General features: G+C 45.7%; 51 protein-coding genes (1 of these 51 running past the window's edge). 25 read left to right on the forward strand and 26 right to left on the reverse strand.

Annotation, left to right across the window (positions count from 1 at the left end; genetic code table 11):
* From AAEU32_RS11350 to AAEU32_RS11360, 3 genes are all read right to left on the reverse strand, one after another.
* Positions 1 to 657 (reverse strand): hypothetical protein (locus AAEU32_RS11350; RefSeq protein WP_421970638.1); only part of this gene is annotated, 657 nt, incomplete at its 3' end.
* A 361-nt stretch (positions 658 to 1,018) separates the two neighbouring features.
* Positions 1,019 to 1,729, reverse strand: coding sequence for a purine-nucleoside phosphorylase (deoD, locus tag AAEU32_RS11355; protein WP_421970639.1), 711 nt, complete (start codon positions 1,727 to 1,729; stop codon positions 1,019 to 1,021).
* Between the two features lie 11 nt (positions 1,730 to 1,740).
* A complete protein-coding gene (locus AAEU32_RS11360) occupies positions 1,741 to 2,964 on the reverse strand; it encodes a phosphopentomutase (RefSeq protein ID WP_421970640.1) in 1,224 nt (407 codons plus the stop codon).
* A 302-nt stretch (positions 2,965 to 3,266) separates the two neighbouring features.
* Between AAEU32_RS11360 and udk the strand changes: the two genes are divergently transcribed.
* The 3 genes from udk (at position 3,267) to AAEU32_RS11375 (ending at position 6,100) form a co-directional block, all read left to right on the forward strand.
* Complete coding sequence (gene udk, locus AAEU32_RS11365; RefSeq protein ID WP_421970641.1) at positions 3,267 to 3,896, forward strand: uridine kinase; 630 nt, start codon at positions 3,267 to 3,269, stop codon at positions 3,894 to 3,896.
* Between the two features lie 14 nt (positions 3,897 to 3,910).
* Positions 3,911 to 5,134: a NupC/NupG family nucleoside CNT transporter gene (locus tag AAEU32_RS11370; RefSeq protein ID WP_421970642.1), complete on the forward strand. Its 1,224-nt coding sequence runs from the start codon at positions 3,911 to 3,913 to the stop codon at positions 5,132 to 5,134.
* A 204-nt stretch (positions 5,135 to 5,338) separates the two neighbouring features.
* Positions 5,339 to 6,100, forward strand: coding sequence for a substrate-binding periplasmic protein (locus AAEU32_RS11375; RefSeq protein WP_421970643.1), 762 nt, complete (start codon positions 5,339 to 5,341; stop codon positions 6,098 to 6,100).
* Between the two features lie 39 nt (positions 6,101 to 6,139).
* On the opposite strand, the gene AAEU32_RS11380 is transcribed toward AAEU32_RS11375, so the two are convergent.
* From AAEU32_RS11380 to AAEU32_RS11425, 10 genes are read right to left on the reverse strand one after another with little or no spacing between them, the layout of a single operon-like run.
* A complete protein-coding gene (locus tag AAEU32_RS11380) occupies positions 6,140 to 6,832 on the reverse strand; it encodes a hypothetical protein (protein ID WP_421970644.1) in 693 nt (230 codons plus the stop codon).
* Complete coding sequence (locus AAEU32_RS11385; RefSeq protein WP_421970645.1) at positions 6,829 to 7,545, reverse strand: hypothetical protein; 717 nt, start codon at positions 7,543 to 7,545, stop codon at positions 6,829 to 6,831. Before AAEU32_RS11385 ends, AAEU32_RS11380 begins: the two co-directional genes overlap by 4 nt.
* Positions 7,535 to 7,882 carry a cupredoxin domain-containing protein gene (locus tag AAEU32_RS11390; protein ID WP_421970646.1) on the reverse strand — a complete coding sequence of 116 codons (348 nt, stop codon included), beginning with the start codon at positions 7,880 to 7,882 and terminating at the stop codon, positions 7,535 to 7,537. Before AAEU32_RS11390 ends, AAEU32_RS11385 begins: the two co-directional genes overlap by 11 nt.
* The gene (locus tag AAEU32_RS11395; protein ID WP_421970647.1) at positions 7,870 to 9,156 is read right to left on the reverse strand and encodes a sensor histidine kinase; all 1,287 of its coding nucleotides are present in this window, start codon (positions 9,154 to 9,156) and stop codon (positions 7,870 to 7,872) included. The genes AAEU32_RS11390 and AAEU32_RS11395 overlap by 13 nt, the downstream gene beginning before the upstream one ends.
* 2 nt (positions 9,157 to 9,158) lie before the next feature.
* Positions 9,159 to 9,827 carry a response regulator gene (locus AAEU32_RS11400; RefSeq protein ID WP_421970648.1) on the reverse strand — a complete coding sequence of 223 codons (669 nt, stop codon included), beginning with the start codon at positions 9,825 to 9,827 and terminating at the stop codon, positions 9,159 to 9,161.
* 12 nt (positions 9,828 to 9,839) lie between these two features.
* Entirely contained in the window at positions 9,840 to 10,484 is a 645-nt protein-coding gene (locus tag AAEU32_RS11405; RefSeq protein WP_421970649.1) for a tetratricopeptide repeat protein, read from the reverse strand.
* 3 nt (positions 10,485 to 10,487) lie between these two features.
* The gene (locus tag AAEU32_RS11410; RefSeq protein WP_421970650.1) at positions 10,488 to 11,273 is read right to left on the reverse strand and encodes an SDR family oxidoreductase; all 786 of its coding nucleotides are present in this window, start codon (positions 11,271 to 11,273) and stop codon (positions 10,488 to 10,490) included.
* On the reverse strand, positions 11,270 to 11,962 hold the full coding sequence (locus tag AAEU32_RS11415; protein WP_421970707.1) for an iron-containing redox enzyme family protein: 693 nt from the start codon (positions 11,960 to 11,962) through the stop codon (positions 11,270 to 11,272). The genes AAEU32_RS11410 and AAEU32_RS11415 overlap by 4 nt, the downstream gene beginning before the upstream one ends.
* Complete coding sequence (locus AAEU32_RS11420) at positions 11,962 to 13,413, reverse strand: AMP-binding protein (RefSeq protein ID WP_421970651.1); 1,452 nt, start codon at positions 13,411 to 13,413, stop codon at positions 11,962 to 11,964. Before AAEU32_RS11420 ends, AAEU32_RS11415 begins: the two co-directional genes overlap by 1 nt.
* On the reverse strand, positions 13,410 to 14,096 hold the full coding sequence (locus AAEU32_RS11425) for a thermostable hemolysin (protein ID WP_421970652.1): 687 nt from the start codon (positions 14,094 to 14,096) through the stop codon (positions 13,410 to 13,412). The genes AAEU32_RS11420 and AAEU32_RS11425 overlap by 4 nt, the downstream gene beginning before the upstream one ends.
* Positions 14,097 to 14,461: 365 nt before the next feature.
* On the opposite strand from AAEU32_RS11425, the gene AAEU32_RS11430 reads away from it, so the two are divergent.
* A complete protein-coding gene (locus AAEU32_RS11430; RefSeq protein ID WP_421970653.1) occupies positions 14,462 to 15,283 on the forward strand; it encodes a HEAT repeat domain-containing protein in 822 nt (273 codons plus the stop codon).
* 68 nt (positions 15,284 to 15,351) lie between these two features.
* On the opposite strand, the gene AAEU32_RS11435 is transcribed toward AAEU32_RS11430, so the two are convergent.
* Positions 15,352 to 19,341, reverse strand: a complete 3,990-nt coding sequence (locus AAEU32_RS11435; protein ID WP_421970654.1) for a rhombosortase-dependent M36 family metallopeptidase — start codon at positions 19,339 to 19,341, stop codon at positions 15,352 to 15,354.
* A 202-nt stretch (positions 19,342 to 19,543) separates the two neighbouring features.
* On the opposite strand from AAEU32_RS11435, the gene AAEU32_RS11440 reads away from it, so the two are divergent.
* From AAEU32_RS11440 to AAEU32_RS11450, 3 genes are all read left to right on the forward strand, one after another.
* On the forward strand, positions 19,544 to 20,713 hold the full coding sequence (locus AAEU32_RS11440) for a BamA/TamA family outer membrane protein (protein WP_421970655.1): 1,170 nt from the start codon (positions 19,544 to 19,546) through the stop codon (positions 20,711 to 20,713).
* Positions 20,714 to 20,912: 199 nt separating this feature from the next.
* Complete coding sequence (locus AAEU32_RS11445) at positions 20,913 to 23,174, forward strand: tetratricopeptide repeat protein (RefSeq protein ID WP_421970656.1); 2,262 nt, start codon at positions 20,913 to 20,915, stop codon at positions 23,172 to 23,174.
* Between the two features lie 17 nt (positions 23,175 to 23,191).
* Positions 23,192 to 23,647, forward strand: a complete 456-nt coding sequence (locus tag AAEU32_RS11450; protein WP_421970708.1) for a methyltransferase family protein — start codon at positions 23,192 to 23,194, stop codon at positions 23,645 to 23,647.
* A gap of 37 nt (positions 23,648 to 23,684) precedes the next feature.
* Here the strand turns inward: AAEU32_RS11450 and AAEU32_RS11455 are convergent, their stop codons facing one another.
* The 3 genes from AAEU32_RS11455 to AAEU32_RS11465 all read right to left on the reverse strand — a co-directional run bounded on the left by AAEU32_RS11455 (position 23,685) and on the right by AAEU32_RS11465 (position 27,775).
* Positions 23,685 to 25,181 carry an arylsulfatase gene (locus AAEU32_RS11455; RefSeq protein WP_421970657.1) on the reverse strand — a complete coding sequence of 499 codons (1,497 nt, stop codon included), beginning with the start codon at positions 25,179 to 25,181 and terminating at the stop codon, positions 23,685 to 23,687.
* Positions 25,182 to 25,297: 116 nt separating this feature from the next.
* Positions 25,298 to 26,824, reverse strand: a complete 1,527-nt coding sequence (locus AAEU32_RS11460) for an arylsulfatase (RefSeq protein WP_421970658.1) — start codon at positions 26,822 to 26,824, stop codon at positions 25,298 to 25,300.
* A gap of 312 nt (positions 26,825 to 27,136) precedes the next feature.
* Complete coding sequence (locus AAEU32_RS11465) at positions 27,137 to 27,775, reverse strand: class I SAM-dependent methyltransferase (protein WP_421970659.1); 639 nt, start codon at positions 27,773 to 27,775, stop codon at positions 27,137 to 27,139.
* Positions 27,776 to 27,927: 152 nt separating this feature from the next.
* Between AAEU32_RS11465 and AAEU32_RS11470 the strand changes: the two genes are divergently transcribed.
* On the forward strand, positions 27,928 to 28,515 hold the full coding sequence (locus AAEU32_RS11470) for an acyl carrier protein phosphodiesterase (RefSeq protein WP_421970660.1): 588 nt from the start codon (positions 27,928 to 27,930) through the stop codon (positions 28,513 to 28,515).
* Between the two features lie 122 nt (positions 28,516 to 28,637).
* Here AAEU32_RS11470 and cspE read toward each other — a convergent pair whose 3' ends face one another.
* The 4 genes from cspE to AAEU32_RS11490 form a co-directional block, all read right to left on the reverse strand.
* On the reverse strand, positions 28,638 to 28,850 hold the full coding sequence (gene cspE / locus AAEU32_RS11475; RefSeq protein ID WP_421970661.1) for a transcription antiterminator/RNA stability regulator CspE: 213 nt from the start codon (positions 28,848 to 28,850) through the stop codon (positions 28,638 to 28,640).
* A 278-nt stretch (positions 28,851 to 29,128) separates the two neighbouring features.
* Positions 29,129 to 30,673, reverse strand: a complete 1,545-nt coding sequence (locus tag AAEU32_RS11480; protein WP_421970662.1) for a glutamate synthase-related protein — start codon at positions 30,671 to 30,673, stop codon at positions 29,129 to 29,131.
* 297 nt (positions 30,674 to 30,970) lie between these two features.
* Positions 30,971 to 31,636, reverse strand: a complete 666-nt coding sequence (locus AAEU32_RS11485) for a M15 family metallopeptidase (protein ID WP_421970663.1) — start codon at positions 31,634 to 31,636, stop codon at positions 30,971 to 30,973.
* A gap of 228 nt (positions 31,637 to 31,864) precedes the next feature.
* The gene (locus tag AAEU32_RS11490) at positions 31,865 to 36,925 is read right to left on the reverse strand and encodes a S8 family serine peptidase (protein ID WP_421970664.1); all 5,061 of its coding nucleotides are present in this window, start codon (positions 36,923 to 36,925) and stop codon (positions 31,865 to 31,867) included.
* Positions 36,926 to 37,306: 381 nt separating this feature from the next.
* Between AAEU32_RS11490 and AAEU32_RS11495 the strand changes: the two genes are divergently transcribed.
* The 5 genes from AAEU32_RS11495 to AAEU32_RS11515 all read left to right on the forward strand — a co-directional run bounded on the left by AAEU32_RS11495 (position 37,307) and on the right by AAEU32_RS11515 (position 41,668).
* Positions 37,307 to 38,149 carry a MipA/OmpV family protein gene (locus AAEU32_RS11495; protein WP_421970665.1) on the forward strand — a complete coding sequence of 281 codons (843 nt, stop codon included), beginning with the start codon at positions 37,307 to 37,309 and terminating at the stop codon, positions 38,147 to 38,149.
* An 11-nt stretch (positions 38,150 to 38,160) separates the two neighbouring features.
* Positions 38,161 to 38,535, forward strand: a complete 375-nt coding sequence (locus AAEU32_RS11500) for a DUF3019 domain-containing protein (RefSeq protein WP_421970666.1) — start codon at positions 38,161 to 38,163, stop codon at positions 38,533 to 38,535.
* A gap of 2 nt (positions 38,536 to 38,537) precedes the next feature.
* Positions 38,538 to 39,227, forward strand: coding sequence for a response regulator transcription factor (locus AAEU32_RS11505; RefSeq protein WP_421970667.1), 690 nt, complete (start codon positions 38,538 to 38,540; stop codon positions 39,225 to 39,227).
* Complete coding sequence (locus AAEU32_RS11510; protein ID WP_421970668.1) at positions 39,220 to 40,422, forward strand: sensor histidine kinase; 1,203 nt, start codon at positions 39,220 to 39,222, stop codon at positions 40,420 to 40,422. Before AAEU32_RS11505 ends, AAEU32_RS11510 begins: the two co-directional genes overlap by 8 nt.
* Positions 40,423 to 40,735: 313 nt before the next feature.
* Positions 40,736 to 41,668, forward strand: coding sequence for an endo alpha-1,4 polygalactosaminidase (locus AAEU32_RS11515; protein WP_421970669.1), 933 nt, complete (start codon positions 40,736 to 40,738; stop codon positions 41,666 to 41,668).
* Between the two features lie 65 nt (positions 41,669 to 41,733).
* Here the strand turns inward: AAEU32_RS11515 and AAEU32_RS11520 are convergent, their stop codons facing one another.
* A complete protein-coding gene (locus AAEU32_RS11520) occupies positions 41,734 to 44,556 on the reverse strand; it encodes an FAD-binding and (Fe-S)-binding domain-containing protein (RefSeq protein WP_421970670.1) in 2,823 nt (940 codons plus the stop codon).
* Positions 44,557 to 44,818: 262 nt separating this feature from the next.
* On the opposite strand from AAEU32_RS11520, the gene AAEU32_RS11525 reads away from it, so the two are divergent.
* From AAEU32_RS11525 to AAEU32_RS11545, 5 genes are read left to right on the forward strand one after another with little or no spacing between them, the layout of a single operon-like run.
* Positions 44,819 to 46,651: a glycoside hydrolase family 3 protein gene (locus AAEU32_RS11525; RefSeq protein ID WP_421970671.1), complete on the forward strand. Its 1,833-nt coding sequence runs from the start codon at positions 44,819 to 44,821 to the stop codon at positions 46,649 to 46,651.
* Complete coding sequence (locus tag AAEU32_RS11530) at positions 46,648 to 47,436, forward strand: putative hydro-lyase (protein ID WP_421970672.1); 789 nt, start codon at positions 46,648 to 46,650, stop codon at positions 47,434 to 47,436. The genes AAEU32_RS11525 and AAEU32_RS11530 overlap by 4 nt, the downstream gene beginning before the upstream one ends.
* An 11-nt stretch (positions 47,437 to 47,447) precedes the next feature.
* Positions 47,448 to 48,176, forward strand: a complete 729-nt coding sequence (locus AAEU32_RS11535) for a 5-oxoprolinase subunit PxpA (RefSeq protein WP_421970673.1) — start codon at positions 47,448 to 47,450, stop codon at positions 48,174 to 48,176.
* Positions 48,164 to 49,033: a glutamate cyclase domain-containing protein gene (locus AAEU32_RS11540; RefSeq protein WP_421970674.1), complete on the forward strand. Its 870-nt coding sequence runs from the start codon at positions 48,164 to 48,166 to the stop codon at positions 49,031 to 49,033. Before AAEU32_RS11535 ends, AAEU32_RS11540 begins: the two co-directional genes overlap by 13 nt.
* A complete protein-coding gene (locus AAEU32_RS11545) occupies positions 49,030 to 49,887 on the forward strand; it encodes an aminotransferase class IV (protein ID WP_421970675.1) in 858 nt (285 codons plus the stop codon). Before AAEU32_RS11540 ends, AAEU32_RS11545 begins: the two co-directional genes overlap by 4 nt.
* Before the next feature lie 62 nt (positions 49,888 to 49,949).
* Here AAEU32_RS11545 and AAEU32_RS11550 read toward each other — a convergent pair whose 3' ends face one another.
* From AAEU32_RS11550 to AAEU32_RS11560, 3 genes are all read right to left on the reverse strand, one after another.
* The gene (locus tag AAEU32_RS11550) at positions 49,950 to 50,330 is read right to left on the reverse strand and encodes a hypothetical protein (RefSeq protein WP_421970709.1); all 381 of its coding nucleotides are present in this window, start codon (positions 50,328 to 50,330) and stop codon (positions 49,950 to 49,952) included.
* Positions 50,330 to 50,638 carry a hypothetical protein gene (locus AAEU32_RS11555; protein WP_421970676.1) on the reverse strand — a complete coding sequence of 103 codons (309 nt, stop codon included), beginning with the start codon at positions 50,636 to 50,638 and terminating at the stop codon, positions 50,330 to 50,332. Before AAEU32_RS11555 ends, AAEU32_RS11550 begins: the two co-directional genes overlap by 1 nt.
* An 84-nt stretch (positions 50,639 to 50,722) precedes the next feature.
* Positions 50,723 to 51,898: a tetratricopeptide repeat protein gene (locus tag AAEU32_RS11560; protein ID WP_421970677.1), complete on the reverse strand. Its 1,176-nt coding sequence runs from the start codon at positions 51,896 to 51,898 to the stop codon at positions 50,723 to 50,725.
* 181 nt (positions 51,899 to 52,079) lie between these two features.
* Here AAEU32_RS11560 and AAEU32_RS11565 point away from each other — a divergent pair, with 181 nt between their 5' ends.
* The 7 genes from AAEU32_RS11565 (at position 52,080) to AAEU32_RS11595 (ending at position 57,268) form a co-directional block, all read left to right on the forward strand.
* The gene (locus AAEU32_RS11565; protein WP_421970678.1) at positions 52,080 to 53,576 is read left to right on the forward strand and encodes a dipeptidase; all 1,497 of its coding nucleotides are present in this window, start codon (positions 52,080 to 52,082) and stop codon (positions 53,574 to 53,576) included.
* Between the two features lie 133 nt (positions 53,577 to 53,709).
* Entirely contained in the window at positions 53,710 to 53,979 is a 270-nt protein-coding gene (locus AAEU32_RS11570) for a hypothetical protein (RefSeq protein ID WP_421970679.1), read from the forward strand.
* A gap of 503 nt (positions 53,980 to 54,482) precedes the next feature.
* Positions 54,483 to 55,355, forward strand: a complete 873-nt coding sequence (locus AAEU32_RS11575) for a LysR family transcriptional regulator (protein WP_421970680.1) — start codon at positions 54,483 to 54,485, stop codon at positions 55,353 to 55,355.
* 150 nt (positions 55,356 to 55,505) lie between these two features.
* On the forward strand, positions 55,506 to 55,991 hold the full coding sequence (locus tag AAEU32_RS11580; protein ID WP_421970681.1) for a tetratricopeptide repeat protein: 486 nt from the start codon (positions 55,506 to 55,508) through the stop codon (positions 55,989 to 55,991).
* A 182-nt stretch (positions 55,992 to 56,173) separates the two neighbouring features.
* The gene (locus AAEU32_RS11585) at positions 56,174 to 56,554 is read left to right on the forward strand and encodes a DUF5329 family protein (protein ID WP_421970682.1); all 381 of its coding nucleotides are present in this window, start codon (positions 56,174 to 56,176) and stop codon (positions 56,552 to 56,554) included.
* 9 nt (positions 56,555 to 56,563) lie between these two features.
* Entirely contained in the window at positions 56,564 to 56,944 is a 381-nt protein-coding gene (locus tag AAEU32_RS11590; RefSeq protein WP_421970683.1) for a DUF3592 domain-containing protein, read from the forward strand.
* A gap of 81 nt (positions 56,945 to 57,025) precedes the next feature.
* Positions 57,026 to 57,268, forward strand: coding sequence for a hypothetical protein (locus AAEU32_RS11595; RefSeq protein ID WP_421970684.1), 243 nt, complete (start codon positions 57,026 to 57,028; stop codon positions 57,266 to 57,268).
* Positions 57,269 to 57,335: 67 nt separating this feature from the next.
* On the opposite strand, the gene hutU is transcribed toward AAEU32_RS11595, so the two are convergent.
* On the reverse strand, positions 57,336 to 57,671 hold the 3' portion of the coding sequence (gene hutU / locus AAEU32_RS11600) for a urocanate hydratase (protein ID WP_421970685.1). 1,665 nt of this gene lie beyond the right edge of the window; only the last 336 of its 2,001 coding nucleotides appear in the window; the start codon falls outside the window, past its right edge — the gene reads right to left on this strand; the stop codon is at positions 57,336 to 57,338.

A 57,671-nucleotide genomic window follows, 5' to 3' on the forward strand; every position in this document is an offset into this window, starting at 1 on the left:
TGTTCGTGATGCACCACTGCCACCCAAGGTAATACGACTTGTTGGCAACAAGGCTGTATTCGAACTGCTTACCACTGAGACTGTTAGGCTCGTCGCTGCTGTTTCCACATCACCGATGGTAAAACCAACGACCTTGTTGACATCTTCATTGGTCGTTAAATCTTCAATGCCATTTTTGAAAGTTGACCTATCAGGCAGTCCCCAAATATAGGGAAGGTCATTAACACAATTAACATTGAACGTAATTATTTTGTCTTCAGGCTCCAGAATGAAGTAACCATCATTGGTGAAGCTTGGCGATTCAAAGTTTGAAGTTGAATATACTTCGTCGTAAGGAGGATTTACAGGACCTATCGTGTCAGAATCGTCCACTACAGTAAATGAAGCTGTTATACTATCAGTGCCACAAAAGTCGTCATGTGGCCTGTATATGAGTAATTGATTGTAATGATACGCTGATAATGTAACTGTACCATTGCTTGGGTAAGAAACTATCTGCTTGTACGCCACCTCATATCCACTCAGCGGAAATAATTCTGAAGTTGCTACCTCAACAGCTGAATCTTCGCCAACGTCAACAGTATAATCACTGGCTAGCACTGAAAGTGAAACTATATAAAACAAAGAAGCCAATAGAATATGTACGAGTGCACCCACGAAAATATCATCCTTGATTAGTCAAAACAGGGACAATGTAACCTTAATGTTAACATAAATCAACAAATTCAAAATTTTCAAAAAAAGCTCTGCTAAAAAGCGAGGACTTTGAAGTTAATGTTTTTCACTTATTACCAAGGGACATGGGTGTTGCAAACTAAGGACCTTAATATCCCACACTTTTCCCGCTTTTGACTACAGCTTTATCGTTCAACTCATGGAGCAAAGGGCGCAATGTGCAAAAAAAAGCCCCGCATGATGCGGGGGCTTTGAGGTTAACGTAATTTTACGTATTACCAAGGAACTCTTTGCTTAATTTTCAGTTACTTAAAATAAAGTCACGTAAACGCGCTACTGAACATTAAGCTAATAAAATTGACTCAAGGGCGATTTTTACCATTTCGTTGAAGGTGCTTTGACGCTCTTCTGCGGGGGTTGCTTCACCGGTAATTACGTGATCGCTCACCGTAAACAAAGCCATTGCCTTTGCACCGTATTCAGCTGCAACACCGTACAAACCCGCGGTTTCCATATCCACAGCCATCACACCTAGCTTATCTAACTCTTGATAGAAGGTAGGATCGGCCTGATAGAAAGTATCGGTTGTGAACACGTTACCTACTTTAGCGTCAATGCCCAGTTCACGCGCTGCACGCACGCCATTTTCAAGCAAGCCAAAGTTTGCAAGCGCAGCGAAATCGCAACCGCGAACACGGGCACGGTTCACGTTTGAATCGGTGCTCGCACCTTGTGCAAAAATCACATCACGAATTTTGGTGTCTTGGGCAATGCCACCACAGGTACCAATGCGAATGATGTTTTTCACACCAAAACTACAGATCAATTCACGCGCATAGATAGACATAGACGGAATGCCCATGCCTGAGCCCATGATGCTGACTGGCTTACCTTTATATGTACCGGTAAAGCCAAACATATTGCGTACGCCAGTCACTTGCTTGGCATCTTCTAAAAAGTGTTCAGCGATATACTGAGCGCGAAGTGGATCGCCCGGCATCAAAACTGTTTCGGCGAAATCACCCATTTGTGCGCTAATGTGTGGCGTACTCATATGCTGTCCTCTTACTGTGCTTGTGTTGGCTTGAGCGCCGACGCAAAGCTTTTACCGTATTCTAATGTTGTTAAATCAAACCATTGCGCCAATGTTTGGCCAATGTCTGCAAAACTCTCACGTTCACCTAACGCGACGTTACCTAAACCCGGCGTGTATGCGATTACTGGAACATACTCACGGGTGTGATCTGAACCTGCAGCAGTTGGATCACAGCCATGGTCTGCAGTAATGATAAGTACATCGCCATCTTTTAACTGCGCGATAATACGCGGTAAAAAGTCATCAAATTCTTTGAGCGCGTTCGCATAACCTACCGCATTACGACGGTGGCCATATAGCTCATCAAAGTCAACCAAATTGGTGAACACTAAACTGTTGTCTGGCGCATCAGCAATGACCTGCTCAGTTTTAAGCAATAAGTTTTCTAAGCCTGGCGCTTTGTACTTTTGCGTGATCCCCTGGTGCGCATAAATGTCCGCTATCTTCCCTATGCTGATCACCTCACCGCCAGCGTCTGCAAGTTTGTCTAATACCGTTGGCGCTGGCGGTAACACTGAGTAATCGCGACGATTACCAGTACGTTTAAAATCACTCGCATCATTGCCTAAAAATGGGCGCGCAATGACTCGCCCAATGTTGTATTCATCCAGTAGTGAGCGTGCAATTTCACAAACTTCATACAACCTTTCGAGACCAAAACTCTCTTCGTGCGCAGCGATTTGGAACACACTATCAGCAGAGGTATAACAAATCGGCTTACCCGTTTTAACATGTTCTTCACCAAGCTCGGCGATAATGGTCGTGCCTGATGCATGACAATCACCCAAAATGCCTTCAATACCCGTGCGTTTAATAAACTCGTCAATAAACGCCTGCGGGAAACAGGGGGTGGTGTGCGGAAAATATCCCCAGTCAAACAACACTGGTACGCCCGCCATTTCCCAGTGGCCAGATGGTGTATCTTTGCCACTCGATAATTCTTTCGCATAGCCCCATGCCGCCTCAGGCAATTGGCGCTTCGCTACTTGCAAGGTTCGTCTCGACGCCGCCTCACAGGCATCAATCAAACCTAGCTTAGATAAATTAGGTAAGGCTAAAGCAGCACCGTGCTCTTGTGCATACGCATCAAGAAGGTGGCCTAGCGTATTTGCGCCAACATCGCCGAATTTTTCAGCATCTGGTGCAGCGCCAACGCCTAAGCTATCAGCCATTAGAATCACAGCTCTTGCCATAGTTGCCTCACTTAATTCATGTAATGCGACCACTTTAACTACTTGCCGTAGTCGTAAACAGGACAAAAGTCCTAAACACAGTATAGGTAAAGGCAGTTTATTGCGTGGTCAGAATGATGTTTTTTCGAGCGGACATAAGTCCTTAATAAAAACACCCTAAAACCGATACATTTGTCGGAATAACGCGAGGACTTGCGTCACTTCTGCGCTCTGTGGTGCTAAAAGGATGACATCAACTGAGATTATTCGCAGCGAATTTGCTAAAGTAATTCCTTGTCTAATATCAGTCTGGGTGCTTGTCTGTGACACAAACTATTATCGCCATTGCCGGTGCTTCGGCATCAGGCAAATCTTTGTTTAGCCAAACCATATACAAAGAGTTGGTAAACGAGCTCGAACCGGGCGCCATCGCGATTGTTGAAGAAGACGCCTATTATAGGGATCAGTCTCATTTACCAATGGCGCACCGCGTAACTACAAATTATGACCATCCTGATGCCTTCGAGCATGAGTTAATGGTTGAACATTTGCGCCAATTACGCGCAGGTTCACCAGTGGATGTGCCTGTTTACGACTACAGTGAACATACACGTAGTCAAGAAACGCGTCGGGTGATGCCAGCAAAAATTCTCATTGTTGAGGGTATTTTGCTACTGAGCGACCCTGCGCTAAGAGAAGAATTTAATATTAAGGTGTTTATTGATACGCCACTTGATATCTGCTTAATGCGCCGTATGCAAAGGGATATCGAAGAGCGCGGTCGTAGTCTACAATCGGTTATCGAACAATATAAGCAAACTGTGCGCCCGATGTTCTATCAATTTATTGAGCCATCAAAACACAGTGCCGATTTGGTCGTGACTCGTGGTGGTAAAAACCGCGTAGCAATTGACATAATAAAAAGTAAAATCAAACACCTATTACAAGAATAACGGGAACAACGGGCATGACAACTTTTATGAGCCTAGTCGGCATGGTGGTACTTCTGGCCATTGCCTTCGCAGCGTCTACTAATCGCAAGGCTATTAATCTAAGAACAGTGGGCGTGGCATTTTTGCTGCAAGTCATCATTGGTGGCTTTGTGCTGTTTTTTGAATTTGGTAAGAATATTCTCGCCGCCATGTCGAGTGCGGTATCGCAGGTGATCAATTATGCCTCTGATGGTATTGGTTTCCTCTTTGGGCCTTTAGCTTCAGAGAAGACTCTTGGATTCCTTTTTGCATTCCAAGTGCTCCCTGTGATTGTGTTTTTCTCGTCATTGGTTGCCGTATTGTATTACCTCGGTGTGATGAACTGGATCATTAAAATCCTAGGTGGTGGTTTACAAAAACTACTCAAAACATCACGCCCTGAGTCGCTATCAGCGACGGCGAATATTTTTGTTGGGCAAACTGAAGCGCCGTTAATTGTAAAGCCGTTTATCGCAACCATGACCAAGTCAGAACTGTTCGCGGTGATGGTGGGTGGTTTGGCAACGGTAGCTGGCTCTGTAATGGCTGGTTACGTAAAAATCGGTGTTGATTTGCAGTACCTTATCGCTGCAAGCTTCATGGCAGCACCTGGTGGTTTCCTCATGGCCAAAATGATCGTGCCAGAGACAGAGACACCAAAAGAAGATTTAGCCGAGCTTGATGGCGACCACGAAGAGCCTGTTAACGTGATTGATGCCGCGGCGTCGGGCGCATCAAGCGGTATGCAGTTAGCGCTGAATGTCGGTGCGATGTTACTTGCGTTTGTTGCCCTAATAGCCCTGTTGAATGGCGTGTTAGGCTGGTTTGGCGGATTTTTTGATCATCCAGAGCTAACGTTACAACAGATTCTAGGTTATGTGTTTGCTCCAGTAGCGTGGGTACTCGGTGTACCTTGGAGCGAAGCGATGACAGCCGGTAGTTTTATCGGCCAGAAATTAGTCGTAAATGAGTTTGTCGCTTATTTAGACTTTGTGAATTATCGTGATGAGTTAAGCCCGCACACACAAGCGATTGTTACTTTCGCACTGTGTGGTTTCGCTAACTTATCATCGATAGCCATTTTACTAGGCGGGATTGGTGGTATGGCACCAAGCCGGCGAAAGGATATCGCGCGTCTAGGGCTCAGAGCAGTGTTGGCAGGATCGATGGCCAACCTCATGAGCGCAGCAATTGCTGGGTTTTTCCTCTCTATTGCTTAGAAACAAAGAGAAACCACGGTTGCAAAACAGGGTCCACCGGACCTCGGTTATTGCCTTAAGGGGTTATGGCAATAGCTAACTTGAACGATACTTCACCAAAGGGCCGCAAGGCCCTTTTATCGTTTTAGAGCAAAACAAAACGATGCATTTTTGCTCAAGCTTATCTATGATTAGAAAGTAGTACCCAAAAAATTAAAAATAAACGTGAACAAAATTCTCATTTCATTCTTGTTAAGCACCATTGTCTGTTTTTGGACAAGCATTAGTTACGCAAACGAAAAAGTATACATCGTTACTGAAGTAAGCCCTCCTAATCAAATTCTCATCAACGATAGCGTCGGCGGTAGCAGCACTGACATTGTCAGACAAATAATTAACGAAGCGCGTATTGACGCGGAGTTTTCTATATTTCCTTGGGCACGCGCTTATCACCTAGCGCATAAAACGCCCAACACGCTCATTTACAGCATGGCTAAAACACCAGAGCGTGAGCAACAGTTTCATTGGATTGGTAAGGTAGGGCTATTTCGCCTCGGGTTTGTTACGTTAGCATCGCGTGATGATGTCAGTATTAGCACACTTGATGATGCGCGCAGATACCGCATCGCAGTGCAACGAGATGACGTCAGCGCGCTGTACTTAGAAGAACACGGTTTTGCCACGATTCACACAACCGACATTAAACAGTCATATCAGTTACTGCTATCAGGTAAGGTCGATGTGGTAATTGATGACCCTAATTATATGCATTCAATGGCAAAGCAATTTAATGTCGCTAACAATGATCTGCGCTTTATTATGGCTGTGGAAGAACTCAGCGTGTATGGTTACCTCGCGGCCAATATAGATACGGATCCTGCAATCCTGACGCGCTTGCAAGAGGCGTTTAACAAGGTCTCTGCAAGTCAGTGGTACACTGATAAGCTCACAGACCCTTATGCTCAAATACAAGCCTACGACCAGTGACAGGTGAGCTACGGTAAAGGGCCTCTGGGGTTTTCACTTCTAAAATTCAAATTCTAACGCTAAGCGGAAGCTATGATCTTTACCGCCATGCCCTACTTCACTAATGAATCCAGCTTCCCACTTGAGTTGGTGCTGACCATCGTAGCGGTGCAAGCCAATAAACCCAGGGCCAACACCCAAAAAATCCTCCCCTGCATACACCTCAATAGCGGGCTGAAACGCACTACGCAATCGGTAGCGGTATTGCGCTCGAAACTCAGTTTCCCATTCGCTCTCGATGTCACTGCCCCATTCATACACTGCGAACGCATTGAGAGTAAGGCTCGTTTTAGTAAATTCTTTCTCGAACAGTAGACCTGAGGTAATTTCGTAGCTATCTAACTGGTGTTGCTTTTCAACTTCGAACAACGCCCCCCAATCAGCCCAATAGCGCCCTTGCTCAGAGATCTGCCAACGCAACTCTGCCTCATACGCAGACAAGCCAAAATCGCCGTTGTCGTCACGCTCACCAACACCGTAAAGCTCAAGGCTCAGTGTTTCAGTAATAGCCCCTCCCACACCAAAGCGTTGTGCGAGGATATTGCCGTTATCGGTTTGCCTCGAAACCAAACGCCATTCCACCTCTTTTTCGTAGGGCATGACATAAGGATGGTATACTTTATCGACAACCATACCATCAGCCCATGCTATGGTGCTTATTAGCATCGTCGTCAAACACATTACCCGTCTCATACACATCTCCTTCGCCATGCGAACACGCCGACCAAGCTACACAGTGTCGTTGCGTACACTGCACCTGATAACAGGCTCGGCGTTGCTTCATAACCCAACACGACTTTGGCCAAGCGCCCAACAACACTTTGCTCTTGCAACAAAAAGCGCAGATCAGTAAACGCAGCAGGCATTGTAAATAACCCTGCACCCGCAGCAATATCTAGCATGGCAACCATGCTCCCAGCGATGTGCATACCGAACAAAATCACGACTCCCAAAGGGCCATAACGTGTATTAAGCCACTGTAAAAAGAACCACAGCAACACAGCAAAACTGACAACAATGCCAATGCCAAGAAACAACCCAAGTCCACGTGATGCATCAAAATCTCCTTGCAGCAACCATGGAATATAATGGCTGCTATACAAACTCAATGCGCTGCTCAGCAACACCACAAAGGGTAACCAATGCTGTATCGCCAATCCCACTAACGCGCTTAGCGCAATCACCAGTAGCAATACAATTTGCGAGTATTCAAAGCCTAAAAAGCCAAACCATTGGCTTATCTGTTCCATTGTAAAAATATAAATAAAACAAGGGAGTAATAGTGCTGCAATCACCCAAGGCAAGGCTTTTTTAGTGAATGAGCAGGTGCACAACGTACTTGCAAATACCACCAGCACCGCCAAAGGCAATAATTGATTAATAGTCACTAGCAAACTATTGATCATCAGTGCTCTCCTTGTTCATAGGTAGAGCGATAATCACACCTCGGGCAGTATCTGGCGCAAACTCGCCAAAAAAAGAATACTCACCAGGTGCTAACGGGCCGATGTAAATAACGTTGATGCGATGCGGAAATAGCACTTTTTCTCTATTGAGATCAAAGCTGTCAAACTCTTCAGGCTCTGAGTCAAGGTTGCGAATAAGCAATCGCACTTTCTCATCACTTGGTACCTGCAAGCGCGCTGGATAAAACAGATGATCCTTGAGGGTAAGCTCAAATTCCTGTAGTTGCGCCTGCGCAGACACACTAATAAACAGCAATAAACCAATCAATCGCTGCATAGCGTCTCCCGCGTTGCATTCAAGCGCACCACGACCTCAAGGCCTTGCCACTGACTCTCTTGCAGTTGCACGTCACCACGGTATAAACCAACTACGTGCTGCACAATCGCCATACCTAATCCGGCTCCCGGGATATGCGTAGGGTGGGAGTCGCCGCCGACACGGAAAAAGCGATCAAAAATACGCTCTCTCAGCTCCTGTGCAATACCCGGACCTGAGTCAGCAATCTTGAAGATCACTTGAGTGCCCTCATCAGCCAAATAAATCGCAATCTTGCCGTCTTTTGGCGTGTATTTAACGGCGTTACTTATGAGGTTTTTTATCATGACATGTAAGGTAAACGGTTCACCGTCTATGTCTTGGCATTGCCCATGCAGGCTTATGTCCAAGTTTTTTTCTTCAATCTGCTCATACAACTGGGCAATAATTTCTTGGCAAATCACACTGAGCGACAACTTTGTGAGTTTATCTTGCCACTGTTTTGATGATGTTCTACCCAGTGCCAACATTTGCTCTACCATGTGATTGAGTCTATCGACGCTGATATTGATTGCTTTGGCGTCTTCATCGTCGTAGCGCTGTAACAGGTTATGCAGGCTTATTTTCATCGCACTCAATGGCGTTCGTAACTCATGAGCTGCATCACTAGCAAAGTAACGCTCGCGTAAATAGGCTTGCTCTGTTCGACGCAACAGCGCATTGAGGGTTGCGACCACAGGTTTGATTTCGTGTTCAGAAGGCGTGGTGTGTAACATGGAAAAGTCATTTGCTGCTTTGCCCTTGAGCTCACGCGACAGTATGGTCAAAGGCGCTAAAGCACGCTTAACCACAAGGCTAATAAATACGGCTAAAATAGCAATTCCCACCAACATGGGCGCCATCAGCGCGACAATTAATTGCTCAGACAACGCGAAGCGCTGTGCAATAGGCTCACCAAGCACAGTACATAACCGCTGCTGGCAAAACATAGCAATACGCAATCGCTGGCCTTGGCTATTAATTGTTTGCAATTGCTGTTCAGGCACGTGATTTATGAGGGAAACGTCACCTGCGACAAGCACTCCATCTTGCCACTTTTGCCACGGAGCATTGACAACTGTAGACATCTGCTGTGGATCAGTGGCACTGAGTAACTGAGTACGTTCGAGTAAGTGCTGATCAAACAGTGCGTCAGCGCTTTCAAGGCTGCGCTGATAACCTTGTATCAGCGCCAAAAACAGGATCAAGACCAGCATAGATATCAATAACAAAACCAACTTGATCCTGATGCTCACGTTCAACTCTCCTGCACTCTATTGAGTACATAGCCAATCCCGCGCAGGGTTTTGATGGTGCCATCAGGTAGCTTTTTACGCAGATGATGAATGTGAACTTCTATGGCGTTTGAGCCGAGTTCTTCCCCCCACTGATACAACTTTTGTTCAAGTTGCTCTTTTGATTGAACCCGGCCTTGGTTTTCCATCAGCGCTTTGAGCAACATATACTCCTTACGCGGCAAGGTTAGGGCTTGAGCGTTAATCTGAACGTCGTGAGCGGCTAAATCCATCACAATAGGTCCGCATTCAAGGGTGCTTGATACCACACCGGTGACACGCCGACCCAATACCCGCAACCGCGCCAATAACTCATCGACTTCAAAGGGTTTCACAAGGTAATCATCCGCCCCCAAATCAAGCCCTTTGATTTTATCGTCCAACGAGTCGCGTGCTGTCAGAATAAGCACTGGCAGTGGCTTTCTACGCTTTTTAATGTCACTGAGCAGGCTCAAACCATCGCCATCAGGCAAGCCTAAATCAAGGATCAGTAAATCTACCTCATCATTGGCCACAAAAGATCTGGCGTCAGTCAGGCACATGACCGACTCAACCGCATATCCCTCGTGAGACAGTGTGCGAGTGAGCCCTTGATTGACCTGAAGGTCGTCTTCAACTAACAACAGCCGCAATGGCGAACTCCTTTATTTGCGGCGCAACTTGCGCTCCACTTTTGCTAATAAGACATCCACTTCTTCATGGCGATATTTATCTGCCAAAGGTCTATCAACTCGCGGTTGTGCAGCTTGCGCTTTGAGTAAATGCATTTTCGCTTTTTTGTAGTCTCTTTCATCATAGAGGAACTGGGCATAAAAGTAATTAATATCAATGCCATCGGGGTTAATTTCCAATGATTTATCAAACAGCTTCTGCGCCTCTTTATCACTGCCAAAACCAATTGGCCAACCGGGGACTTGTGCATAGAGTGTACCCAAGCTGGTATATGCTGAGCCTTGTAGCGCATTACCGTCAATAGCGATGGCTTTTTCAAAGTCTTTCTTTGCTTCTTTAGCTAAACCCAGTGCACCTAGCCCTCCTTTTGCTCCAGCATAGCTTGAATGAATAATCCCCGCCCAAATGTAACCCTCGGCCAATTCTGGGTGCGATTGCGCATAGGTGTTCGCGTCTTGAGCCAGTTGCTCAAATGCTTTTTCCTGATCTTTACCCTCAATCTCATAATTTACGTGGGCCCACTGGCGCATAATATTGGCTAAGTCGGCATCCACTTCAGCGCTCACGCTGTGTGACATCAGCGCAGCAAAAAATAGACTCGCGATTACAGGTTTCATATCTCACCTCATGTACTGTTTGATGGTTGATAATTGTTTTGCTAATGCGTTGTCGACCACCTTTGGCCACAGCGCGTTGATCTTGGCAAAAAATGATTCTTTCGCACCGACGCTGCGACGCCGTTCTGTTGAATCAAGCAGATGCATAAATTCTTTAGCAACATATTCAGGTGTGTCCATGGCATTTCCGAGCGCTTTATTAAGCGCTGTTACCTTGTCTGAATTAATGGCTGTTTGTGTAGCGCGTGGCGCAAAGTATTTCACTTGCACGGATGTGTCGCTAAGCTCGCGCGCCAATGCCTCACTAAATCCGCGCAGTGCGAACTTGCTGGCACAATAGTGCGCTTGCATGGGGTAGCCAATGGCACCAAATGATGAGCCTACATTGACAATAACGCCGTTATTTTGCGCCAATATTGGCAACAACCCTTGGCTTAACAACATGGGTGCGCGAATATTGACTGCGAGCGTGGCATCAAGCTCCTCCCGACTCAGACTCGTAAACGGTACCATGGCATTCACACCCGCATTGTTGACCAGTAAATCGCACCGCCCAATGTCATGAATCAGCTCAATAACACGCGACATATCAGCGTCATTAGCTAAATCTACCTGCAGAGCAATGTGGAATGACTGCTCAGCACTGGGGAGTTCGCGTTGCAATGCGTGCAATGCATCAACGTCTCTTCCGAGTAGCACTAGGCGATAACTTCGACTCGCTAACTGCCTGGCGATGTGCGCGCCGATACCGCCACTGGCTCCACTGAGCACAGCAATCGGGGCGCTCATGATGCCTCCTGAGCCAGAGGCATGGTGTTAATGCCATGCTCGGCGCTCAAGGTATGAAAGATGTCGCCGTACAATCGATAGAAACGTTTTGCAGCATGCACGATTACCGCTTGGTCGTGTGCACTGGTAATTTGATTCATCAAGCCTTCGAAAAACTTCACATGCTCTTGGTCAAGAGCGCCGTGGGACGTAAGGTAGGTAAATGCTTTTTTGGGTAATCCAAGCTGCTCACGAATGTGCCCCGCGGCGTTATCAGCCAAGGCGATAGATGTCCCCTCTAGCACATGCACCATACCGAAAAAGGCCAAAGGTGATACCCGGGCAATACTGTCGTAGGCATAGCTGACCATCAACTCTGTTGCAAAACTTGGCGCGCTATTGCGCACCTGCTCTTTGTCGTAACCACAGGCGGCTATATCATTTAAAATCCACTCTTGGTGGCCTAACTCTTCTTCAATATATTCAGCAATGGCGTTGCGTAGCCATTCTTGCTCAGAATCAATACGCGCACCGCACGCCATCAACAGTGGTACAGTGTGTTTAACGTGATGGTACGCCTGCTGCAAAAACGCCACATACAAGTCCGTGCTCACCTCACCTGCAAGCGCTTTTTTTATAACATCTGCGCTCAGCAAATACTGGCGTTCTTGTTGGGTTTGTTCGCATAGTTGTGCAAAGAAAGACATAATTACAACTCCTGAAATAACTGAGAAATTTGATCCGCAAAGCCATGGTTAATGGCATCACGTTTAGGGCGCTGATTCGCACTTAAATAATCCTGTGCAATTGACAATGGCGCGCTTAAACGCATGAAGTTTGCAATCTGGGCATAACAAGGCAACTGAGTGTTAGTGGCATTCACCACTGCCTGTAATTGCTCATCACTTAGGTTTGGATGACAATAAATTAGCGCACACAAATTGGCCTCTCCCTCCCCAACGACAACTGCCTGAGAAAGAGCACTATTGCTCAATAACAGAGACTCTGGCCATTCCGGTGAAACATTGCGTCCATTGCTTAGAATAATTTGGTTTTTTATGCGCCCACGAATGTGCAATTCGCCGTTTTCAAGGCTGACGCGATCGCCTGTCTGATAACCACCATTGTCAACGTGCTGTGATTGTGCCGCATCCCCTAAGTAGCCAAGAAATTTAGGGGATTTAATGACTAATTCGTCATCAACAATTTCATACTCAACATGATCCAGAGGAGTGCCAACGCTTGCGATATCATTGCTTGAGCTATCAGCTAAACTGACCACTGAGCCTGCTTCAGAAAGCCCATACCCTTGATAGACTGGCAGGCCTAATGCACGAGCGCGCACAATCAGCTCAGGCGCAACTTTGGCACCGCCCACGGCAATAAATTGCAATGAACTTGGTGGCTGCCAGCCAGACTCACAGGCAAGTACCAACCCCTTTAGCAGCTCGGGGACTAAAATAAGTGTATTGGATTGCACTGTGGTGACTGTTGCCAATAGCTTGTGTGGTTCTGTTAGCGCGGTGCCATCAAAGCCCAAACTTGCAAGACTCGGGACATGAACAGTGCCACCTGCGAGCATCGGTGCGTAGACACCCGCAACGTTTTCCAACAACACAGCCAAAGGCAGTAGGCATAAATGCACAGGGTTAGTTTGTCCACAACGTGTCACTAAACTCGCTGCCACTTGCAATAGCTGCTGTGCACTCAAACACACCCCTTTTGGATGCCCTGTGGAGCCCGAGGTAAAGGTAATTTTTTGAGTACCCTGTGCAAATGAAGCTCTTGGGTTCTCTGGGTCATACTCAAGCACCTCAATAGCCAAGCGCTGCTGCCCAATCTGCCATAGGTGATCTGCGGGATTATGATCATCGAGGGTACGGATCAGTAACCCGGGTTGCGCCTTTTGCAACGCATGTTGACGTTGCTGCGTGGAAAAAAAGTGTGGCAAGGGGATACTCACAATACCTGCTTGCATCAAAGCAAAATCCGCAACGAGCCACGCGATACTATTGTCTAGCTCCAGCGCCACACAGCGCGGATTGATGTGGCGTAAATGCGTTGCTAAACGCTCAACCTCTTGCCAGAAAATTGCGGCATTCATGTGCTCGGTGTCATCAATAACATTGCCATGCCAAGCATTAATCAATTGCGACATCATAAGCGTGCAACTTCTTTGCTTAGGTTGATGATGTCTTGAGCATAAGCATTGGCAAAGAAAGACAAGGTATCGACCTTATCGACATGACGCGATACCTGCTCAACATCCACGACACACACCACGGGGGTGTGCGCGTAGTAACTGCCCCAACTTGAGCTTGCACCTTGCAAACGCTCTGGTTTTGCTGCTTCTAGCTCGGTGAAATGAGCACCAACACGGCTCAGTAAAGTGCGAATATGGCCAGTGGCACAAAATACCAATTTCTTTTTATTTGCCTCATGTAATGCCTTAGCAAGCACAACGAAATGGGCCAAAGTCGCTTGGGAGTGAGTCGAGACTAAATTACCCAGCTCAACACATTGCGCAGCATTACAACCCCACTGTTCGAGATAAGCTGATAGAGGTTGGCTGAGGTATTGGCTTAAAAATAATGGGCCAGCTGCACTGCGCAAGCCAAAGCAACAGTAGCGTTGTTCAGAGTAACCAAGGCAGGCCAATAACGGCATAAACTCGTTTACTTCGGCATCATAGTGTTTTGCAAAGCCCGCTTTGATGCGAATGGCCAGTTGATTGTGAACATGGCTATTTGTTGCAGCCACAAAATAGCCAGCCCCTACATGTTCCTCAACAGCTCCATGCTCGATGTGCGCTATCGCAGTGCTATTCACCAATACTGATCCCATAACAAAGACTCTTAAAACTGGTCGATGGGATCACATTAGATTTCGAAACTTAAGAAAGTCTTAAGAAAGTCTTAAGAAACGCAAAAAGTGAAAAATAATTTTCCACTTGTTAAAGCACACCGGACCCCAAAAACGGTATAAAAGTTAAATAACCCAATTGTTTTTAGTAATTGAGTTTGGTATTTTCAAACGGCTAATAACTATACAAAAATAAAGGGATCTTTATGTTTACGATAAAAAAAATAACAATAGCAGTATCAATGTCATGTGCGCTTTTACTTCAAGGATGTGCTCCAAGCTCATACAGCATCACTAAACCACAACCTTCAGTTCACGCCTATAATACAGAGGCACAGACTAATGTTATGACTCTACAAGTAGTAGACAAGCGTAATGATAAAACATCGCCTTTTTCTTCAGGCGTATTACCAAGCGCGCTCATGTATGAAGGTAAGTTACTCAATCAAGTTGAATTTCTAGAGTCACATCTAAATGAGGAATTTAAAGCTCGCAACCTTCCCATTACTGTTGGAGATGGTGAGACAAAACTCAATGTATTACGTTTTAACATGCGTAATCACAGGACCAATGGCTTCACACCTTTTATTACATTTACCATGCTAAAAGGCCAAATCGAGACAGCTGAAGGGAGCCAACCTGTCGCAGTATACGTAAAGCGAGGCAAAGTACCTGTTTGGAGTTTTGACGAAATCATCCAACCTACTTTAAATGAACCAATGAGTTTGGTGGTTAAAGAGCTGAGCGCAAAAATAAACCAACACATTACAAATGGTATGTTGTCTGATGAAAAAACACAGGCTTTGATTGGCTCAATAAAACAAGCTGGAGTTAAAGCAAACTATCAAGATGTATATGAACTCGGGTTTAGCAACAATCCAACTGCGTTGCCTTATCTTCGTGAATTGGTGAACTCTAAAGATGAATACATCCGTTTAGCTGCGATTTCATCTTTGGGCAACATGAAAGACGCTCAGAGTACTCAATTATTAATAGACTTGTTTGAAAGCGATAGCTCATGGTCAGACAGAGCCATGGCGTTGAAAGCGTTAGGTGATATTGGTACGACGGTGACGTACAGCTATCTGCAAAAGCAAAATGAAGCCTTGCAAAGTGATGGCTCAAAGGAAGGTTTGTGGAATCGTGAGATTATCCAGCTCTACTTGTAAATATCTGACTGTTTAATATTACATGCCAATATAAAAAACCGCACAGAGTGCGGTTTTTTTATTTTCCATTATTTTCTTCTGAACAGACGCAGCGCTCCAAGTGATAATAGGGCTAACCATCCTAATGAGCCGCCACCGGAGCCACCTGAATCAGGCTCAGGCTGTGGTGGCGGAGGAGGTGGTGGCGCAGCTACGTTATTCACGGTAACTTGTGCACTTTGTTCAGCGCTTAAGCTGCCATCGCTAACAGTAACGCTAAAGCGCAATACTTCACTCGCAGACACATCTGGGGCTGTAAAAGTAAGCGTATTGGTTTGCTCTCCACTTAAGGTCACCAAGGTGCCTTGGGTTTGTTGCCATTGGTAGCTCAGCGCGTCACCATCTACATCTTGCCCTTGAGCGGTGATCGTCACTTGTGTGCCTTCATCAACGGTTTGTGATGCGATCGCTTGGATACTTGGTGCACGATTAACACAGGCTTGGCTGTCCCCTGCAACCTGCGTATAAAACGCCGACGAGGCGATGCCGCTGAGTGTGAGGTTATCTATCCACCAGCCTTGATCGTATGTATTGGCGTCACTGCTAATACGAAAACGCAGTTGTACTTGTTTACCTGCCAAGGTTTGTGCAAAGCTAATTTGCTCTTGGTTGCCAAGCACTCCTTGGTTGTCATTACGCCCTGTAAATGCTTGTCGCAAACTCAATGACTGCGCTGGATTATTAATAATTTGACCGCTGTAACCAAGGCTAAACTGCCCACCCGCATCGGTTACGTCCTGCCAACCTGCATCGTCAATGTTAATTTCTACCACTGCACCGTCCCAGTCCTGTTCCAGTGCATAGTAGTGCCAAAATGACACATTGAAGTCACTACCACTTGCCACCGTGAACGGACGAGTCACAAGAGCAACATCTGACTCAAATGCATTGTTGTTTAGGAACAATGCTTGTGCGCCAAGGTCTACGCCGCCTTGCTCAAACACATCGATTTGTGTTGAGTTATCAAACCGTAAGGTCTCTTTTGCTAGCGGATTATCTTTTAGCAATAACAGGCTGAGGTTCTCTTTCGAGAGCACCGCATTTTCCATATCATCGCTTTGAGCACCATTGCTAAGTGGTGCATCTTCAAAACCAACATTCACAACAAAACTAGTCGTAAAACTCGCTGGCTCAACAATAGCATCCCCCACTGACTTTTCAGGGAAGCTCACTTGAACTTGCAACTCACTGGCCTCAGTGGCTTCGCTCAGAGTGATGCTAATAGGCTCACTTGCCGCCGTTTCAAACGGCTCTAATTGGGTAACGCTCGATACTCCACCGTCTCCTAAACTTACACCCTGGCTTGAGAGTACTTCAAAGCGAACGGGCACATCACTCAGAGTTTCACTGCCAGTGTTAGTCACTTGCACAGCCAAAGTGCCGGTCTCACCGACGTCAAGGTAGCCATCATCAGTGCAATAGCTTACGCCCCGTGCGTCGAGCACAACTTCTTTTGCATCATAGCTTGCGAGTTGCGTCTCAAATGACTCCACCACACCCGTCAAATTTTCACTAAAACGATCTGGTGATTGCGCTCCAAGACCCATGCCGCGTTTTGCAAATGCTTCAAGCACCAAACGATAATCGCTGATACTCTCTGCGGCGATGGTAGCCAACAATGCATCCCGCGCTTCGGTGTATAACGGGGCATTGGGCGTCATTTTGTAACCGCCAACTAAGTAGCGCATCATTTTGTCTTGGGCAGTGTTAAAGCCATGCTCGTTGATTAACGCCACGTAGGAATCCCACAATACCGACGCCCACAACTCACCAGGCGCATGAGGGGAGCCTACAAACGTAGGTGGCAAGCCAACATCATCACCTGCGCCTTCTGTTATATGTCTAAAGTTCAAAGGGTTAATATTTTGATTCGGTGTGTAAGGTACACGGCGAATACCGAAGTAAAAGTCCTCTACATACGTACCTGTGGCGTAAGGTTTAGTAAAGTCACTGTTGCCTGCAATCTGCGCATCTTGTGCTTTGGCGATAAATAGCAATGAGTGGAAATCGCCCCACCCTTCGCCCATGGCTAGCCCTTGAAAGTTAGACAAGCCAGAACTATTGCCAACTAATCGATTGGAGATATAGTGGCCCCACTCATGAGCAATAATACCGTTATCAAACGTGCCATCTTTGAGTGGATTGGTGTTAAAAATACGCACGGTGACGCTGCCGGCATTAAGTGCATTATACAGTGATTGCCCGTCGGCAAAGTTCAACCCCATGTTACCTATGGTTATCGTTGAATCTGCACCGCCCATCGGCGCAGGTGTACCATCGTTGACGTTATTGGTAATTATGGCACCGACAGCACCTGCATCTTGCGCGTTTTTAACTTTAACGGTGAAGTTACAGCTGCCACGTTCAATAATGGCAATTTTGCCACTTATAGTATTGGCATCTAACGGCACTTCACAGCCATCATAAATACTGCCTGAGTCGGTGTTGTTACCGTCTTCATAGCGAGCTAATTGGGCACTGATATCAAATGCCCTTGGACCGAATTGGGACGCCTGAGAAGACGCCAATGCGCCATTTGGCCCAACAACCCCCAAGTCTATGCCTACACGATTGTCTTTAGAGTTGTAGAGGTACATTTGCATACGTGGACTCGCACCATCAGAGGGCGTTGCCATGTTAGCATTGTTCAAACCACTGTAATCCTGAGCTTGCACTTCAAGGGGGTCACCCGCAACACCGCCCCGGCCAAAGTTACTCTGTTGCGCTACCCCTGCGGCTTCATCAAAGCCATAGTCATAAAACACATCATGAAGGAAATTGTTCATATAGAACAAATTCACAATAGCAGCGCGAATATTGCCCTCGGTAGTGGGTGGGGCAAGTGGGTCTAACGGGTAATCAAACGTAAATGCAGATGTGGTTGGTGCACTAATGTCACCGGCACTAAACCCTTGAGGAGAGACAATATCTGCATACGCATACACATTATTGCCTTGCGTTTGCGTAGCTGTTTCACTAAGCCACGGGTCTTGAGTTGATAAGCTTGAGTAGTATTGAAGGCTTACCAAAGGCGCTTGCAGCACATCTGTTTCATCAACTTGGTTGGGACCGTCGGCGGGGATCACATCGCCATGGGGGCCCTCCAGAGGGTATCCACTTTGTGCATCAGCATAAACACGATAGTTATACGCCGTAGCATGGCTGTGCAAGTTGTTCTTAAATAGAATTTTCCCTGAGTTGCTATCGACTACGTATGAGTAGTAGTCGCTCTCAAGCGAGGTGGTGCTTTTTCTTTCAACTTCCACATAATGCGCGGCAATAAGCTCGTTGTTAAGCGGATAAAACACCGGCTTAACACGCACGTTGTCAAACAACTCATCATCATTGGCACTTGTTACTTGCAGCCAGGTGTAACCACCCTGTGTTCTCAGGGTGTCAAACTGCACTTCACTACGGCTGATATTTTGAATCGCTTTTAGGGCTGCGGTTTGTGGTGTGGAAAACGCACTCAGCGCTGAAAAATTCAGTGCTGCGTGTGGTACATCAGCGAAGTAGCCAGAGCCTGCAACTAGCTGCCCTTGGCGATTAAGTAGCACATTGTAACTGCGGTTAAACACTTCTATGCCCTGAACAAGCTGCTTGTATCGGGCAATTACAGCACCTTTGCCAGTATCGTGAAAATCAACCAGTGGCGTGTCTATGTTGGCTACTTTACTGGCATTGAGTCCTGAAAGTCTTTGCATATGCGCAGTGGCAATATCATGTTTTGATACGCTTCGACTTTGCACCTGTGCTTGTTGCGGCGCTGCCCAGACGAAGGTTGCACGGTTTAATTGCCTATCAAAGTGCGAAGGTGCACCGAGCTCACTCACTTGCGCACCAAGCTGGTATTGATGCTGGGAGGTAACGGTAGGAGCACTCGACATAACTTGAAAGCGCTCGACGTTATCGCCGCCATCAAATGCAGCATGGGCCGGGTTCAGAGTCAATAAAACAGCCGTCGCAATGGCTGTGTGCGTAAAGTGTAAGCGAGCGGGTTTGTGAGAGAAGTTATCCATAAGTCACCTTGATTTGTGATGCGATGTGCACTTGCTTAGCCTTTGCACACTCTAACTCTTATACCCTTACAGAGCTACTTTACGATCATAATAATGTGCAACAAAGGCCCTTACTTTGGTTATAAACACATTGAAATTAAGTGTGCATATAAGGTACAGGCGTTGTTATAATGCCTTGCCACTCACAGTTACAAGGACGGTTATGCTCTGCACTAGCAAGGTTAGGCTCCCGCACAACTCTATTTTCATGGTATTGCTGTACATCGCATTAAATACACACAATATTTATGCTCAACAGTCCAAAGAACGTCCTGTTACTGACAGTGCTCCTGCTTTTATACCCGTTCCCAGCATTATCACTGAACCTGCTGTTGGTACGGGACTGGGTGTAGCTGGATTGTTTTTCCACGACAGTGAAAAGAACAAGAATATTGCCACATCTGATACGCCAATACTGCCCAAAAGTGTCACTATGATTGGCGCAGCCTACACCAGTAACAAAAGTAAAGTATTGGGCTTGGGGCATATCGCCTACTGGCATCAAGACACCCTGAGATACCGCGGCTATTTAGGTTATGGCGATATCAATATAGACTTTTATAATATCGCAGGGTTTCCTCTGAATAAGCCAATCAAGCTCAACTTACAAGGTCCTGGAATGACGCAAACGCTGATGTGGCGTTTACAAGACAGTAACTGGTTCGTTGGTGCTAAACAAATATATCGTCATGTTGATTTGAGCCTTGCACAATCACCATTTGCTTCCGTTGAAGGCCGACCGTTTGATGAGATCAATCAGATCCTTGAACAAGTTGAAATTAAGAACAACAACTCAGGGGTGGGTGTCACCGCGGAGTTTGATACAACTGACAACCAGTTTGATCCAGAACTAGGTTATAACTACCACATGCAATACCTTGTATTCGATGAAGCATTAGGAAGCAACGCAAATTACCACAGCTATTACCTAAGTGGCCTTAACTATTGGCATCTCACTGACAAGGCTCGGATAGGTCTGCGCGTTGACTATGAAGGTGTCAGCAATCGCGGTGCTGGATCCTTGCCTATCTATGTGCTGCCTTTTGTTGATTTGCGCGGTATCCCCAAATCGCGCTATCAAGGGCAAAAAGTATTACTCGCTGAAACGGAATTAAGTTATTTGTGGGATGAAAAATGGAAAGTCTTAGGTTTCAGTGGAATTGGTCGTGCAGCTAACAGCTGGAGTGAGCTCAACGACGCCAAATCCCGCGTCACGTTTGGCGCAGGCTTTCGCTACCTCGTATCTCCACGTTATGGCTTTCGTATGGGCATAGATGTTGCGCGCGGCCCAGAAGAGACAGCAATTTACATTAAAGCTGGAAACAGCTGGTAACTCAGTTACCCACATATAAAACTTACTTGTTGTGTTAATGCTGAATGTATTGACCCGAAATTGTCGAGGTCGATTTAGATTGACACAACAATGATGTGCACATCTAGAGCATGTTGCTAAGGCTCACATCCAATGTTAGCGTGGAATTGGGCATGATGAATTTTAGCGCTACTACATAAATTTAAAGGAATTATATTTCATGAATAACAACAGACTTACTCTGTTATTGGCTTTTGTAGCTGCTATTACTGTCGGCCCCTGTAACAGTGTGAGTGCAAAACAAGTGTGCGAATCATGCCATAGCGAACAGGTTCAGCAGTGGCAAAACTCTCATCATCACAAAGCGATGAATGATGCGACAGAGGAGTTCGTGCAGGGTGTATTTGAAGGTCAACAAATCACATATCAAGATCAGACCCTCACACTGAGTAAGAAAGACAACACCTACATATTGACCACATCTTCCCAAGACGTTGAAAAGCAGCAAGTCATCAAATATACATTTGGCTTTATGCCACTACAGCAATACCTGGTAGAAGACGAGCGCGGTGGTTATCAGTTTATTCCATTAGCATGGGATTCTCGCCCCGCACAAGAGGGTGGACAACGCTGGTTTGTATTGCATCCGGACCAAGCTCCCCATGATGAATTTCATCACTCTCAAATGGGACAAAACTGGAATCATATGTGTGCCGATTGTCACAGCACAGATTTTAAAAAGAACTATGACTTAGAAAGCAACCAGTTTAGCTCCCTGTCCGAGCACATTAATGTCAGTTGCAGCGCGTGCCACGGTAACACAAAGCAACACTTAGCATGGGCTGCGGGTAATACAGCAATAAAAAACAAAGGCTTTGTTAAAAATATAAGTACACAGGTAACGCTTTTCACCCAGCAACGTGATGGCTCCATGGTCGCAGTTGGAGAGAAAACGAGCTCAGAGCAATTACAGGTGTGCGCCACGTGCCATTCTCGTCGCGCCCAGATAGCACCTCGCAATGATACTCAAGCCTTTTTGGATATGTTTCGTCCTTCATTACTCACTCCAGAGCTTTATCATGTAGATGGGCAAATTTATGATGAAGACTATGTATGGGGTTCGTTTTTGCAAAGCAAAATGTTCAGTGCAGGCGTGACGTGCAGTAACTGCCATAACCCGCACTCGGGTAAACTAAAACAGACGGGCAACCAGACCTGCACCCAGTGCCACGGCGCAACGCAATTTGACAACACACAGCATCATGGCCATAGACAAGGTTCACTAGGCAGCCAATGCGTCGATTGCCACATGCCTGAGACGACGTTTATGCAAGTTGATCCGCGTCGGGATCACAGCCTCCGTGTACCTCGCCCCGACCTCACTATTCAAACCCAAGCGCCCAACGCCTGTAATACCTGCCATGACGACAAAACACCGCAATGGGCCGTGAATGCAATTAAATCATGGCACCCACAGAGTACCCGCATGGGGAGTGAGCACTTTTCACAGGCATTTCATGCCGCGGATCAAGGTTTACCCACTGCGTCACAGTTATTGACACGTATCGCTCAAAGTAGTCAGTACACAGATATTATCCGCGCTTCGGCGTTGGTGCGAATGGGCAGCTATCCTGATCAAAATACATTAGTGGCTATCAGCCGAGCGGTTCGTGATGACGAACCCCTCAAACGACTTGGGGCAATTAGTGCCGCGCAAGGGTTTTCCCCAGCACAGCGTTATCGATTATTACACCTGTTGCTGTCTGACCCCAGACTTGCCGTTCGCACTGAAGCAGCACGCAGTTTAGCGAGTATGCTGACGGTTCCTTTCCCTGACAATCTAAAAGGCGAAGAACGTCAGACGTTAGAAAAAGCCCTAGAAGAATACAAGCAAACAGAGCGTTTCAATGCCGAGCGTGGAAGTAGCCACACGAATTTAGGCAATCTCGCGCTGGAATTGGGACAGTCCAACGACGCAAAAGCGCACTATAAGCAAAGTATTAAAGTTGAGCCTATTTATATACCTGCTTATGTTAATTTAGCCGATCTTTACCGTCGCTTAGGAGATGAGCAACAGGCACAGAAAGTGTTGCTCCAAGCCCTAGAAGTTGATGCCAATAATGCCGATGTACACTACGTCTTAGCCATGAGCTGGGTGCGCCAAAAGGACAGAGAAAAAGCAAAGGCACATTTAAATATTGCCGCTAAATATGGTTCTGTAAATCACATTTATACTTACGGTCTGCTACTCAATGAGATGGGCGAAAATCACGCTGCGCTAACACAATTAGAAAAGGCATTTTCATTAAATCCTAACAACCCAGACTTATGCTATACCCTAGTGCAACTGAGTATTGGCCAGCAAGATTATGGACAGGCGCTGCGTTTTGCTAGCAAATTACAACAACTGGTTCCCAACGATCCACAAATACTCGCACTGGTGCAAAAGTTAACTATGATGCAAAGTGTCTCGGGCAACTAAATACCGAAAAAATAATGATGTTAAGGTTACGAATACCACCTCTAATATTAGTATTGCTTGTAGCATGGGCGATGTTCCTCACCGCTTTCAAAGTGCCAATAGCACTGGTTGATGTGCCGCTTAGAGAGTTAATAAGTGCAGTGAGTGCACTAAGTGGGTGTGGATGTGCGGTTTTGGGGGTTATGCAGTGTCACCGTGCACAAACAACGGTTGACCCACGCATCCCCGAGCAAACCTCACAATTAGTGACAACGGGAATTTATCAATATAGCCGCAACCCTATGTATGTTGGTTTTTTGCTGATACTTGTAGGCTGGGGCATATTCCTAAGCAACTATGCTGCACTGGTATGGCTACCTGTTTTTGTGCTTTACCTCAACACCCAGCAAATCAAGCCTGAGGAAGAGGCTTTACTCAGTAAGTTTCAGGATGAATACAGCAAATATTGCAAAAAAGTGAGGCGCTGGATATGAAAAACCCACTAGAGCGAAACTCTAGTGGGTAGGTTTGTTAGCGAGTTCTTGATGCTGACTCTGCTTTCTTAATTGCTTCATTAATATTCAAAGAAGCGGCCTCTTGACGAGGAGGGTACTTCTGGAATGTCTTAACGTGCTCAGTTAATAGTGCAATCGCCGGTTGCATTACCCAACTCTTTCTCATGATCTGATGAAAACCCGTTACACCGTCATAATGCTCCATTGGATCTTTTCGTAAATTGAATAATTGAGGCATGGTATGTGTAATCATATCCTCATAGTATCGTCCTCCAGGTTTTGAAGCAAAGTGCATTTTCCATGGGCCTACTCGCACAGCGGTAAGCTGTGACTCATAGTAATAAAAGAAATGATCACGCGCTGACTTGTCAGTCTTACCACGCCAATAATCGAGATTATTTTCGCCATCGATATACACGTTGTGAGATTTCTCCATTGCTTTACGGAGGTTTTTCTCACCTAATGCTGCAGCAAGAGTTGGAAACACGTCTTCATGTGAAGAAATACCATTTAGTTTCAAGCCCGTAGGGATTTTACCCGGCCAACGAACCAAAAATGGCACACGTACCCCCCCTTCCCAAGTGGTCATTTTCTCACCTCGGAACTTAGTTACCCCCGCATCCGGCCACGAACTTTGCTCTGGACCGTTGTCTGTAGTGTAAATAACAATAGTGTTATCTGCGATTTTTAGCTCATCAAGCTTATCTAACAACTGGCCGACATGGCCATCATGCTCAAGTAAACCGCTACCAAACACATCTTCTTCAGAACTGATATGTGTTGCTAAATGACGACTTTCTGGCTTAAGGCGCGTATATACATGCATACGACTTGGCGCGTGCCAAATAAAGAATGGCTTATTCGCTGCTACTGCACGTTCCATAAAATCCAAGCTGCGAGCTAGCACTTCTTCATCAAACGTTTCCATACGCTTACGTGTAAGCGGTCCTGTATCAGTCACGCGACCGTCTGCATAGGATTCTATCACTCCACGAGGACCAAACTTTTTCTTAAACGCTTTACTCTTAGGGTAATCTTCTTGCTCAGGCTCTTCTGACACATTGAGGTGATATAGATTGCCATAAAATTCATCAAAACCATGACGGGTTGGTAGATGCTCATCTAGGTCGCCCAAGTGATTTTTACCAAACTGCCCGGTCATATAACCGCGTTCCTTCAAGAATTCAGCAATCGTTGGATCAGCGTCTTTAATTCCCAACGGGTTTCCGGGTTGACCTACGGTCGTCAGACCCGTTCGAACTGGTAGTTGCCCCATCAAGAAAGCGGCTCGACCAGCTGTACAGCTCGGCTGCGCATAGTGATCGGTGAATAGTGCACCTTCATTGGCGATGCGATCGATATTTGGTGTGTTATACGTCATTCCATGTGAATAAGCACTCAACGATACTTGTGCCACATCATCCACCATGATAGCGAGTATATTGGGGTCATTTTTGGCTTGGACACTTAGGGATAACAAACCTGTGACAATACCTATTAATGTTAATTTCATAACTTCTCCTTGGCCTAGTTATTACAGAGCGAATATTTTTCCATTACATAAAGCTGCCAGATTCACTATACAGAGAAGGCAACCAAATACACTTGGCGCCTTACCTAAATGGTTCATTAGCGACTTATCGCTTGGCTATTAATGAATTTACTTACGTCATCAACTTGCAAACTCATGCTTTTTTGAGTTGGTGGAAATGCTTTAAAAGTTTCAACAAATTTGCCTATTTGAATACCGGCTGGCCCCAAAATCCAACTGCGATTCTCAGCCCACTCGTCATAACCACGCGCTTCAGTGAAACGCTCGAACGGGTCAAGTTTAAGATTGATTATGTAAGGAGAAGTGAGTGACTGTTGTGTCGCACGAAACCAATGCTCTTGCTCTTTAAAGAGTAACTTCCAATCACCATATCGCAGGCCATGAAATGTTGCTTCGGTAAAGTAGTAGAAATCTTTACGCTTGGTTTTACCATTATTGAGTAGCAGATCACTTTGGTCGTAGCCGTCAAGATGCACTTTGTATTTACGACCATTAATTTCTTTACCCTCGCGCAGTTCTTTCTTGATGTCTTTTTCACCCACCCAAGACATGAGTGTAGGCACCCAATCTTCCATGGTCATAAATTCTCCCGTACTTACGTCAGCGGGAATTTTACCTGGCCACTTAACAACGAGAGGAACACGGAAGCCACCTTCCCATCCGCCTACACCTTTTTCTCCATGGAAGGGTTGATTACCGCCATCTGGCCAAGAGTTTGAAGCTGCACCGTTGTCCGTTGAAAACATAACGATGGTATTGCCAGCTACCTTTAACTCGTCAAGTAAATTGAGTAGTTCGCCAACATCATCGTCCAATTCCATCATGCCGTCCGCATATATACCATAGCCACTACGACCTTCATAATACTCGTTTAGGTTAGTGCGATAGTGCATGCGCGTCATGTTGTGCCACACGAAAAAAGGCTTGTCAGCTTTAACCGCATCACGAATAAAACGCTTTGATTCTTTAAGTACTTCTTCATCAATATTGCGTTGGCGCTCTTGACCCCACGCGCCTAGATCTTTGATGCTTTGTTTACCATTGCCTAGTGCCTTGGAATGTATCACCCCACGCAAGGCGGTTAACCCTACTTTATCTCGGCGAGTGGTATCTTTTGGATAGTCATATTGCTCAGTATATTCACCGGCATTTAGGTGATAGAGAATACCGTAAAACTCGTCGAAGCCATGATTAGTAGGAAGGTGTTCATCGCGGTCACCTAAGTGATTTTTACCAAATTGCCCTGTTGTATAACCTTGGGCTTTGAGCATGGTTGCTAGGGTGGGATCAGACTCTTTAATCCCTTCTTTCGCTCCCGGTAGACCAACAGTACTAAGCCCTGTACGAATCGGGTATTGACCAGTGATAAATGCAGCCCGTCCTGCTGTGCAAGAAGCTTGTGCATAATGATCCATAAACATCATGCCATCATTGGCGATACGATCAATGTTGGGGGTGGTCCCTCCCATCATACCTCGGTGATAGGCGCTAATATTCCACATGCCCACATCATCTCCCCAAATAACCAATACATTGGGCTTTTCTGCGGCTAAGGTTGGGACACAGAGCACGACGCTTAATACAAAGACGAGTGTTTTAAACATAGTTCTTTCCTTGAGTTTTAATATTTCCATGGGTAGGTATAGTAGAAATATGTTCAAAAAGCACACACTTTGTATCTATTTTAGGTTCTTGTAGGGTTTACTTATTCTTCTTTTGTGCTTGTCAGTTGCACGTTCCACTCGGGAGGCCAAGATACACTGTGTTGCACGTGTGGTGATATTACAAGCAAACCCGAGCACATCTAAATAGATGTACTCATTGGGCTCGGTCACTCATTAAGTGACTTGTAAACAAAATTGTAAGCATCAAATATACATTCACCTTGAATTATTCCAAGGAGATAATAACCTGACTTACTGCCTGAGTAGCTGCCACGCGGCGTTGTAAGCAGGATGGCAATTTTTAATACCCTCTGTGACTAATTTATTGCTGAGTAACTGAAGATGATAATAATCACCATACAGCTCGTGCATGTGTTCATGGGATATTGATTGCGGGGTGCTATCAGGCTCTGGCTGCGGATATTCAACCGTAACCACAAATTGCTCTGCCTTGGGGCACAAATTAACGAGTTTTTGAGCATATTCCAAACGCATTGCATAGGGCAGTGCCACAAGGGCTGCGCGATCGTATACACAATGAATTTCACCTATCTGGTGTTGTTCAAGCATAAAAATGTCACCCACGAAAACAGTCAAATTGCCGTAACTATAGCAAGTGTGAGAGTGTGACTCTCTCACCGTAGGTTCCACACCCAACATGCTAAACAATGCGTTGATCGCTTGCTCACTGAGTTCTACACCGACTACTTTATAGCCTTGATCAAGGAGCCATATCATGTCGATGCTTTTTCCACACAAAGGCACAAACACTGTGTGCTGCTTGGCCACGCCCAAACGTGCAAAGTGGGCTACGAGGTTCGCATTGGGCTGAGCTTGGTCAAAGCCAATATCGCCACTTTGCCAACGCGTAAGCCAATATTTTGCTTCCATGGAAATTCCCTAAAAATGAAGTTGCTTGTATCACCCAGATTTTGACCAACATTATACGCTGAATTTGAGGCAAACGGCACAGGTTACAATTCACAACCGAGGAGTTGAGAGCGGGTAGCCGCGTGTAGACTTTTGCATTATATTGATAACCTATGAATTACCTTGCTCACCTTTATTTGTCGCAATCGACCAGTGACTCACACTTTGGCAATTTGCTGGGCGATTTTCGCCGTGGCGTCAATAAAACGGATTTAGCTCCCGCTGTACTGCGTGGTCTTGAAAACCACTTGTTAGTGGATAAGTTTACCGACCATCATCAATTGGTGAAAAATGCCAAACAGCTCTTTAGTGAGCAAAGAAGACGATTTGCCGGCGTCGCCATTGATGTTGCCTTTGATCACTTCTTGATCCGTCATTGGCATACATTCACCCCCCAATCATTCAGTGATTTTCGCCAGCACAGTTACGCTTTATTAAACAGACGAGTCGATAAGATGCCACCGAAAATGCAAAGCGTGGTCACACGCATGTGCGAGGAGGATTGGTTCGCCACCTATGCATCGCTCGATGGCATAGATTTAGCCCTTAACAATATTGCCAAGCGCATTCGCTTTGAAAACACGTTTCATGGTGCAGCACATGATATTGCTGTGCATTATGCTGAATTTGAAGAGATATTTTTGGCGTTTTTCCCACAACTTCAGGCTCATGTGCATACACATAATATTGAGGGGAAATAAGTTGGACGAGTATATAGAAAAATATGTTTTGCGTGTGTGTCAACGCGATGAGAAAGGTGTATAAAACAAAAAGGTGAAGCATGAGCTTCACCTTATCAGTCTATATGGACTGGATGCGACAATTAAGCAGCTGTCACGTCTGAAGCTTGTGGGCCTTTAGCACCTTGCTCTACGTTGAACTCAACGCTTTGACCTTCCTGAAGAGTGCGGAAACCGCCTTCAGAAACGATAGCACGGAAGTGTACGAATACATCTTTGCTGCCGTCAGTAGGAGTAATAAAACCAAAGCCTTTTGCTTCATCGAACCATTTAACTGTACCAGTTGTTTTAGACATAAGTGTCTCCAAATAAAAAAATTTCACTATGTTGCGAACGCAACGATCTTGCCGAACTAAGAACTATTTAACACGAGAGGCTTGCTTTAATTCGGGGTGGAACACTTACTGGATAGAACACACGAAGAACTGAAGTACAAAGCTAATTTCGAATCTGGGTAGAACTCATCAGACGGGGCTATCCTAACACAGGCATCGTTATTCACCTAACAATATGTATAAAATTGTGCAAAAAAAGTACAAAAGCCGCAATATCACTGATTGCGGCTATGCAATACCTATCCCTGTGGGGGTAATAAGCCACTGAATTTTATACCACTTAACAATGCCATCTCTCGATGCCACGTTGCCAAATCATTATGACTGAACTGCTTGAGTGCATCGTGGCCACATGCGCGCGCCATCACTTGCATAAGCTCAACCGAGGCATTAAAGAAATTACATAACTGCTGTGCAGATACATCAACATTGAGACGCGCACGCAACTCAGGCTTTTGCGTGGCAATACCTGCCGGACAATTATTAGAGTTACACATACGCGCACCAACACAGCCAATTGCCTGCATAGCACTATTAGACAATGCCACACCATCTGCGCCCAAAGCCATGGCTTTGACAAAATCAATCGGCACGCGTAACCCACCGGTGATAATTAACGTGACCTCGCCGCTTTTGCCTTGTTCATCAAGGTAGCGTCGTGCGCGTGCCAAAGCTGGGATGGTGGGAACGCTAATATGATCTCGAAACATCTCTGGTGCCGCGCCAGTGCCGCCACCTCGGCCATCCAATATGATGTAGTCGGCACTGGCATCAAGTGCAAATTGAATATCTTGTTCGATGTGATTGGCACTGAGTTTAAAACCAATGGGAATGCCGCCAGTAACTTCACGGACACGATCAGCAAAGCGTTTAAAGTCTTCTGCTGTATGTAATTCTTTAAACGTGGGCGGTGAAATAGCGGACTGCCCCTCTGGGATCCCTCGAACTTGTGAGATCTTGCCTATGTTTTTAGTCCCGGGTAAATGCCCACCCGTGCCTGTTTTAGCACCTTGCCCACCTTTAAAATGAAAAGCCTGGACGTGTTTTAGTTTGTCTTCATCATAACCAAACTGCGCACTTGCAAGCTCATAAAAGTAATGGCTGTTAGCCTGTTGCTCTTCAGGCAACATGCCCCCTTCACCCGAGCAAATACCAGTACCTGCTAACTGTGCGCCTTTTGACAGTGCCAGTTTGGCTTCTTCTGACAAAGCACCAAAACTCATATCCGAGACAAACAAGGGGATTTTTAATGTGAGCGGCTTCTTCGCTTTTGGACCGATCACTAATTCAGTTGCGACAGGAACATCTTCCATTAATGGCTGTGTCGCCATTTGCGCGGTCATTATTTGAATATCATCCCACTGCGGTAAGGTATATCTGGGTACCCCCATTGACGTCATGGGCCCATGGTGCCCCATGTTTGTAAGCCCCTCCTTCGCTAATTGATGAATAAACTCAACTGTTGGCTCTTCCTTGGTTGCTTTGGCTGATGGTGAATCGTGCTGCTTCACTATTAATTCAGGGCCTTCGTGCCCAACCGCCGCATTATCAAACTGTTTATGAGTACCGTCACAAAATGGCGCATTGCTGGTGTGCTTACACTGGCATAAAAATGCATCCCCTGTTTGCTCGGCTGTAAACGCTTTGGGTTTAAATTCAGTGCCAGCATGAGAACCATCACAAAATGGTTGGTTATTAGAGCGACCACAGGCGCAAAAATAGTATTGTTGCCCTTGGGTTAACGTAACTTTGGCTGGTTTGTTGTTCGCGATTATTGGTTTCATATAAGCACCTTGATTGTTTTTATGTACGCATAAGATCGGCCAGATGAAGTGCGTGGCAAGGACTGAGTATAGCCTTTAAGCAAAAACCCACCGGACCGATTAAGGAAGCATTGACATGATTAAGGCACAGAGGCAAATAGATGGAAATTTATGAAACTTGAGAGGTTTGCGACGCTGTATTGCAAAAGTAATTACAGACGTAGCCATAAAAAAATGCACATCACGCTATTTATGGCAGCTAATTGCTAAGGCAAAGTGCCTGATCGGGCACTTTTTACATTTAGATGTGGCGCAGTATCACTTAACCACAAAGTCAAAGTACGTATTTGGATAGGGCTGAGGCGTCAGCGAAAAATGCCACCACTCCATGGGATAAGGGGCAAACCCCTGTGCCATCATAAGCGCTTTTAGCGTATATCTGTTTTTCCTTTGTTCATCGCTGATACGAGGATCGTCAGTATTTGACAAGGTATCAAACATATCAAACGCAGAACCCATATCCAATTCTTTGCCTGTATGAGTATCAACCAAGGTCAAATCCACTGTAGCACCGCGACTGTGGCCAGACTTTGCAGCGATATAGTCACCGAGTAACTCATCTTTACCTAAGTTGGGATAATAGTCTGCTTTAGTTTTAGTGTCTGTTTCATCATTGACCCAGCGCACAAAATGGTCCACCGCTCGCTGCGGGCGATAACAGTCAAACACCTTAAGAGTGTAACCTTGCTGTTTTGCGCTCTTTTGTACAAGGGCCAGCGCCTGTGCTGCCTTTTTATGTAATATGCACTTAGGGGCTTGATAACCATCAACCCTCGTCCCAACAAAATTATTATCACCAAAATAACGAATATCCTGTTGTATGTCTTGGGAATAGGCATCAATGGCTACAAACTCCTGTTGTATATTGATGTCTTTCGGCGCGAAAACCATCGCCATTAAAACAAGGCTGTAACTTACACTCATTGGCACTCCTTTTTGATCTTAAATTACCGCCACTTGCCCATCACATCAACGATGCCAAGTTGCAGCATATTAATTCTCTCGTTGCTCTGTTAACCCCCTTTACACTGACAGGTATTTCATGTGTTGGCAATGCTCACCTGAGGGCATGGAGCAGTACTTGTGCTCTTTTATTACACACATAAAAAAAGGGCTCTTACGAGCCCTTTAGGTTTCTATGAATGTTAGTGCTTAGCTGCGCTTGCGACGAAGAAGTGCAAGTGGGCTAAGAAGAAGTAGCCAAGCTAGTGAACCGGCACTTTCTTTCTTCTCTACTGGCGCTTCAGGTTCAACAACCACTGGCGCCTCTTCACCGTCAGAGATAACTGTTAGTGTGAAGGTAGTTGACTGAGCATCCGAAGGATTCTCGATGTCTGCTACTTTAACAGTTACTTCAATGTCACCGTAGAAGTATTGCTCTGGCGTGATAGTCACAGTGTCACCGTCAACTTCAGCAGTCATGTTGTCACCTGATACGATAACTTCATTTGCTGAGTTCATTTCATCGATGTAAGAAACGTCGAATGAAATTGGTGTGTTCTCGTCAGTTTCCATATCATCTAACTCAACAACAGTGATGTTGCTAGGAACAGTTAGAGTATGAGACTTAACCATTGACTCCATGCCATCTACATCGATGTTTGCATTGAACTCCATGGTGCGACCTGCAGATGATGCAGTGATGTCAGCCCAAGCAGTTACTTCAAACTTAGATGACTCAGGACCTACATAGTCCATACAGATAACCACATCATCGGCAACAATTTCATCAAGCTCGTTGAAGTTAACAGTCTTACCTAGGTAACCTTCAAGTGGACCATATGGGTATAGTGCACCTTTGAAACCTTGTACACCGATACTACCGCGTGCGTCTGTACTACCGAAGTCGATGTTGTCATACGCTAGGTAGATTTCATGTTGGTTTTCACCGAAACGCGTGTATGGGGTGAAGATAATCTCAAAGTCAAACGAGTTGTCTTGCTTATCCCACGTGTACTGACGCGTCATACGGTCATAACCAGCATAGCGGTAGTCAGATGCCTTATCCCACTCGATGATAGCCCATGTACCCGTTGTCGCTAGTGAAATACCTTCGTTGTAAGCAAGGCCAACACTCATTACGTCATTAACAAAGCCAGGGAACCAGCCACGCCATAGTGGTGCAATCGTTTCATACGGGAAGCTGTTGTATGGCAACATACCATGAAACGGCAGGAACTGTGGACCAGGGCCAATGTCTAACTTACCGTTTGGACGAATCGCCATGATACCGTAACCTGCGTTTAGGTCTTCTTGGTTGTTGTACAGTGAGATGTTCTGTTCATTGAAGAGCGAGCTCACTGGCAGTACATAACCATTACGGTAAGTGATGTTGTTGCTCTCATCAAAACCTGACAGCATTGGGAAAATGCCCGCATCACTTAGGTTTACATAACCACCCGCATTCGGTAAGCCGAAATCTGGAGTACGACACATTTCATCTGTGATGTTTGTAGTTACAACATAGTCTGGTTTTACTTCAGACGTATCAGCTTGCATACCAGAGATGGTCAGTTTGCCATCTGCTACTTCAATGTTCACATCGCTGCGCGAACTCATCACATTATCTGCGTGAATATTCAGACCTTCAGGGATGTCTGCACTGAAGGTGAAGTTACGGTCCATACCTGTAGTGTTCTCAAACACTTCGAAGGTAAATGGTACTTTGTCGCCCATTTTCGCGCTTTCTTGAGGAACATCAAGGTTCACACGGTCAACACCACGCTCAATCTTAAGTGGGATTGAACCAATGTTTGCAGGGTTAACAGCCGAAGTACCTACATCTAACATGCTGTAGAATACATCACCTTCTTGCATATCAATGTCCCAAGCGATATTCATATCAACCTTGTTGATACCATCACTTGCTGGAAGCGTAGCTATGATATCACTGCTCACTTGGTCATTAACAACTGCAACTGCATATTCAAACGTTTCTTCTACACCTGCCTGGCGAGACTTGAACGAGTTATACAGCATGTACCAGTATTCGCCTTCCTCAGGGTTGTTGATGTTACAGAAGTTGTTGTAGATCAGGTGATTTGATACACACAAGATTTCATCTTGAGGCTGAATGACACCATCGCCATTGTAGTCTTTACCAACATAAACAAGTGGGTTACCTACATTCAGCGTACCTGTCAGCTCAGACTCTTCTACACCCTGAGTTTCAACAACTAAGCGCTTTGAGTTAGCAGGTACAGTGACTGTTCCCATGAACACTGCTTCATCAAGAATGTCATCTGGGTTTGGTACCGTTGTGCGGTTCAATGCCCAAGGATGTGTTTGGTCATCATCTTTTGGCAATGTCACTGTCATAACGTCAGCTTTAACAGGTGTATATGCACGAGCAACTGGCGCCTCAACAAGCGGCATAGTTACGCCTTTTTGCACATAGCTATCGTTGTTAGCGTGAGCTTCAACGTTCATGCGTGAAGGCAAATCACCACGGTCATATTTAAATGCCATTGGCCAATGTGCTGCAGGGATATCAGCTTCTGCCGCTTCAAAGATCAGGTTAGTGTGAAGCTCAACTTCTGAGTTACTGAACCAATCTTGTGTATCCATTACAGATGCTTTAACGATGATGGTCTGCGTCTCACCTGCTTTCAATGAGAAAGTTTCAGGGATGATTTCGATATTCACACCGTTTTGAGCTGCTTGCTGACGCATATCGAATGCCCAGTTCACTACGTCTTCGTGTGATACTGTCCACGTGCCGTCTTTCGTTGCCTTAACTGTACGTACCCACTGACACTCAGGTGCACACGTAAAGTCTACAAGGTTAGGTAGGTTCAACTGGTGAGGAGTACCACCGTTGAATGGATCAGCCGCTAGGAAGTTAGTAGCAGACTCGTCCATTACAAGACCAGATTTAACTGCATTCGCTACGTTGATACGACCTGTACCTGCACGGTAGATTTGTGCTTTATCAGACTCACCACCTTCTTGGTTTAGACGCCAGTACTGAACTTCATTATCAGCTGTCATCATAAGTGCAGATTGTACTTCAGCAGCAGTCCACTCAGGGTGAGCTTGACGAACAAGTGCCATAGAACCTGCAACGTGTGGTGACGCCATTGATGTACCGCTTAGAGACGCGTAATCAGCACCGAAAGGCGTTGATACGAACGGATGCTCGTCAGAGAACGCAGCGTAAATATCTACACCAGGCGCTGCCACTGTTGGAGCAAGTACTTCAACGTTTGAGTATGAAGGACCACGTGAAGAGAAATCGGCTAACCAATCAGCGTTTTCTTCATTGATGCGACGCTCAATGTTAGTTGGCTTGATAGTGATCATATGACCTTTTTCACTGAAGCTATCAACCCAATCTTCCAGACCTTCTTCAGGGTATACACCATTCCACTGATCGTATGTGAAGTGCACTGCTGGTAGCTCGTACGCTGTAGGAACTGTACCTTGGTTACGATCACGGTTGTACATGATGAAGCCATCTGCGCCACCGGCTTTCACGTTAGCTACTTTCGCAGTACGTGCATTTGCGTTTGGATCTGTTGGCAAATGACGCTGACAGATTACGATAACATTTGTGTCGCCTGCTTCTGCACCTGGGATTTCAGAGCCATCTTTGAAGAAGTCAAAGGTACCCGCTGGGTATTCTGATGCACAGTAACCGTTAAAGTCTTTGTTACCATTGATGTCTGCGTAGTCTTTTGCCCACACTACCACACCAGTAAGCTCTTCACTGTTCAGTGCGCCGCCCACAAGGCCCATATCAGCCCAACTTGGTACTTCTGAGCCCATTGCTGGGTCAATGAAGCCTGCGTATTCAACTGGCGTTTCAATTGCCACTTCACGACCATGAGTCGTTGCAGCAACCTGTGCTAACCAAGGTGAAGAGTTATCTAGGTAACCCAAACACTCTGCAGCACCGCACACACCCGAACCTGAGTTACCCGCAGCAGCGGCAACGTTGATGCCCGCTTCACGTGCAGATAAGAATGCTAATTGAACTGGGTCTGCCCAAACGTTTGAGTCAGCACCACCGATTGAGAAGTTGATTACATCAACACCGTCAGAGATGGCGTCTTCGATACCAGCTACAAGTGCTTCACCAGGACAACCACGGTAGCCTGACTCATTTGATGAGTGACATACTTGGTAAGAAATGATGTTAGCGTGAGGTGCCACACCTGAAATTTCAGGGAATAAAGCGTCAGCAAGCACTACGCCGTCTTGGTTTTCACCAGTACCGGCCATCATAAATGGTACGTCTTTAACTACGTTACCAGCAGCGGTAGATGCAACGTGCGAACCGTGACCTTGGTAATCTTCACCGATTGCAGGCCAGCCTGGGATCATTTCTGAGAATGTATCAGTGATCACGTCGTATGAACGTACACCGATTAGCTTGTCGTTACACTGGATGTGCTCTGCATCTTCAACACAGTCACCCACATATTGGCCTGCGCCCCAAGGGTTAGTGTGATCGTAACCGTCACCGCCAATATCAGCGAATGAAGGGTGGTCTGAGTTAATACCAGTATCGATGATACCAACGATTTGACCTTCACCTTTGAATTCGATTCCAGTTGGCGAAGTCATGCCTGACCATACTTGGTCTGCACCAATTTGCTTTGGACCTTCATCCGTTAGCAAATCGTAGTGCTTAGAACGCATTACAGACGCTACTGAACCAAGCGCAGCAACGTTTGCAGCTTCTTGCTCAGTCATTGTTACTGAGAAGCCGTTGATCGCTTTAGTGAATTGACGACGCATTTCAGTGCGACCAGTAAGTGCGCTTACTTCGCTGAATACTTGTTGTTGTTTGTTACGAAGTTCACGCTCGTATGTCACAACTGCTTTAGAAGTTGGCTGACCACGCTCGTATAGTTTTGCACTTGTATCACCTAAAGAGCGTGTTAACGCAGAGTTAGGGTCTTTTGCAGCAACGGCTACAGATGCATCACGTAAGCGAACGATATAGATGTGCTCGCCTTCGATGTTCTCTTTTACGAATTTGCTTTCATGCGCGTTTAGAGACACGTTAATGCCGCTAACATCTGCGCTTTGAAGTTGATCTAGGTTCAAATCCTTTTGAAGAGCTTGTACTTCTTCAGCCGTGAAAGCTGGAGCACGCAGCGTGTTTTGTGAATCTTTTGTAACTATGTTTGAGTTAGCCGCAGCATACAGTGAACCTGCACTAAATAGTGCTACACCGACCGCTGTTGCAATAGTTGTTTTCTTCATGTTGAACCCTAACTATGTCGTTTTTTGGAATATGTAATTTCGAACTGTTCGAAAATTTTTAACGACTCGATTCAATCACACCGAAGACACATTTTAGTAACAACTTTATGTACACTTTTGTACATTATCAACACATATTAAAAATAGAGTTAACACTCTAAGCAATGATTAGATAGACATCTTCTTTTGTAGCATTTTGTACAACATATTGCCTGCGGAAATCCAAAAAAAACACATAAAATCATAAGTATAAGTTATGCCGATATATTAATTATCAATTAACATGCCGTTAATTACTCAAACAGCACCAACAATACCTTGCGTAACCCTGACAAATAATTAAGATTCAAACTAACACTGAGATGGAAAAATTTTTTTATTATGAACAAACAGATACTCTTCTTGTGCTCTGTATTATCGCTGCCGGGGTTTGCGCAACAAGCAGATCCTCAAGCAGGTCAATACATTGAAGTAGGTACATTAGAGGCGTCTATCACTGTTGGATACGGTGGCATCGAGAATCCAGTAAGAGGTTCTGAACACATTACCTCCGTGCTACTCCCGCATCTCGCATATTATGGTGAGAACTGGTACTTCGATGATTTCTCTTTAGGCTACAGCCTGTACCAAAGCGATGCGTTCTATGTTGATGTGGTAGGCACATTCAACGAAGACGGCTTCTTTTTTGAACTCGATGGCATAGATAAACTTTTTGCCACCAGTGCTGTGCGCAACAACACTCGCCCGGGTCGTCCACAAGCCACACCGATTAATTTAACCCCCATCGAGCGCAGTATTGCCTATGAAGGCGGGATTTCTTTAGGGTATGCTTCAGACCATTGGGGAGTTGAATTAAGCTCATTACATGATGTTACGAGTGTACATAACGGTTACGAAAACAAATTTATAGCCTATTATGCTGATACATTCTTTGGTGGCCAGTTCGTTACTGAGTTAGGTGTCACACTCAAAAGCAATGAATTAATTGATTATTATTATCGTGTGCGGCCGGGAGAGGCGTTAACACGCATACCGCGATACTCACTTGGTGGTAGCGCGACTAATTACCACCTGAAATTAGAGTACCAGTACCCAATAGCAAACCAAGTTAGTGCTATGATTAATATCTCTAATACATGGATTGATGAAGACTTAAGTGACACGCCAATGTTTGACCAAGACCAATATGTAACCGGATTTACAGGGATAAGGTTTGAGTTTTAATTAATGCGCTCATGCTGATTGAATATTTTGTTGCCTTAACCCTTTTACCCCCCACGGTACAAGACTACGTGGCGCCTTCGCTCGAGGTCAGCCCACACACGTGCATAGCAGAGCATAAGGCAACACGTTGTGAGATAGAGGTGCATGTAAAAGCACATGCATCTTCGCACTCTTCATTATGTTTAGTTATTTCCCTCCCCGTGCCGCAAACAGAATGCTTCAACGGCCACACTATTTCTACCACCTATCGCTTAACGCTTGAAAGTACAACGGATATAGCATTAACTAATAAGGCAGGCACGGTACTGGCAAAAGAGAAAATTAGTGTCGGTACACTCTCTTCAAATAACTATCGCGTACGAAGACGCTTCGGTTGGGGTATATAACGTTGAATCATCAGGTTTTACTTATTGAAGACGACAAAGAACTTGCCGATTTAGTAAGTCGCTACCTAAGCAACAACGGACTAGAGGTGCAGGTGATCAATACCGTTGGTGAATTTAAAGCGCAATTTACTCAATATTCACCCGATATCATCCTGTGCGACATTATGTTGCCAGATGGTAATGGCTTTGACCTATTCCCGATATTAAAGAAAAACTTTAGCTGCCCGGTTATTTTCCTGACCGCGCTCGACTCAGATGTGTCACAAATAAAAGGCTTAAACCTTGGTGCAAATGATTATTTAATCAAACCTATACGCCCTGAATTATTGCTAGCGCGAGTGAACAGTAGCCTGCGTATAAGCGGTAAAGGTGAAGTCACTAAAGCCATCGGCCCAGTAAAACTTGATACCGCCAAACGTCAACTTGAATGTTTTGAGCATGCTATTAGCCTCAACGACGATGAACTCCGCCTCCTCACCCTATTTATGCAGAACTACCCGACCCCGTTGTCGCGAGAAACGCTATTTAAAGAGGTCATCGGCCGCGAGTATGATGGTCTCGATAGAGCAGCGGATCTGAAAGTCAGTCGTTTACGCAGAAAAATCCGTGATCATGGTGTTGATGGCCTAGATATTATCTCGATAAGGGGTGAAGGTTACCTCATGCAAGTGCCTACCCAACCCAATGCGTAAACAGTTTTTTAGACTATTCGCATTTATCGTTGTTAGTGTGATTGCGGCGCTCATTGCGTTTGGTCAGCTCTATCAGAATTATGTCATCGAGAAATCACCCACTATAGCCTTACCCATCTCCCAATGGCCCGCGCTCATAGAAAACAAAGAATCAACCATGGTGGCGCTGAACCGCAGAGATCTGCTTTTGCCTGCTTCATTAGAACAGCAACTAAATCAATACAAAATGCTAACCGTTGCGCAGGACGAAGGTAACTTTGTTTATTTACTACCAAATAATGACCAGCTTGATACCGTTTATCGGGTCGGTCCGATAACTGTCGCCCCACCGCAAGAAGACCACAGCATCTACTTTTTGCTGGTCTACAGTGCCATAGCATTACTGTTGATGTCTCTGATTTGGCCTGTATTCAAAGACTTAGCAAGCCTAAAGATAGCTGCTAGGCGTTTTGCCAAAGACAAACAAGCGTTTGCCACTACGGTTAAACCAAGCTCGACGGTGTACCCCTTGGCACAAAGCCTCAGTGACATGTCGACGCAAATCAGCAAGTTCATCCAGCTTCATGAAGATCTCTCTCGCATCATCTCGCATGAGATTCGTACACCGCTATCGCGGATGCGCTTTATGTTGTCGTTGCAAACCAGTATCGACCCAGAGCTAGATGCCACAATGCATCGCAACATTGATGAAATTGAAAATCGTCTACGTCAGTATTTAGACTTTGCGCGCGTTGAGTACCTAACTCAGCCATTGCAGCGCGACGATCTTGATGCAGTGCGTTTTATATCACAAGAAGCTAATAAAAATCAGTTATTTACAGACGTTCAAATTATTACTGAAGTGAATGCTCCACGCATCTATTGTGAGCAAAATAGTTTCGCCATCCTAGTACAAAACTTACTCTTTAATGGGGTTAAGTATGCACAAAACAAAGTAGTTTTGTCCTTCACGCACAGTGACAACATGCAAACCCTCGAGGTATATGACGATGGTCCCGGCCTACCCAATGATGCGGACTCATTATTAGCACCATTTTCGTCCTCCAAAGGCAGTGCTGTGGCCAGCGGTTATGGCCTTGGTTTGTACATTGTTGACCGTATTTGCCTGTGGCACGGGGGGAGCCTGACATTAAATAACCACCCGCAAACAGGTGGTGCCCATATCACCATTACTTGGCCGACTCACACCGATTAACCGCTTACTCCAATGAGTAAACAACAATGACAAAGCCTTAGCCCTCTCTTCTATTGTACCGGCGCATACTGCTTTGCCGAGTGCCCTTCATACAAGCCAGCACTTCTTTTCGCACAATCCCTATCACGTTATTTCTAACTCACTGTTTTTCTTTATCCAATTTGGTGTCCATGGGTCAGAACATCAGAAATAACCAAAAACACAAAGTAGTACTTTTATCTCATTTTTTCAATAAAAGGAACGATTTTAATAGTCAAATAGGATTAGTAGAACTACACTTACCGCCCACTCAAATACTACTTAAGGATTGATAATGAACAGCATTAATAATCTTTTAGTACCAATATTGGTTACTTTGATTTTATCGTTACCGGGCCACGCAAAAGTCAGTTCTGAGCCAGACATGGGTATTCAAGCAGCGAAAAGCCCGCAACAAGAACCGAATTGCAAATCAAAGAAAAAATGCCAAGACACCACTGATCCAAACGATCCCCAAGAGCCGGAGACACCCGAGCCTCCCGTCAATGAATTTTTACCAGCTGGTTCAAGCTATCAAATGCAGTTACAAGGCGCGCTCAATACCGAATACGTAGCTGATGCCTATGTATTTGATCTGTTTGATGTCAGCCAAGAGACGATTACACAGATAAAAAGTACTGGAGCGAAAGCCATTTGCTATTTTTCGGCGGGCACATACGAGCAATGGCGCACTGATGCCGTAGACTTTGCCCCTGAAGCTATTGGTGAACCGTTAGGCGATTGGCCCGGTGAAAACTGGCTAGATACAACACATGAGTCAGTTAAAACTGTGATGAAGAACCGAATCCAGCTAGCCAAAGACAAAGGCTGTGACGCAGTAGACCCAGATAACGTCGATAGCCACACTCAGCAAAGTGGTTTTAACATCAGCTATGCACAGCAGCTTGAATACAACAAATACCTATCGACCACCGCTCATGACAATCAGCTATTCATTGGTTTGAAGAACAATTTAAGCCAACTTGCTGATTTGCATAGCCATTATGACTTTGCCATTAACGAGTCGTGCATTCGTTGGAATGAGTGCGACATGCTCAAACCCTTTGTTGATGCCAATAAAGCAGTATTTCATGTTGAATATCTGGGTGTCAGTGGTGCCGGTAGCAGTGAATTTGACAACATGTGTTCCATCGCAAACAACGTCGGCATGTACTCTCTAGTGTTACCTCATCTACTTGACGACGCCTACCGCTTTAGTTGCCCGTAACGACAAAGATTTTCTGCATTCCCCGTGCGTTTTGGCAGCTACTCACCTAGCTGCTTTTTTTTGCCTCATGTTTGCTCATCGAGCAAGGCCAAAAGAGACGTAAACGACACACCACTGTGCTCTTTTAAACCGATTTCACAGGTTCGACTATTCGAGTAGCCCTTGGCACACGCGTGTGGTCGCTCATGTGATAGGTGGCGCAGAGCATGGCTATTTAGCTGCACATGGGTAAAGCCTTTATCTCCAGCAAAACCACAACAACTTACCGCGGTCGTTTTAACGTCATTACTGAGCGCACGAGCTACACGCAACATCGCTTCACCACCATCTAAATGCTGTGAGCTACAGGTGATGTGCAACCACAGTGGCGCATTTTGCACTTTCGGGTCTAACTTTGGCAGTAAGTGTGCCTGTGCAAATTCCATACTATCGAGGACATCTAACTTTTGCATTGATTGCGACTTCAGTGCACATGGACTTGCGTCCATAACCACTGGCCATTTGCCACCCTCAGATAACGCCAAGGCAACTTGTTCAAGCTGCGCCAATTTAGCGTGCGACTCTTGCTCAAGCCCCTTACTTTGCCATGGCATACCACAGCACAAGTGTTCAACGCGCTGTGGGGTCAGAACTTCAATGTCAGCCTTGTGACATAAGCTGTAAAAAATCTCCTGCACACTGCGCTTGTGGTCATTGGCAAATACCCGATTGGCACAGCTGGGAATATACACCACTTTTTGATCATGATGCTGCCCCGCAACGCTCGCCGTGCGATTTTGCGCGTGTGGCCATGCACTATAATAAATTGGCGTGCCAAAACGCGTATTCAACCACCTCGTAGTCGCAGTTAATCGCCGTGCGCCGAGCAGCTTCGCACCTAGCTCGGCTGATTTTAGCCCAACTCGCGCAAGCGCAGCCGCCCCTGCAAAGTGATCAGCACTAAATTGACTAATCGCTTTAATAGCAGCGCTGTGTTGCGGGCGTTTTGCACGTAATGATTTAATGTAGTCGCCCGTGTTAATGCCAACAGGGCAGCGAGTCGCACACAATCCGGTTGCTGCACAACTGTCGACAGCCAACCCTTGATAGGCATGTTGCACAGCCCCAAGCTTGGTGCGCACCTGAGGTGTTGGTTCACGCGTAAGTTGCGCCACTAGTTGCTGTTCGTGACGCTTTAAGCTGATGCGTTGGCGCGGCGTTAAGGTGTAACCTTTTGACGGACACACAGGCTCACAAAAGCCGCATTCAATACAGGTATCTATGCGCGCATCACTTGCGGGCATGGATTTAAGGTCACGCAAGTGCGCCTTATCATCTGCGTTGATTATCACCCCTGGATTGAGAATGTTATCGCTGTCAAACAATGCTTTGATGCGCTGCATCACCTCATAGCCATCTTGCGTCCATTCAAGTGCCACAAAAGGCGCCATATTACGCCCCGTTCCATGCTCAGCTTTAAGTGAGCCTTTAAGCTCTATGGCTACAAGAGCTGCAACGTCGGCCATAAACGCATCATAGCGCGCTATGTCATCCTGTGTTTCGAAACCTTGTGTAAATACAAAATGTAAGTTTCCAGCTAAAGCATGACCAAAAATGATCGCTTCATCATAACCATACTGTGTAAATAGACCGTGTAACGCCCTGATCCCCTTAGCTAAATCCGCTAAAGCAAACGCCACATCTTCAATGATGACCGTGGTGCCCGTTGGTCGTATTGCGCCCACCGCAGGAAACGTGCCCTTGCGCACATTCCAAAGCGCCATCGCACGCTTAGAGTCATCGCAAAGCGGATATTGATGGATAATTTTCTCGCTATAGTCATTAAGCAACTCATTCACTTGGCTATGAATATGTGCCAGCTCTTGGTCATCATCAGCGGCTATCTCGATTAACAAAGCCGTGGCATCGAGTGGAAATGCATTAATCCCCTTTGGCATCACTTCGTGATCTTGTACCGACAACAATGCGCGTTTATCTAGCATCTCCACGGCAGCAATAGGCAAGGCGCTGAGTTTCTCAACCACTGCACAGGCAGTGTCGATGTCATCAAAGGTATACAGTCCCGTCAGTTTAGACTTTGGATCAGCCACGGTGTGATAGGTAATGTCGGCAATAAAACCCAATGTTCCTTCCGAGCCAATCATTAGATGCTTAATAATGTCGATGCCATCGCTGAAGTCCACCAGCGAATTTAAACCATAGCCCGTGGTGTTTTTTAGGCGATATTTATGGCTAATAAGCTCACTCAAAGAGGCATTGTCACGCACTTGCTGCGCTAAGCTCTCCAAGCCTTCAACTAAGTTCGCATGAGTGCGACGGAATGCGGCGATACTGTGCTTATCGCTGGTGTCTAACAGCGTTCCATCGGCAAAGATAATGGTCATGTCTTTGAGGGTATGGTAGCTATTGTGCTTCACTCCACAACACATACCAGATGCATTGTTGGCAGCGATCCCCCCTATTTTACAGGTGTTGATCGACGCCGGATCGGGGCCTATTTTACAGCCAAACGGTGCCAGCAATTCATTGACTTTTGCCCCAACCCAAGAAGAGGAAACACGCACCCAAGAACCATCATCTGCGATATCAATTTCTTGCCAATCATCGCTGAGCATCACCAGCACGCTGTCGCTAATAGCTTGCCCAGACAAACTGGTTCCTGCGGCCCTGAATGTCACAGGTACTCGATATTGGTGCGCAGATTTTAAGATACGCTGTACTTGTTCACTGTTATTAACTATCAGTACATAATCCGGAGTCAGGCGGTAAAAACTGGCATCCGTGGCAAGCGCATAGCGTAATGCATAATCGTTGATTATCTGTTCATCGGGTAAGGTGCAGCGCACTGCACTAATGAAGGCTTCCAAGGCGCTATGGGACTCTGACATAATGGCACGATGGGTTATTGGCAATGAGCCCTAGCATAACTTGGAATAAAATATTATTAAACTACTAATCACAAGTATGCTGTAAGTTGTTGAACAAGCAGTTTATACAAAGAGTGATATAGACATTATCTGTGCTTGTATTTTTACGCAGATTAGCGATAGAATCCAGAATATATTATTCCTAAAACGCCACTGAGGCATGCAAGGAACCGTTGTGATTTTGTGCAAAATTAAAAAGCTAACACTATTAGGATGTGCATTTATGAGCGTGTCGGCGCTAGCTAAACCAACACCAAGCTTAGAAGAACAAATTGGCCAAAAGCTGATGTTGGACTTTCGCTACTATTGCGACCAACCCCAAGGATCACAGGATAAGTGCCTTACGCCTATGACATCCTTACCAACACAGTTGGCAGAGCTGATCACCAAGTACAATATCGGTGGCGTTATCTTATTCGCAGAAAATATCGATAGCATTGAGCAAACTGTTAAGCTTAATCTCGATTTGCAAGCAGCAGCAAAGGCCAGCTCACTGGGCGCTCCTTTGTTTATTAGCGTTGATCAAGAAGGAGGTCGAGTTGCCCGCATTCCTCGCAACCTAGGAACAGCCATGACGGGCAATATGTCTATTGGCGCAACCTATGCTCAACACGGCACTGACTTTGCGCGCTTGTCGGCAAAAGTGATAGCCAAAGAGCTCAATGCGCTGGGCATCAATGTGAATTATGCCCCGACGGTGGACGTCAACATGAACCCCAATAACCCCGTTATTAACGTGCGCTCTTTTGGTGAAAATCCAGCGCTCGTGGCTGAACTTGGTGGGGCGCAAGTACAAGCATATCAGCAAAATCAGGTCATTGCGGCGCTCAAACACTTCCCAGGCCATGGCGACACCAGTGTGGATAGCCATACCGGTTTACCCCTAGTGGAACACGACAAAGCACAAGTGATGAGTCAGGACATAGCGCCTTTCAAGGCCATTATCGACCAGGGCAATGCGCCGGGAATGATCATGACTGCGCATATTCAATACCCTGCACTGGATAACAGTACGTTTGTAAGTAAAGACGGGCAAACCATGGTCAAGCCCGCAACCATGTCTCGTGCAATCATGACTGACCTACTGCGCAATGAGCTTGGTTATCAAGGCGTGACCATTACCGATGCGCTTGATATGGCGGGCATTAGCCACTTCTTTAACGCCAAAGATGCACTAATAAACACCTTTAAAGCGGGTGTCGATATTGCCCTGATGCCGATGGAAATCCGCAATCAAGACGATATCAAACAGTTTGATGCGCTCATACAAGATGTTATCGCTGCAATCAAAAACGAGGAATTGAGCAGTGCTGAGGTTGCCCATTCTGCCGAACGTATTTTGGCTTTGAAAAACCGCTTCCCCATGCTGGCGCAATACACAGATGTCAGCAAACAAAGCACGTTAGCAAAGCGCGTAGTGGGTAACAGTGAACACCGAGATATTGAAGCGCAACTTGCGCAAGCGGCAATAACAAACGTAAAAAATGCCGAACTTACACCTGCTCTTGTAGAACAAGCAACCAATATAGTGTTGGTAATGCCTGATACACGCAAGTGCATGGCACTAGAGCAAGCTCTTGTGGCACTGGGTGCAAAAAACAAAACCTTTACCTGTATTAGCCTGCAAGGCTACAGCCCACAGCAAGCAAACCAAGCATTGGCAGATGCTGATTTGGTCATCGCAGCCAATGCCAGTCCGGCACAAAGCGCCGTTGAGATAGGCGGTATGGATGATGTTGCCGCGCTACAACAGTACAGTCTCGACAAAAAACAACAACCAAAAGCCTTAGCCAATCTCATGCGCCAAGCGCAGCAACAAGGTATCAAACAGATTTTTGTCAGTCTCAGAGCGCCATACGATATCGCACAGTTTGGTCATTATGGTGATGCGATACTCGCGACCTATGCCTACAACATTGATGTTGATGATGGCAATACCGTTCAGGGGCCTGCCTTTAGTGCTTTGGCACAGGTGTTAACAGGAAAAGTAACAGCGCAAGGTCAGCTGCCTGTTACTATAGACACAGCAACTGACTCCCAAGAGCATGGCCAATGAATACTGACACAGGGTTATCACCTCAGGACATCATAGCGCGCATCCGCAGCGGTGAGTTTAGCGGCAATACCTCAGGGTTAGCCCCCGGATACGTGCAAGCCAATGTGGTGATCCTGCCAAAGCGCTATGCTGATGATTTTTTGCAGTTTTGCCAGCAAAATCCCAAAGCTTGTCCACTTCTTGGGCAAATAGACGCAGGTCATGTGCACCTAGACGAGTTAGCAAACGATCTCGATATTCGTACAGATATCCCAAAATATAAGGTATTTGCGCACGGAAAGGTGGTTGATGAACCCACTGATATTAGGTCTATTTGGCGCGACGATCTGGTGAGCTTTTTATTGGGGTGCTCTTTTTCTTTTGAAGAAGCACTCATAGCCCAGGGGATTGATGTTCGTAACGTCACAGAACACAAAAATGTACCTATGTACATCACCAATATCCCGTGCCACAGCGCAGGGCCATTCGCTGGCAACATGGTGGTAAGCATGCGCCCCATGACCCCCAAAGATGCCATTGCAGCCATACAAATTTGTAGCCACTACCCCAAGGTGCATGGTGCGCCCATACATTTTGGCTCCCCAGAAGCGATTGGTATCAAGGCACTCGGGCATCCAGATTTTGGCGATGCTGTGACCATCAAAGACGGTGAAGTGCCTGTCTTTTGGGCTTGTGGTGTCACCCCACAAGTGGCCATAAGCAATGCAAAACCTGATTTTTGCATTACTCACAGTCCGGGACATATGCTGTTATTAGACATTAAGAACACCTCATTGGCGACGTAATAGGAATGGTTATGCTATTGAATTGCGATTTAGGCGAAAGCTTTGGTAGCTGGAAAATGGGCGAAGACGCACTTGCTATGCCACATATCGACTTGGCGAATATTGCCTGCGGCTTTCATGGTGGCGATCCACTTGTGATGCAGCGCACACTTGCCTTAGCCAAAGAGCACAAGGTCACCGTGGGGGCACACCCAAGTTATCCAGACCGCCAAGGATTTGGGCGACGTTCGATGGCGTTGAGCCACGACGAGTTACTCACCGACATTCATTATCAAATAGCAGCGCTCAGCGGCATGGCGCAAGTGCAAGGCCTAAATATTGAATATGTAAAGCCCCATGGTGCGCTTTACAACGACATGATGCGTGATGATGCAGTATTAAACACGGTACTTGACGCCATTAGCACCTACCCGAGCGAATTAAAACTGATGATGCTTGCAACCACGCACTCCCATGAACACCGTGTTCTTGCTCAAGCTAAAGGCGTAGAGCTATTACTAGAAGCATTTGCAGACAGACGCTACACCGATGCCGGTAACCTTACGCCACGAAGCCAACAAGGCAGTGTGCTGAATAAACAACAGATGCTCTCACAGGTGCACTCTCTCGTGAATCAAGGGGTTGTTATTACAGATACAGGCAAGACATTACCCCTTGAGGCAGATACCCTGTGCGTTCACGGTGACAACCTAGCAGGTATCGCCGCTATTAAAGAGATCCGCGCCTTATGCATGCCCTAACCAGTGAGCAACAGTTAAGCATCGACATTGAGAACCTACTCGTTGCGCGTAATTTACGCGGTATGGCACAGGTGCAAAAAGCGCTGAGCGCGGGCTATGTCTATCGCGCTGCGAAAATATTAAATGACGCGCACGGTGAAATACTCATTAGCACTGGATTTCCCGTCATAGGCACATTTGAGACCGATGGCCCTGTTGGTGCCATCGCCTTATACAACACCTTGCAACAGCTCGGCAAAAAGCCCGTATTGGTATGTGGCAACCCGTTATACAGCAAACTACAAGCCGACTTTAACTGCATTAGTCTCAAGGTGAATGACCTAGAAGGCGCTAAAAAACAAGCGCTTGAGATATTTGAGCAACATGACATTGGCTGTGTGTTAGCCATTGAACGCCCAGGACTCAATGCACAAGGGCAATACTGCAATATGCGCGCAGAAGACATCAGTCAATACTGCGCGAGCTTCGACCCTTTTATGAACTTTGCGCCTTGCCCAAGTATCGCCATTGGCGACGGTGGCAATGAAATTGGCATGGGCAATGTCATTGATGCGCTAACACAATTAGACATCATTCCCAGTATCACCCGCTGCGATGAATTGATCGTTGCCGATGTTTCCAACTGGGGAGCCTATGCACTGATCGCGTTATTAGCACAGTGGCACCAACAAGATTTGTTGGCTCAGATTCGCTGTACTGACATTATCGCGTATTTAGGTAAACATGGCAGTGTAGATGGCGTCACCAGACGCAATGAACCCACCGAAGATGGGTTAGATTTAAGCCAAGGTGAAGCAGTTATCACCCAATTAAGACAGCTGACGGGCTTTTGCCCAAAGAATGAGGAAAAACAATGAGCCTAGTGTATTTAAATGGTGAGTACATGGCCCCAGAAGAAGCCAAAATTTCTCCCATGGATCGTGGCTTTTTATTTGGCGACGGCATTTATGAAGTGATCCCCGCGTATTACGGCAAAATGCTTGGTTTTGATGCCCATGTTGCGCGTATACAAGAAGGCTTGGCGGCAATAGAGATCAACCTCGATTACACTGGCGAGCAATGGCGTGCAATTTGCGACACACTCATCAGCAATAACCCAGGGCCAAATCAGGGCATCTATTTGCACGTTAGCCGAGGTACTGACTCTAAACGCAATCATGCCTATCCACGTGGCATCGCACCCACCGTATTTGCATTTTGCTTTGAGCTTCCCGGCGAGCCTACAGCTGACGCCCACAGTGCAACAACCTATACCGTCTCTTTGGAGCAGGACCGCCGCTGGCAGCGTTGTAATATCAAATCAACCGCGCTACTGGGCAATGTGATTCACTATCAAAGCGGCGCTCGTGAAGGCAACAAAGAAACCATACTTTTTAACGCCAAAGATGAAATAACCGAAGCCAGTTCAAGCAATGTGTTTATTGTCAAAGACGGTGTGATAGCCACTCCAGTGCTGGACAATCAAATTTTACCTGGGATCACCCGTTGGCTTATCTGTGAAATTGTTCGCTCACACAGTGAACTCGTTATCGAGGAACGTGTTGTGACCAAAGCGGAGTTGCTCAGTGCCGATGAGGTATGGATCACTTCCGCCACCAAAGAGGTGGGACCGGTGGTGAAAGTGGCTGATACAGTGATTGGTGAGGGCAAACCCGGCAAAATATGGCAGCAGGTGCAAACCTTATTTACCACGCACAAGTTTGATTACTAGGACGTGCTGACCTCTGAGATATGAATTTTGTTCAAAAAACCTAGCGTCAGAGGTCGCTGACGCTAAGGTTTATCAATGCTGCGCGGCGCTCCAAGTACAATCGCCACATGGCAGATGCACACCGCTACAAATGCACTCACCCCCAAAGCTCCGCCATACCCTTCCAAGCGCGGCACTAAAAATTGAAAGAGTAAGGAAAAAATACCCGCTGCGCTACATTGCGTATACCAGCCAAAGCGATGCGGTGCACTCATGCCCACAAACGTGCCGCCAAAGAATAGCGCACTGTATAGCTCAACTTCATTCGTGCTTAGATAAAACACTCCGTAAGCAATCATACTCAGTAGTGACGATGCCCGAACGGCATTAAAGTAACGCTGTTTTGCTAACCAAAAGGTACTCAGTGCGCCACACAGGGCAATAGCGAAGTAGGTCAATAGCATCACCATAATCCACCTCGCGTAAGCATGAGCAAAGCGACACTCACAAACGCGACGCCGCCGAGTTTGCCGCCAAACCCTTTGAACAAATTCATCGACAAAGCATACAAAATGGTGCCAATAAGCGATAACACCACAAGTTGCCAATAGCCTGTGATCAAATGGGCAGAGCACATACCCGCAAAAGTACCAGCGTAAATTGCTGCCTGAGGGTGAGCCTCATATTTTTCATCAAAGGGTAACAAGGTTCCAATAAATGCAGGAATACACGCAGCCAACACAACAGGCACTGAAAATTGTGAGTGCAGCACAAAACAGCTCACGCAACCTAACAAAAAACCAAGGTACTTAATGACAAAAAACGTCACGCTGAGATATCCACCATCACAGTGCCATTACCCCTGCGTTTTTATCCAAGATTTAAACTGTTGAGATTGCACGAATTCGGCAAAGCTAGGCTCGGCCTCAAAATCTTGCGCAGTAAAACTAAAATCCCACATTTCAACCATGTTGTTGAGCACCCCAATCATGGCTTCATACTTGGACAACTGATTTAAAATTGCGAATTCAGTCCAATATGCTTCCATAAAAAATGGTTCCAGCGCTTGAGAGCGCTTCGCCATTTTCTCTGCCTGCTCCAGCTGCCCAGCAGCAAAGTACACATTCGCCTTCAAGTTGTACAGCGCCGCTTCTTCGCCATATCTCTGTTGTAGGTTATTAATATTATTCAGTGTTTTTTCAAATTCATTACGGCCGAAATAGTAGTCAATCAACATGAATTCAGTGCTCGGATCGTCGCCAAAATGTGTTGCTAGCAACTCAAGCTGCTGATAATAAGCCTCTTCCGACACAAGTTGCGCAACACCCATAGAGATATCAAGCATGCCACGACTCAAACGCACATTTTCAGGCAACTGTTGGTAGATATGCCAAGCAGCCTGCCCTTCCCCGGCTTTAACATGGGCAATCATTGACGTGTATGCATTGACAATACTCTCATCGAGCTTTTTTATACCCAATAGACGCTGTAGAACATTACTGTTATTACCCAAAATGAAGCTCATATTTTCACTGACTTTGTCAGTGATGCGCTTACCTGTGCTCGCTACAAACACATCATAAACTTGCAGTTGTCCATCGTCTGTTTGGTGCACAAACAAATGCATAAAGTCGTGTCCGCCGCCTTCCATATCCAAGCGAATGACTGGTGTGCGCTCACCGTCCGTTTCAATAATACGCAAGAATACCGCGTCGGTGTCTTCACTGTGTTGAAATGCAAACAAGTTAGATAAGAATTGCTCTTTAGGGTTACTCACAAACCCCTTTACAAACTCTCGGCGTTCACGCGCCGAGGTGAATAAGTGCTTTGCAATAATGTGCGCGGTGCCTTCAGTGTCGTAGAGGCTCGCCATAGCCCCCATATTCATATGCCTAATGGCGGCTGCAAACTCAGTGCCTAACATGTCAAGTTCTTGCTTTTGTTCGTCAGGCAAGGTGGCATGTACAAGTGAAGACCCAAAAGCCAATCCCATAGCAAGTGCAAACATCACTGTTTTTATTAATCTATTCATTCACTTATCCAATATCAAAAAACGATACGATATTAATTAGAGTAACTAAAATCCCTGATAAATGGTAATAGAACCTTACATATTTACAGAATTATTGTTGCAAATTTAGCTACAAACTAACACTTTATGATGAACAAACGTTACAATAGCGCTGCTTTTCGTCACTCAGCAAGGAACCACATTGAAAACTTCTCTTCTTGTAACAGCTTTAACCTGTTTGAGCCTGCCAACTTTCGCCTCAGGCATAAACAATGATTACGACGCACTGGCACAATACGCCGTAGAGCAATACCAAGACACGCAAATTCATACACTGGAGAATATGGTGTCATACCCTACGGTAAATACCCCCGGGGTGAAAACCGAAGACAACCCTGCGTTTATTGGCTTCAAAGACTTTCTCAAACTCAAAGCGGCGTATTTGGGATTCGATTACCAAGACCATGGCACCACAGTGTTAATTGGCATGGGGTCACAACCACAAAAAGTAACCATAGTGACTCATGGCGATGTACAGCCTGCTGATGCGAGTAAATGGCAACAAAGTCCATTTTCGTTGGATAAAACCTCACAGCCCGGCAAACTTATTGGCCGTGGCACAGAAGATGACAAAGGCGCTATCGCCACCGCGTTATATGCGATGAAGGCGATAAAAGACAAAGGTGTCGCGCTTAATAATCGTATTGAATTGATGGTATACCTCGCTGAAGAATCAGACTGGGGCCCACTGCGCGAGTTTATGAAAACCTATGAGCAACCTAAATATGCAGTGACCATAGATGCGAGCTATCCGGTCGTTGTTGCAGAAAAAGGCTGGAGTCTTATTGCACCAACCTTTACTAGCAATGACGTGACCTCTGGTGTCTATGCAACGCAATTAAAAGGCGGCGCTTTCGTCAGCCAAATACCCGAGGATGCCAGTGTTGTTATTGAAAAAGCCAACATCAAGGTTCGCGAAGCGATTAAGAACAATATGCAAAAACTCAATGGCGTTGAGGTCGTACTTCAAGAACAAGGCAGAGATCTGCATATCTCAGTAAAAGGCACTTCTGCACACTCGTCGGAGCCAGAGGCAGGCGTTAACGCCATTGCACACTTAGCTGCGCTATTTGAAGGAATAGATTTGGCAAAGAACAGCGACGGTCTGGCGATCAACTTTATCAACGACCTCATTGGCTTAGGTTTATACGGCAAGCAGTTCGGTGATATTGCCTATGAACATGACTTTATGGGCCCGATGACGGTCGCGCCCACTTTGATCAGCCGTCAAGGTGATGATGTTACCCTGTCCATCAACCTGCGCCGCCCAGTAGGTAAAGACAAAGCGCTGTTAGCCCAACAGATTGATGATGCCCTCGCTGCATGGCAACTCAAACACAAAGCCTTGTTAGCAAAGGTTGAAGTTGACATTGGCACACCCATGTTGCTCGATAGTGCACCTCACGCCCAGGCGTTGTTAGACATCTTCAAACATTACACAGCAGATGAAGAGGCTACGTTTATCTCAATCGGTGGTGGCACAAACGCCAAGTTATTTGATAATGCGGTGTCTTTTGGCCCGTCTATGCCGGGGAAAGCCTATACAGGCCACTCAGAACATGAGTATTTAACGGTCGAACAAATGCGCCTAAACCTGAAAATGTACACCGCCATGATGTTGACACTGGGTAATATGTAAGCCGTTTCATCACACTACATTGCACTTGGTTAAAGTGAGCGCCCAAAGAGCGTAAGGTATTTTTATACTTTGCAATAAGGATGTAACCCAGTAAGGTAAATACTGTTCATATAACAACAATAAGGATAGGGACATGGACAAAGACATGAACAAAGCGCAGCGGCTCAAAGAGATTGAAAAAGAGTTCATTAAGTTAGGTATTATCGATGCCATACCTATGATGATGATTGGCCTTGGGCTTTATGCAAAGTTCAGTGGCGTTGAAGAGCCATTTTTACCGTTTTTAAAAGACGAGAGCATCGTAAATGGCATGTTCTTAGTCGCGGTGCCCGTGGTTGTGTGGGTGATGTACAAGTCACTCAAACTTTCACTGGAGCGTGCCCGTCTCGCCAAAGGTGAATAGTACCCACAACAGGCGCGAAACCCACGGCCTGTAAGCATTTACAGGCCTGCTTATTGCGCGTACACCGCGTACACTTTCACGCATCATCACTGTGCATTTGCCCCAAAGCAGTGCAGAATCACACCTAACACGTATATAAAATGCACTAAATATCCACTATTTAGCATAATTAAGCTAAGGCGTATTGACCTTTGAGGTATGAATTTTGTTCAAATCAAAGGCGTTCAATGCTAGAAGTGGGTCATGGTGCATAGTGAACTATGTCCATGGACCATGACAACGCAGTGTAGGCCTTTGGTTGAACCCTCTGGGCAGCGTCAATGGGGTATTTTGTCTGCGTTATCACCTGACTGACATAGAATGACTATGCGACGCAGGCTCTGCCTTGCAAAAACACCCCAATGACTGCTGCAAAAACAAACAACAAAGGTCAACACGTCCTACACTTTATCTCTGGCGCAATAATTGCTTCTCACTTTACTTTTGAGAATCCAAAAAGACTTATGCAAACACCAATTAGAGGGTTACGCGCTTTTTGTTTCGCGGCCCGATGTTTAAGCTTTAAGCAAGCCGCAGAGCAGCTTTATCTCACCCCCTCTGCGGTTAGCCATCAAATAAAACAACTCGAAGAGCAGCTCGGCTTTGCGCTATTTCAACGTCGTACCCGTGCAATCATCTTAACCAATGAAGGCAAAAACTTTTTTGATGCGATTGAGCCTATCATCACAGACTTAGAGCAAACAATTCGTACCTTTAGCCACAAAGATAACAACGTTACGATTAGCATTGCCCTACCCGAATTTTTCGCCAGCGAATTACTGATGCCCAAATTAGGACAGTGGACCGCTGCCAACCCCGACGTGAATTTAGAAGTAGATACGCTGCGTACCCGCACACAAAAAGTACGCAGCACAGATTTATCTATCGTGCTGTCACATGATGTACCGGCCAGCGGCATTGCCACTGAATTATTTGCACTGGAATACATACCCGCATGCAACAGAGCGTTGCACCAACAATGGCAAAACGCCCCCTATGAAGCACTACAAGAAGTGCCACTGATTGTGCATCAATCACGCCCTTGGTCATGGCACCAATGGGCGGAGTATCACTATGAGGGGGACTTTGCACCTAAACAAATCATCCAGCTTGATAGTATGTTTGCTGTTGCCCGTGCTGCCCAGCAGGGAATGGGCATTGCGCTTATTCCTATGCCCATTAGTCGCAGCTGGTTTAATGAAGGTATGTTATGGCCACTGGTCAATAAACCGTTATGGACAAAAGACAAGTATTTCTTAGTTGAACATGAGGTTTCAGAAAAAAATTCACCCTTAGCAAGCTTTACCAATTGGGTAGTAGAGACATTTAAAGGTTAATTTTTTTCATATAAAACAGAAAAGTAACGCTTAACTAATGCATAGATTAATTTTTTTCACTTAACGCTGAGATTTTAATCGTTTGTAGAGTAATTACTTTAATCATAAAGTTAATACCGAAGCAAACACACAACCCAAGAGGATAGCAACGTGAAAAAGCTCAAATTAGCACTCGCTTTAGTTTCGGCCACTTATGTATCAAGCAGTTTTGCTGGCGATTATAAACTTGCAGTAATTGATGACCAACTTACTTCTGATGCCATTGCATTAGGACAATACGCACAGGTACTGAGCCTTCCTCAGAATGACTCACAGAGTCTAGAGAGCGTATTTGAAACATCAGTTAACCAATGCGCCGCCAACATTAAACTTGGTAACGCCGACGAAGCAATCACGCTGTGCAGTGTTGCTATCGAACTGATTGAAGATGTGAGAACCAGCAAAGACACACGCCGTGAAATGGCTGCATACGCCTACAGCAACCGCGGTATTGCACACTCACTTAAAAACGAATTTGACGCTGCGCTGTCGGACTTTAGCAAAGCATACGGTAATGACAAAAACACCATTACCCGTGCGAACTACAAAGTTGCTAAAAACACGCTTAAACAAGCGAACGACAGCCTAGCACCATAACTTTCTCATAGTGTGTTGTTCCTGCCAAGGAACCCCCAAGCGCCCTTTTTAAGGGCGCTTTTATTTTGCCTATCCCTTGCTAACTTTCTACTAATTTGTGTACATTGTTTGGTGTTTATCGGGGCGTTTTGTACCTCAAGGTATTACTATGCTCCTTTGAGGCAGTTACAAAGGGACTTACAATGAAATCATATTTTTATGGCGCTTTAGCGCTTGTTTTTTCACTCGGTTCACACGCTAAAAGCCCTCTCAATACGCAATCTCAAGCAGAAATTGAACATTTACTCTCGTTCGTACAAACCACATCGTGCAGCTATGAGCGCAACGGCAAGATACACACAGGCAAAGAAGCACTAGAGCATATTAAAAAGAAATATGCGCATTTCGCAGATGATATACACTCTACGGAGGACTTCATCACCTACTCAGCCACTAAAAGTAAGCTCTCTGGTAAATATTATTTAGTCCACTGTGAGCAGCAAGCACCTATAAAAAGCCAAGATTGGCTGCATCAAGAGTTAGCGAAATTCAGGGCGCAACAGCATGAAAATAAAAAAGGTTAGCGGTAGCTCATGAATCCAATTCTTATTTTTGCCGGTGCGCTATTTTGCGGTCTAGGCTTTTACATGGTGTACGATTATGTGCGCTTTAATAAAGTTGCAATAAAGGCACGCGGTACTGTGCTGCGTTACGATGAATACATGTCAAAAGATAAAAATGGCCGCAAACGAAAAATGTATCGCCCACATTTTCAATACAACGCCGGTGGCCATGTTTATGAAGTCAAATCCAGTACATCCTTCCCTGCTAAAGTGATCCCTGAGGGTACACAAACAGAGGTGTTGTACGAAAAAGGTAATGAGCAAAATGCGCGCTTAGCGAAGGGCAATAACTATGTGCTTGGCGTGGTATTTATATTACTAGGCTTGCCTGCTATTTATTTTGGTGTTTAAAACTCGTAGACTGTACCTGTTTTTAAGAAGGTATATTCACCGCATTAATAACAATACAAATATCAATAAAAGGAATTATCTGTGTCTATAAATGCAACCCTACTTGGCGAGTTCATCGCTTTTTTGTTCGTTGTCATGATAATCGCTATGCCGCCACTTTGTTATTACTTGGGAAAAAAGAAAACCAATAACCCCATACTGTGCGCAATAGTTGGCTTTTTCCTAGCGTTTATTCCTCCTTTTGCACTTGTTTTCGTCGCTGTTTTAGCGCTTAAATCAGACCTCAAACCAATAAGTGCGAACGAACACCCGTTAAGCGATTAGAGACGACTCGCCAAATACAAAAAAGGAAGCCAAGCGGCTTCCTTTTTTAACAACTTCTATTTATTAATCAGAAAGATAAACTATTTAGAATGTCGTCATCTACACGGTTTGCCAGTGTCACTTTAAGCTTAGGCGTGCGCGCCATTTCGCGTTTAATGGCAAAATCAGCTTCTGCATTTCGGGCCCAACTACGACGCGCAATACCGTTATTTACATCAAATAACAGCATTGATTTAAGGCGACGCTCAGCGTCAGCGGTGCCATCAAGCACCATACCAAAACCGCCGTTGATCACTTCACCCCAACCTACACCACCACCGTTGTGGATAGATACCCAGGTTGCACCACGGAAACTATCGCCAATCACATTGTGAATTGCCATGTCAGCGGTGAAACGGCTGCC

Source organism: Pseudoalteromonas maris (assembly GCF_049257235.1).
Lineage (GTDB): Bacteria > Pseudomonadota > Gammaproteobacteria > Enterobacterales > Alteromonadaceae > Pseudoalteromonas.

Coding starts and splice junctions, on each gene's coding strand:
- deoD (WP_421970639.1), bottom strand. CDS start 1,729: ATGAGTACGCCACACATTAGCGCACAAATGGGTGATTTCGCCGAAACA.
- AAEU32_RS11360 (WP_421970640.1), bottom strand. CDS start 2,964: ATGGCAAGAGCTGTGATTCTAATGGCTGATAGCTTAGGCGTTGGCGCT.
- AAEU32_RS11370 (WP_421970642.1), top strand. CDS start 3,911: ATGACAACTTTTATGAGCCTAGTCGGCATGGTGGTACTTCTGGCCATT.
- AAEU32_RS11380 (WP_421970644.1), bottom strand. CDS start 6,832: ATGAGACGGGTAATGTGTTTGACGACGATGCTAATAAGCACCATAGCA.
- AAEU32_RS11385 (WP_421970645.1), bottom strand. CDS start 7,545: ATGATCAATAGTTTGCTAGTGACTATTAATCAATTATTGCCTTTGGCG.
- AAEU32_RS11390 (WP_421970646.1), bottom strand. CDS start 7,882: ATGCAGCGATTGATTGGTTTATTGCTGTTTATTAGTGTGTCTGCGCAG.
- AAEU32_RS11405 (WP_421970649.1), bottom strand. CDS start 10,484: ATGAAACCTGTAATCGCGAGTCTATTTTTTGCTGCGCTGATGTCACAC.
- AAEU32_RS11410 (WP_421970650.1), bottom strand. CDS start 11,273: ATGAGCGCCCCGATTGCTGTGCTCAGTGGAGCCAGTGGCGGTATCGGC.
- AAEU32_RS11420 (WP_421970651.1), bottom strand. CDS start 13,413: ATGATGTCGCAATTGATTAATGCTTGGCATGGCAATGTTATTGATGAC.
- AAEU32_RS11425 (WP_421970652.1), bottom strand. CDS start 14,096: ATGGGATCAGTATTGGTGAATAGCACTGCGATAGCGCACATCGAGCAT.
- AAEU32_RS11430 (WP_421970653.1), top strand. CDS start 14,462: ATGACTCTACAAGTAGTAGACAAGCGTAATGATAAAACATCGCCTTTT.
- AAEU32_RS11435 (WP_421970654.1), bottom strand. CDS start 19,341: ATGGATAACTTCTCTCACAAACCCGCTCGCTTACACTTTACGCACACA.
- AAEU32_RS11440 (WP_421970655.1), top strand. CDS start 19,544: ATGCTCTGCACTAGCAAGGTTAGGCTCCCGCACAACTCTATTTTCATG.
- AAEU32_RS11445 (WP_421970656.1), top strand. CDS start 20,913: ATGAATAACAACAGACTTACTCTGTTATTGGCTTTTGTAGCTGCTATT.
- AAEU32_RS11450 (WP_421970708.1), top strand. CDS start 23,192: ATGTTAAGGTTACGAATACCACCTCTAATATTAGTATTGCTTGTAGCA.
- AAEU32_RS11455 (WP_421970657.1), bottom strand. CDS start 25,181: ATGAAATTAACATTAATAGGTATTGTCACAGGTTTGTTATCCCTAAGT.
- AAEU32_RS11460 (WP_421970658.1), bottom strand. CDS start 26,824: ATGTTTAAAACACTCGTCTTTGTATTAAGCGTCGTGCTCTGTGTCCCA.
- AAEU32_RS11465 (WP_421970659.1), bottom strand. CDS start 27,775: ATGGAAGCAAAATATTGGCTTACGCGTTGGCAAAGTGGCGATATTGGC.
- AAEU32_RS11470 (WP_421970660.1), top strand. CDS start 27,928: ATGAATTACCTTGCTCACCTTTATTTGTCGCAATCGACCAGTGACTCA.
- cspE (WP_421970661.1), bottom strand. CDS start 28,850: ATGTCTAAAACAACTGGTACAGTTAAATGGTTCGATGAAGCAAAAGGC.
- AAEU32_RS11480 (WP_421970662.1), bottom strand. CDS start 30,673: ATGAAACCAATAATCGCGAACAACAAACCAGCCAAAGTTACGTTAACC.
- AAEU32_RS11485 (WP_421970663.1), bottom strand. CDS start 31,636: ATGAGTGTAAGTTACAGCCTTGTTTTAATGGCGATGGTTTTCGCGCCG.
- AAEU32_RS11490 (WP_421970664.1), bottom strand. CDS start 36,925: ATGAAGAAAACAACTATTGCAACAGCGGTCGGTGTAGCACTATTTAGT.
- AAEU32_RS11495 (WP_421970665.1), top strand. CDS start 37,307: ATGAACAAACAGATACTCTTCTTGTGCTCTGTATTATCGCTGCCGGGG.
- AAEU32_RS11500 (WP_421970666.1), top strand. CDS start 38,161: ATGCTGATTGAATATTTTGTTGCCTTAACCCTTTTACCCCCCACGGTA.
- AAEU32_RS11510 (WP_421970668.1), top strand. CDS start 39,220: ATGCGTAAACAGTTTTTTAGACTATTCGCATTTATCGTTGTTAGTGTG.
- AAEU32_RS11515 (WP_421970669.1), top strand. CDS start 40,736: ATGAACAGCATTAATAATCTTTTAGTACCAATATTGGTTACTTTGATT.
- AAEU32_RS11520 (WP_421970670.1), bottom strand. CDS start 44,556: ATGTCAGAGTCCCATAGCGCCTTGGAAGCCTTCATTAGTGCAGTGCGC.
- AAEU32_RS11525 (WP_421970671.1), top strand. CDS start 44,819: ATGAGCGTGTCGGCGCTAGCTAAACCAACACCAAGCTTAGAAGAACAA.
- AAEU32_RS11530 (WP_421970672.1), top strand. CDS start 46,648: ATGAATACTGACACAGGGTTATCACCTCAGGACATCATAGCGCGCATC.
- AAEU32_RS11535 (WP_421970673.1), top strand. CDS start 47,448: ATGCTATTGAATTGCGATTTAGGCGAAAGCTTTGGTAGCTGGAAAATG.
- AAEU32_RS11540 (WP_421970674.1), top strand. CDS start 48,164: ATGCATGCCCTAACCAGTGAGCAACAGTTAAGCATCGACATTGAGAAC.
- AAEU32_RS11545 (WP_421970675.1), top strand. CDS start 49,030: ATGAGCCTAGTGTATTTAAATGGTGAGTACATGGCCCCAGAAGAAGCC.
- AAEU32_RS11550 (WP_421970709.1), bottom strand. CDS start 50,330: ATGCTATTGACCTACTTCGCTATTGCCCTGTGTGGCGCACTGAGTACC.
- AAEU32_RS11560 (WP_421970677.1), bottom strand. CDS start 51,898: ATGAATAGATTAATAAAAACAGTGATGTTTGCACTTGCTATGGGATTG.
- AAEU32_RS11570 (WP_421970679.1), top strand. CDS start 53,710: ATGGACAAAGACATGAACAAAGCGCAGCGGCTCAAAGAGATTGAAAAA.
- AAEU32_RS11575 (WP_421970680.1), top strand. CDS start 54,483: ATGCAAACACCAATTAGAGGGTTACGCGCTTTTTGTTTCGCGGCCCGA.
- AAEU32_RS11585 (WP_421970682.1), top strand. CDS start 56,174: ATGAAATCATATTTTTATGGCGCTTTAGCGCTTGTTTTTTCACTCGGT.
- AAEU32_RS11590 (WP_421970683.1), top strand. CDS start 56,564: ATGAATCCAATTCTTATTTTTGCCGGTGCGCTATTTTGCGGTCTAGGC.